Raw genomic sequence first — 57,671 nt, 5'->3', positions numbered from 1 at the left:
GGCCAGAACGACCACGTATTCGTCGATACCGCGTTCTGCCCGACGGGCACTTGTACATAGGTCTGAAAGCCGAGCGTCGTCGCGGGCGCGGGGTTGTACCAGACGAGCCCGCCGACGAGCGGATCGCCAATGCCGCTTGCCGAGAATTGCGAGCCCTGCGTGCGGATCGCGGGCACCGTAATGCTCGCGTTGAAGCCGACATGCGGCAGCGACGGCACTTTCCAGTAGTGGATGAACGTCGATAGCCCGACGAAGGTGTTCGTGCCCGGACCCGCGACCTGATTGCCGTGTGAATCGAATGCGCGGCTGTCGTGATTCCATTCGAGGTTCTGGCCGAAGGAATCATAAGTGCCTTCGAAGTCGCTGCTGAACTGCCACGTTTGCGGACGGTCCGTCGCGAAGGGAATGCCCGACGCGTGGGCCATCGTGCAGGTTGCGCCAAGCATGGCGAGCGCGCATGCGTGACGTCGTCGTATCTTTGATTTCGGGTGCCGCATTTGCATCGTCGTCTCCGGTCGTTCGTGTCGTATGAGCGAACGTTACGAAGGCGCGGCGTATCGGTCTTTCAGGTTTCGGAAATTACAGATTCCGGCGGATGCGGGTTTACACCACGCACAAAGCACGCACGCGGCGTTCGCAAACGGCGACCCATCGCGCGTGCAAGAGCTTTGCGCTCGCATCTATACTCGCGTGGACAGCGGCATCGAAAGCCGCGAGAAAAGGAGACGTAACGATGAGCGCCATTGCAGCGCCCGCTCGCATCGACCGCTTCAGCAAGCTCGCGGGCGTTCCGGGACTCGAATACTGCATCTCGGGCCCGCGACCTTATTCGCTGGAATTGAGCAATTCGTCAGACATGATCTGCCTGCTGCTCGGCACGATCGTCTCCGATACGCGCTACGACGACGGCCCCGCCGCGCCCTTCACGTTTCGCGCGGAAACGGCCGCGTATCATCCGCGCGGCGGCAGCATGCGTATCGACGCGCACGATGTGCGGCATGGCTTCATCGCGTTTCGATATGCCGATGCGTTCGTGGACCGCATCGCCGATCGCAACGCGGAACCGTTGCGTCGCGCGGGCAGCCGCAGCAATCTCGACGCCGATCCGATCCGTCATCTCGTGCGCTATGCGCGTCAGAAAGCGCATGACGGATCGGGCAAGATCGATCCGTGGGAACTGCAGTGCGTCGCTACGCTCGCGTGGATCGAGACGACGCGTCATCTCGAACGCGCCGCGCGCGAACGTAAATCGGCGCTGACGGACGCTACATTCGCAACGCTCGCAGCTTATGTCGCCGACAACATCGATCAGAACCTGTCCTGCGCGGATATCGCCGCCGAGCTCGATCTGCCCGTGCGCGCGGTCTTCGATGGCGTGAAGGCGCGTACCGGTTATTCGCTCTATCGCTATGTGCTGGAGAAGCGCATCGGCGCCGCTGCGCGCATGTTGCGCGCGGACGATGCGCCGCTTGTCGATATCGCCGCCGCGTGCGGATTTTCGTCGCAGCAACACATGACGGCGCTCTTTTCGAAACGGCTCGGAACCACGCCACTGCGCTATAGAAAAGCCGCGGGATAAGCCAGGAGGAAGCATGGACCTCTTCATGTCGATGGAGGCCTTCGTTCGCGCAGCCGAAGCGCAGAGTTTCGCGAGCGCGGCGCGGCAGCTCGGCGTGGCGAAATCGGTTGTCACGTCGCGTGTGAAGCAACTCGAGGAGCACTTCGGCGTCGCGCTGTTTCATCGCTCGACGCGTGCCGTGCGGCTTTCGGAAGTCGGCGAATCCTACTATCAGGATTGCCTGCTGCTCGTGTCGAAAGTGAACGAGCTGTCGGGACGCGCGATTCCCGAAACGCAATCGCTCTGTGGCACGCTCAACGTTCATGTCTTGCCCGGCTTCGCGCTCGGACACTTTTCGCAGGCGCTGATCGCGTTTCGCGAGGCGCATCCGCGCATCGAGTTCGTCGTGACGGTGAACGATCGCGTGATCGATCCCGTGCAGGAAGGCTTCGATCTCGCTCTGCAGATTTATCCGCCCGCGTCGAACCTGCTCGTCGAGCGCAAGCTCTTTCCGGTGCGCGGCGTATTGTGCGCGACGCCCGCGTATCTCAAGGAAGAGCCTGCGATCGAGACGCCGCTCGATTTGCTGCGTCACGATTTCGCGCGTTACGCGCACTATCCGTGGGGCGACAACTGGCCGCTCATGAAGGGCAACGAGTGCTATGAGATCGCGCTCAACGCGGTCCTTAAAACCAATAGCGTGCATCTGCTGCTCGAGTTCGCGCGCGCGGGCGCGGGCGTCGTCTATCTGCCGACGATGGTCGCCGCGAGCGATCTGCTCGAACGCCGTCTCGTGCGCGTGCTGCCCGATTACGCTGCGCCGCCGTTGTGGCTGTCCGCGGTGTATCCGACTTCGCATCGTTCAACGACCAAGGTGAAAGCGTTCGTCGACTTCCTGCGCGAGCGCTATCTGAGCGAGCCGCAATGGGACAAGGCACTCGGCATTTCGCCGCCCGATGACGAAGAGCGCAACGTCGACGAAGAACTCGGCGACGTGTGATCGCAACTAGAGCACGTAGAGCCACGCGAGCAAGGTGACGATCGAAAAGAGCGTGGTCATCGAGATGACCGCGCCGACCACGCCCTTCTCGACGTCGTATTCCGAAGCAAGCACGTATGCGCTTTTCGCGGTCGGCACGGCGGCGCACACGACCGCGGCGATGGTCGCGTCGTGACCGAGTCTTGTCGCGAGGCACAGCGCGTACACGACGAGCGGCACGATCGCGAGCTTGAGCGCGGTCAACAGCGCGTAGAGATTGACGCGTCCGCGCAACTCGTCGAGCGTGAGATCGAGACCGATCGCGAAGAGCGCGCATGGCGTCAGTGCTTCGCCGAGTATCGTGAGAAACGATGCGACAGGAACCGGCAGCGTCAATCCGACGACGGACCACAGCAGTCCGCAAATCGTCGCGAGAATGACGGGATTGGTCGCGATCTGCCGAACGAGCGCGGTGACATCGATCTTGCGCGATGCATCCATCCGGCCGATCTCGACCAGCACGACAAGCACAGGAAACATGATCGCGCCGACGAACACCGTCGCGACCGCCGCCGCGAGCACGCCGGGCTTGCCGTAGAGCGTCTTCAGGATCGGCAGCGCGACGAAGCCGGTGTTGGTCATCGCGACGGCAGCGGCGAGCATCGCAGCGGATGCGAGACTCGCGCCGCGCACGATGCGCGCGACGAGCAACACGGCGGCGAAGCAGATCATCGAGCCGCCGCCGAACGCCGCGAGAAAGCGCCATTCGAGCAGCGAGCGAAGCGACTCGTCGGCGATGGTCAGAAAGACCAGCGCGGGCATCGCGACGTAATATGCGAAGCGCATCAGGGAAGGCGCGAGCGCATGCGGCATGTAGCCCGACACGCGCGCCACCCATCCGGTGAGAATGATGGCAAAGATCGGAAGGATCATGCCGGCAAGATGCATGGCGGACTCCGATATCGATGCAGCGCCCGGCGCGAGCGCTCGCTGCTGAAATGGGCATCATTATCGGAGAAAAACGTCGCGCGACGTGCGATCTTGCGCAGCCGCGCGACGCTCGTCCGCTAGCGTGCGGCCAGCAACGCTCTCGCTTCCTCGCTCGACAGCACGCCTCGCTCCTCGCGATTCGCGGCGCTCGCCGCGTAGACATCCTTGCGTGCGTGCGTGATGCCGAGCGGCGCGAAGCCGTTGGCCGGATTGAACGCGAGCCGTTCGATACGCGCTTCGTCGTCGACGGATGGCGGTGCATCGATTTCGAGTTCGCCGATGGTCACTACATCCGACTTCCACGCGATGGATGCATCGTTGACGGGCGTCGTTTCTTCATCGACGAAGAATTGCACGCCGAGTTGCCACTTGACCGGACCTTGCTCCAGACGATTGCAGATATCGGCGCGCAGATAGTTGTCGCCATGACGCTCGGCGTTCGTCCCCGAGGACGTCGACGGATGCGGATGCAGCGAATACTTGATCGCCGCCTGCCCTAGTTGCACGACCGATCCCCAGTAATGCTCCGTCGCCAGGCTGTCGACGTGATGCACTCTGGTTTCCTTGAAAAGGATCGCCAGAATGCGCGCGCCCTCGACGGGCCCGAGTCTTGCCATCATCATCTCGCGCAAGCCCTGCGCGATCCCGCTCACCGTGCCTTCCGCAAGCAACGCGACGATGATATCGGCGACCGCCATGAACTGAGCGGGGTCGCGCGCATGTGAGCGACCGCCTTCGTTGGTCATCAGCAGATCGGTTTCGGCGCCCTCTTCCGTGAAGAACTTGAGCGCGATGCCGCGAACGTCCGGCGACGTGTCCGGCTGCGGACACGGCTGTCCGTTGGAGATGCGGCATGCGGCGCGATACGTCGCCGGGTGCTTCGCGAAGGGGCCGAATCGCGCGGCATCCGGAATATCATCAGCTATCCGAAGCAATCCGAAAGCGCCGAGCAATGACTTCTGATGTTGCGCTCGATCGACCTGTCCGTTCAGCCCCGTGTGTTTGCTCGCGGCCAGCTTCGTCTGCTGCGCGCCGATCGCCGTGACGAGCATCGCGAGCGTGGCGGCGTCATCGAGCTTGTCGGTCCAGCCGGCGCCGTCGCCGGCGGATTGAGGGGAGTTCACGATCAACCTCCGTTCGCGCCGTGAGTGATAGCGCGCTGTTTAAGTGTAGGTGCGTCAGCTGACTCGTCTGACTCACGCGCTGGCACCGCGCCTGCCGCAATGCTGCCGTCGGCGCGCGCCGCGAAGTAGCGATAGATCGCGTCGATGTGATTCTCGATCAGCGCGTTGCCGCGATAGGCCGGCATACCCAACGGCGGATTGCCGTCGAGAATCGCGGCGATGAAGCGCTCGCGGCTCTGCGTGCGCGCAAAGCCGACGATCGACGGCGCGGCGAGTCCTTCATGATCCTTGCCATGGCAGCGCGCGCAGTCGGCGACGCGCACGGCCCGCCATGCATCGATCAGCGAGTTGTCGGCTGCGGCCGCTGCGTGAGCATGGGCGACCAGCCAAACGCCGACGATGCCGGCAAGCGCTGCGCGAATCAATGATTGCGTCCTGAGATTCGGCCGACGTACTTCCATCCCTGATCGCGTATCCATACGTAAGTGAAGCCCGTTGGACCGTCGATGAACACGGTCATCGGCCGCTCGCCCGCCGACGCTTCCTTTTGCGGTTCCGTCGACGCCTGCGTGATGCGCGCTTCCGTCGGCTTCAGGTTCGCATCGCGATCGTCGAGGCGCCAGCCGTCGTCATCGGCGTAAATGAGGCGTGACGTTCCGCCCGTTGGCGTCTGAACCGTGAACGCGAGCGGATCGGCGTCGGTCGCGGCAGTCGCGGCGAAGGTGCTGGCGCACGTGAGCATCGTGATCGCGAGGAACGTCGCACGCTTTGTCTGATGGGATCTCATTTCGGATACCTCCTTACGGGCCGCGCGGTCGCGGCTGTCCAGATGGGCTTATGCATAGAGAACGAACGTGGCCTCGACGAATGTGAAGCCCGGAGATCCGCGTGGCTGACTATTTGATTTCGCTGCGGTCAAGAGTCTGTCGTGTGGGAGCATCGCCACGCGGGGCCGATGAGCGGCCGTCTTTTGATGGGCTCAACTATCGACCGAACGATCGTCTGGAAAAACCATGCATCGGGAGGAATTCAGCCCCGCCATTGGGGGACTGCGAAATGGAACGAGGATCGAATTCGTCGAAGGCGTCCCCGCCGCCTTCGCACATTGCTACTGGCCGCTATAGATGTTGCAGCTCAGGCCCGGCGTGCAGAGTTGCATCGTGCTGCCCGTCCAGGCATCGCGCGATGCGCTGCCGGACTTGCTCGTCGACATCGCTCCGCCATAGCTGGAATCGTTCGTTGCCGTGCTGCCGTCTTGCGCATTCTGCTGCGCGGTGCTGCCTTGGGCCGGCGCCATCTGCATGTTCTGCGTTTGCGCGACGGCGCTCATCGCGAAGACGCTTGCGGCCGATGCGGCCAATAGAAGAGTTGCTCTCATCGCCATCACCTTCTTGAGTCAAGAAACCGATTGAGGACTGCAAGCCTGCGACGAACTCGCGGGCACGCATGCTGGGACCCGGTTTCGAGCGCGAAACGCCGCGCCTTCCGGGCTTCTGATGGAACTTGAGGATGGGGCTTGTAAGCCCCGAAAGCGCGTGGCGGGTAGCACGCACTCCTACCCTATACCGCGGATCGGAAAAGTAAATTCCCGATCCGCGGTTTCCTTGGCCGGCGCGCATGGCAGCATCTGCGCGAACGCGCTTGCTTAAGCAGATTGCGATATCGCGGCATGCATCGAGCTTTCAATCGCGTGGCGTTTCGAAGACGATGCACGGTTTTGCTATATTGGATTTCCCGCCCGGGATTTTCGACGATGCGTGTCGGCCGACCTGTCAAACCTCTGCCTCATCCGAATTGCGATTACTGCGGCGCGCCCGCGACCCTGACGCGCGCGGGCGACGAGGCCTATCCGTATCGCGAAGACCACGGCCCGCTCTGGTTGTGCGCCGATTGTCAGGCGTGGATCGGCATCTTTCCACGCAGCACGCGTAACGTCCCGCTCGGCCGTCTCGCCGATGCCCGCTTGCGCGATCTCAAAGTGAAACTGCACGCCGTTCTCGAACCGCTCGTGCAGGCGAAGGTCCGGCGCGACGGCTGCAATGTTTTCGAGGCGCGCTCCAAGGGCATGAAGTGGCTCGCGCAGGCGATCGGCGTCGAGCCGGAGAAATGCAGCATCCACACGCTGGACGCCGATCAATGCGAGCGCGCGATCGCCGTCGTCGAACATTTTGAACAGGAACGCGCCCGGCACCCTTCAGATTCGACGATCGATGAACGTTAACCTGAAAAGGTCAACGTTCATCGGTCCTCGCATGTCACGCACTATTCCTTTTCAGCGCTCGCCGCAAGCGACGCGCGCGCGGCTCAGCAAAGCGCAGCTGCTTCCCATCCCGCGCGCAGTGGCGGACGAGCTCGCACTCGTGGCGCATATGTCGCTGACGGCGTTGCGCTCGGGTTCGTCGGATGTCGCGCCGGCGCAGCATGTCACCGAGGCGATTTATCTCGCCAAGTTCCTCGCCGAAGCGGGACACGGCGATTTCTCGCATGAAGAACTGCTGCTCGCGGATCAGTCGATGGCCGCCGTCTTCGACATTGGACGCACGTCCGGTTCGTGGATCCTCGCGCCCGAGGACTTCGAGCGGATCGCGGCGATCGTGTCGCTCTACGATCATCAGTTGCGGCGCGCGTCGCTCGCGGCCTTGTCGGTTGCGAGCGAACGGCTCGAACGCTTCAAGGCCGGCGAGCCGTATCAGTCGACGCAAGCCCGCAAGTCGGCGCGCGTTTGACGCTCGCGTTCGCCGTCAAAAGGCGGTACGCAAGCCGATCATCACGCTGCGGCCGCCTTCCGGCGCGATGTCCCGCACGACCGAGCTCGCGTAGCGCACTTCCTGATTAGTTAGGTTCTGGCCGCGCAGAAAGGCGAGCCAGTTCGTCGCGCCGACGCGAAATTTGTACGTCAGGATGACGCCGAGCGTGGTGTAGCTCGCGGTCGGCAGTTCGTTTTCCGGCACGCGATGCTGCGCCCACGCGTGAACCAGTTCGGTTCTCGCGCCGTACGGCCCATACGCGTAGTCGAGCGCGAGCGTCGCGCGCAGCGGCGAGATGCGTGGCAATGCCTCGCCGGTATCGATGTTGCGCGCGTGCGTGTAGTCCGCGACGATTTCGACATCGAGACGTTGCGCGCCCTTGTCGAAGACGCGCCAGGTTCCGTCCAGTTCGACGCCGTAGAACTCCGCGCGCACGCCGCGATAGACGGCTTCGTTGAGCGCATCGTCGGTGCCGGGCGCGACGGGTTCATCGTCGTCGTTGACGAGCCGGCCGGTGTTGAATTCCGTCAGATAGTTGCGAAAGCGGCTGTAGAAGACGCCCGCGCTCGCCTTGTTCGCGCCGCTCGCGAAGCGCATCGACAAATCGGTCGAGATCGCTTTTTCTTTTTGCGCGTCAGGGTTGCCGATCAGATATTGGCCGGTCGCATCGTGCGGACCGTTCGAGTAAAGCTCGTAGTACGTGGGCGCGCGTTCCGTGTACGCGACATTGCCGGCGAGGCTCCACGCCGAGTTCAGCTTGAACAGCGCGCCGGCCGAGACGCTGCCTGCGTTGAAATCGCGCTTCGGGGAGTCGGCGAATTTTTCGTTTCCACCCGACGTCGGATCGATGTTCACGTGTTCGTAGCGTGCGCCGATGCTCAACTTCAGCGCATCCGTGACCGTCCACTCTTCCAGACCGAAAAGCGCCGCGTTCGTCGTCTGCGATGTCGGCACGAGCGCTTCATCGCCGAGCGCGGAGAACGTGTTCTGGCCGAGTTGCACGCCGATCGCGCCATCGAGCGGACCGATCTTCCGGTGCCGGGCCTCGATGCGCGCCTCGTATCCGTGATTGCGGAAAATCGTGCCGGTCTCGCCGTCGTCGATCTCCTTGTGCTCGTAGTCGGTGTAGGCGAAGTCGAGCTTCAACCGGCTGAAGGGGCCTTGCAGATTGCGTATCTCCGACGACGCCGCGATGTGATCCTGATGCATGCGAAGACGCACATCGTCCTCGGCGACCGAGCCATAGTTCGCCTCGTATCCGTTGTAGCTGATGCCCGCGTAACCGTCCGTCCACGTGTAGGACGAGCCGACGGCGCCGCCGTGCCAGCGGCCGTCACTGTTCGGGATGCTGCCGTAGGGTTGCGCGAAATCGGGGCCGTCGAGCGCGCGTTGACCATCCGAGTGCGCGAATCCGGGGATGCGCTCGTTACTCGTCTCGCGATCGAAGGCATCGACGTGGAAAGCGAATCGGCCATTTCCGCCTTCGACTTGCGCGGCGCCGGCGCGGGCATCGTTGGCGCCGCCGTAGCTGGCATCGACTTGTCCCGACACGCCTTTGATCGGGTCGCGCGGGATGCGGTTGTCGATCGTATTCACTACTCCGCCGATCGCGTTCCCGCCGTAGAGCAACGCCGCCGGCCCACGCACGATTTCCACCCGTTCCACTGAGAGCGATTCTTGGGGCACGGCGTGGTCGTAGGACAACGACGATGCGTCGTAAGCCGCGACGCCGTTCTGCAGCAAGCGGATTCGGTCCCCGTCCATGCCGCGGATGATCGGCCTTCCGACCATCGGACCGTAGGTTGTCGTCGAGACTCCGGGCAGTCCGTTCAGGGTTTCGCCGAGGGAGTCGGCGCGTCGCAGTGTGAGGGCAGTGCCGTCGAGGACGCTTGTCGGGGATGCCAAGGCGTTTGAGCCTAGCGGGTTCGCGGTTACGAAGATCGGTTGGAGCGATGTGTCGTTTATCGGTTGAGATTGGGCGCTGGCCGCAGTTGTGATTAGGAGCGCCGTCCAAGGCAGGACGTTGAGGGCGCGGGCGGGCATTGATGTTGGGTTTGGACTGAACACGGTCGCTGGATGTGATGTTATAACGTTTCGTTTGGTCGGCGCGGTCCGGGCATGGAGGCGGCGCATCGCTGTGAACGGCGAAATGATATAACGTATCGCGTGATTCGGCTCGGTCGGATTATGGTGATTTTCAATGGTCGACGACTTCAACTTTACGGATTATGTAGTGTTTGATACAGACGGCGAGTTGCGGGTGTCTTTCGGGCGTTCAGATTTGGCGACCGGGCTGCTTCGCGATGATTCGGACTGTTCGGTGGACCTCTTTTCGTGAAACAAGTTGAGTTTGTTTATCTAACCGATTGATTTTTAATTAGTTTTTTGAATGCTATTGTGGTTCGCTTTGTTCCACGCACGAGTAGAAGTTTCGATACCCGTCACGTTGGCGCATTGGTCTTTGGCTAGCCACGAATGATCGGCCGGCCGCATCCGAGCACCGATTTCGCCTTGCGATGGTCCTGAGCCACCGTTGAGTCAGTCCGCGGACATTCGTTATCCATGCACGCAAAATACAAGGTATGGCGTGGCGAATGGACCAGTTCAATTAGCGTCGCATGGTCCGCTCTTGTCTCTGGCGGCAACGATAAAGAATCACCACTCCTCCTCGACCTTCGCCATTCACTTCAGCTAATGGCAATCGGGCGCCAAGGCGGGTTGCAGGTTTAACAGCGGTAACGGCGTCGGCGCGCCTCATTGGGCGAGACAGGGACGTACTCAGCGTTTTTTATTTTCGAGTGCCGTCGAGCACTTCCGCTTTCCGCGGTCGCAAGCAGAAGGTCGCGGTCCGTCGGCTTGGGGTGTGAATGAAGATGGCGGTGTTCGCGAATAGACGCGAGGAGCACAGGCGCGGGCAGAGCATTCCCCCACGCGTACCGATTGCCGGAGATTCGTCGTCGCATGCTGTCCAATCGATGTACTCACTGCGTGGGTTTTTGATGTTCTCGTCTCCCACTGAGTGTCTGAATTCGGACACTCCGCGTGCAACCGCTTCCGCTGGTGAGGAGCGAAGTGATCGGTGGCCTCGAGTTCCGAACACGGCTGAGCAGCGTCGCGCCTTCCCGGATTCGGATCGCTCGTTACGGTCGCGCTGTCGGAGCGGAAGACATTTTTTCGGCTGGTGCGCTCCGTCATGCGATCGAGGCCCGTTAGCGAAGGCCTCGCCTGCAGCCCACGGCGGGCAAGCCGGCCATACATGTCCGAATTCGGACACTAAGGTCGCTGGCAACGATGGTCTCGTATCCTGCCTACGCCGTCGAACCGGGGCATGTGTCCGAATTCGGACACCAAGGTCGTTGGCAACAGTGGTCGCGCATCGTGCCTACGTGCTCGAACCCGGACATGTGTCCGAATCCGGACACCAAGGTCGTTGGCAACAGTGGTCGCGCATCGTGCCTACGCCGTCGAACCCGGGCATGTGTCCGAATTCGGACACCAAGGTCGTTGGCAACAATGGTCGCGCATCGTGCCTACGCGCTCGAACCCGGACATGTGTCCGAATTCGGACACATGCCACTCTCGCCCTTGATTCTTCGTCACGCGAAACTTGGTTTGTCGCCCATAAAGAAACCCGCCGAGGCGGGTTCAAAAAATTACTCAGACCGAATGGAGAACATCTTCCCTATGTGTTCTCTAAGTTGATTTTCCTGCTCTTCTGTCATCACTCCGGCTTTGAATTTGAAGGTCAGTCCCTTGACATCCTTCGTGATGCTCCCGGCTTGGACCTTTCCGGCGAAGATCTTCAGGATGCTCCGCCCACCGGCATCCGTCGCCAATTCTCCACGGCTGGCCTGTGCATTCAAACTCGGCGCAACCTTCGTCTGAACCAGGTCGCCCGACAGCACCATCGGCCACAATTCTTGCAGCACCTTGAGTCCATGTTCGCCCGTCTTCTTCAGTGCGTTCGCGATATCCTGAGCCGACGATGCTCCGAGCACGGACGGGTTCAAATCCAGATCCCGCTTCACGAAGTCCGGGAGCGCATCATATGCAAGAAACCGATACAGGTCGCTACGAGTAATGCCCATAGCTTCCGCGAGCCGCGTTCGGTTCGGAAATTCCGCTTCCGCACGACGAATCGCGATGGCGATTTCATAATCAGACAGATCATCGCGCGTCACGTTTTCCATCAACGCCAAAGCCGCCATGTCCTGATCCGTGCAGTCGATCACAACTGCGCGAACAGTCGCCTTGTTGATCAGCTTATGTGCGCGCCAGCGTCGTTCGCCCGCAACGAGTTGGAACGATTCTCCGACTCGTCGAACCGTTACCGCCTGCAACAGCCCAACCTCACCGATCGACCGCGCCAACTCGGAAAGCTTGCCTTCGTTGAATTGACGACGCGGTTGCCATGGATTCGGCACGATCGCATCGACCGAGATTTCTGTGTCGACACCTCGGGCTTCGAGTTCCTGGATCCGAAGCTGTGCAGCAGCTAGCGCACTCGTGATTCCCGGCATCGTCTGCGGGCCACGAGTGGTCTTATCCTTTTTGTTCTCGCCTTTGAAATCCGCGGGCTTCGGCAGGTTGGCCGTCTTGGCCATGAGTTGTTCTCGGATGTTATTACTCATGCCGACTCCCTCCACGATTTGACGAACATATCATCCAGCCATTTGGCATATTGCATCATGGGCTGCCGCACTCGCTGAAGCGACTTCGCCGTTGAATGCGTGCTGACCACGTCGAGTGCCGTCGAGAAGGAAAGCGCGCCTCCGCTCATGACCGAGCTGGCCGGAATCTCGAACGGGTCGAGCCAGCGCCCGTATGCGCTTTGCGCCCATTGCCGAACAACCGGCGCGGACGACGTCTTGCCGTAATCCACCTTCGACAACAAAATAGAGATGAAGTCGTAGACCTTATCCTCCTCGTAAGGAAGGAAGTCTTCGGCAACGTCCGAGAAGAGTCGCCAGAACGCGAGCGAACTAATGAAGTCGAGATTCTCGGGAATCATCGGCATGACGAGCGCGTCGGCGGCGAGCAGCGCGTTCAAATTCATATACGACAGCGACGGTGACGTATCGATCAGGATGTAGTCGTACTGCGAGCGCAATGGCTCGAGACCCTCGCGCAAGACTGCCCAGAATCGATAGCCCTGAATGGTCTTCTGGCGAGCCGGCAGCAAGAACTCCGCTCCATATAAGAATGTATGCCCGGGGATGATGTCGAGGCCATCCCAATACGTCGATTGCACGCTCGCGCCGAGACCGCCCTCTACGTTTTGATCGTAGATATAGGGCAGCACGGTGTCGTCGCCGGAGATTTCCTTTTCGGCATAGAGACCGCACAGCTCCGAAGCCGAAGCTTGCGGATCGAGGTCGATGAGCAATACTTTGCGGCCAAGAAGCGTCAGCGCCTGTGCGAGGCAAACCGTCGTTGTGGTTTTAGCCGAGCCGCCCTTCAACTGAGCCGTTGTCAGCACCTTGCCTCTGAACGTGCCGTTGCTGTCGTCGAGCCGGGTCTGGTAGATATCGGAAGCCATCTTCACCCAGACGCGCACTTCAGGCAGAGTAAATGTCCGGCTGCGGCCGCTGCCGTTCAGCGTGCCTGTCGGAAGCCCGCCTTCGCCTTTCGTGACCAGATATTGAATCTGCTGCCGAGTCAGATTGCACATCTCGGCCAGTTCGCTAATCGTATAGAACGGCGCGAGCTTACGCGGACGCGGCGCCAGAATCTGTTCACGAAGGTTATCCGAGAAGGGTTCCAGGTTATCCGCGAACTCAGCAACTTCGCGGAGCGTAACCTTCCGGTCTTCCATAGGTAGCGTGCCTACGTTTGCCATTCTGCGCTTTCTCCAAGTATTGACGTCGAAGCGCAGAATACACGAATACGCGTAAACAAGGTTGTATTGCGTCGAGTTTTAACCGATCGGCCAGCGGTGTATATCCAACCCCTTGATTTTTCGTTCTTTTCTAAATAGACCGCTCGGTGCCCTGAATTGAGTAGACGGCGAAGAACGAGTTGAATCCTTAGCATCGTGAAATCACTGCGGCGTCCGCACAAAAACCACCCCGGGGGCGGTTTTTGTGCGGTTCGCTCTCATCCGCTTTTCTATATTAGATTCAACGACTTAACGAAGTTCATTCGCCGCAGCGAGCGTAAACTCAGTCGATGTCAGTTCAGTTTTTTTGTAAACCTAGACCCACCCACCAACAAACAGCGCCACCCATTTCCCTTAAAAATCAACACGCAACCCTGTGGATAGAGGTGCTTTTTGTGACGCCTAGGGCGCTTTTTGTGCGGACAGCGCCGCAAATTGGGCCGCACGAGGCGGAAATTGTGGCGACCGGGGTGGAAATTGTGATCCGCTTCAGCGAGCGGGGCGATTTTTGTGCGGATAACGTGAAGCAGCAGCGGGGTGGTTTTTGTGTTGACACCCCTCGCTCGCCTGATAGAGTGCCGGGGATCGAAGCCGAATCGGAAGCATGGAAAACCAAGACCTCACTGTCACACCGCAGCAGTTGGCGCTGGACATCTACGAAGACATGTCCGCGCAGGGATCGGCGATCTGCGAGTCGACGAGGGACATCGGTTTCCTGCGCAACAACATCTTCACGCGGGTCGGCGGATTGGGCATCGCCGCGCGGCGCGTGCTCGATGCGGCGTACTTCATCGTTGCGACGAAGGCGCCCGAAGAACTCATCGACGACAAGGTCTATACGTTCACGGCCGACGTCAACTACTTCAAGTGGTTGATGCGCTACGACAGCCGCAACCACAGTCATCTGATCGCGCAGATGCGAGCCGCGGCCCGGGCGCGCGTCGAGATCATGACCGCGCCGTCGATCGAGGAACTGACCGAGAAGGACTCGTGGGGCACCATCAGTTTGCTGGGTGACTGCTACATCGAGCGCAACGTCGTGTGCGTCCTGCTTGCCGGGCGGGTCATCAAATATCTGATCAGCCCGTACAAGGCGCATTGGCTGAGCCTGCGCGCATCGACGGCTTTTTCGCTTTCGCTCGCCCGCGCGATTTACGACCGCCTCATTCCGTGCGAAGGCCACGGTGTGACCGAGTGGTTCGCATTCGAAGACGTGCTCGAATGGCCCGGCAAGGTCGGCGAATCGCGCAAGGAAGTGAAGGAATTCAAGAAGCGGTTCCTCGAGCCCGCCATCGACCAGCTCAACGAAGTCTCCGATTTCGATGTCAGCTGGGAGCCCAATGCCGATCGCGTTCCGGCGGACAAGCTGAAAATCCGTTTCCGCTTCACGAAGAAGCAGGGCGCCGACGCGGCGCGCGCCGGCATTCAGGATTCGATGTATCTGCTTCTGCACAACGAATTCGCTTTCGATACCCCCGACTTCGAGCGCCTCGCGAAGCGGCGCGACGTGTGGACCGACGAGCGGCTCGAACAGGCGATCGAATACACGCGATATAAGCTCAACGAAGGCAAGGTGACGGTCAGTCCGCGCGGCTATCTGTTCAAGGCGCTGGAAGGGAATTACCGCATCGGCGAAGCGGACCGCAAGATGGCGTCGATCAAGGCGAAGCAACTCGAGGACGACAAGAAGGACCGCCGTTCGCGCGATACGGCGCAGGCGCATCTTGAAGCCAGCATTCAGGTTCAGAACGATACGGCCAAAGCCAAGATGAGCGAGGAGATCCGCGCCGGCCGCGAGTACTTCGAATCCGTCGATGCGCCGGCACGCAAGGAACTGTGTCACTCGTTCGTGAGCCAGCTGATTCCGCAGCGGCTCATCGAGAAGCAGGGCGTTTCACGCGAGAGCCTGAGCGCCGACAACATTCTCACCGTCAATCGCGTGGTCGCCGACGCCTTCTGCTCGCATGTCTACGCGAAGATGAAGAAGGCGCGTGCGGGCAACCGAATCTGATCTGCGCGAAGGGTCGAGAATTTCTCAGGCATCCTGTCTATTCAGCAAGGTTTTCTGACAGCCCGCGAGCACCGCGCCGGCAGCCAGCACGAGCGCCGAATAAACGAGTCCGCGAGTGAGCCCGGCGCTGTCCGACACCCGTCCGATCACGACCGGACCGACGATCTGCCCCAGCGCGAACACGATCGTGAACGCGTTGATCCCACGCGGCCACTGATTCGCCGGCAGATTGTGCCGCACGAAAGCCGTCGTCGATGCCACCGCCGATAAAAACGTCGCGCCGAACAACGTACCCGAGACGAACGCCGCCAGCGGATGCGCGAACATCGCGGGAATGAGCGTTGCGGCGGCGAGCAGTCCGTTGAGGATCGCGAGCGCCTGACCGCCGCGCATGCGATCGAGCAGCCCGGACCACATCCGCGCCGATACGACCGTCGCCACGCCCAGCAGGATATAAAAGCCGATCACGACCGCCGCGCTCATGCCTGCGTTGCGAAGCAGGGCGACGATGAACGTCATGTAGCCGATATAGCCGATACCGAAGCACCCGTATCCGGCGAGCGCGAGCGCGAAACGCCGCCGCCGAACCGGCGCGCCCGCGGCGCTGTCCGTACCTTGACGCGTCGCCGAAACAGGCTGCGCGGACTCGATACGCCGCGCGGCCCAGACGGCGGCGCCGGAACACGCCGCGCAACCCGCGGCGAGCGCGAACCACGCGACGCGCCAGCCGTGCGCGACCGGCAGGACCGTCAGCGGAACGAGTATCGACGAGATCACGATGCCCCAGCCCGTGCCGCCGTAATACAAGCCGATGACGAGTCCGGCGTCGCGCGGCGACATCGATGCGAGCCGTGCCGCCAGCACGCCGCCGCTCACGAAGACGAGCGCGCTGCCGATTCCCGTCGCGACGCGTAACGTGAGCAGGGCGTCGGTATCGGTCGTCGTGCCGCTCGCCGCCATCAGGACGACGGTGAGCGCGCAGCCCGCGACGAACAGCGTGCGCGACGGCGCGCGCATCGACAATCGTGAGAACGCGAGTGCGCCGAGCAGGTAGCCGAACGCATTCGCCGTATTCATCGCGCCAGCCTGGGCGAAGTTCCACGCGAGGTCGAGCCGCATCGGCGGAAGCAGCAGCGCGTAGGAGAAGCGCGCGAGCCCGAGCGCGATGGCGCTGCCGAGCGATAGCGCCATCGCGAGCAGAAGCGCCTGTCTGCGAAGTTCCCCGTTTGCATCGTCACGCTGTATCACGCTCTTTTCGTCCTGTTGTCGATACGCGGCCTATGGTATCGCGGACCGGTCATATTGCTTACACAAGCCGTGGCTAAGCTTCGCAGCGCTGTATCGATCTGCGACCGAAGCCGGAGAACCCGATGTCCACTGTTGCATGCCGTCACGCGCTCGTGGCGTGTCTCGTCGTTTGCGCCAGTGCAATCGTTTGCGGTTGCGGCGAGCGGGACACGGAATCATCGGCCTCCGCCGGGCTCACGCGCGACGTATCGTCCGAAACATCCGCGACATCCGGCCCATCCGCGACGAGCGAGCTTCAGAATTGGGCGAAACAGGCCACAGGAGGCGCATCCGATGAAGCGGCGCAGCCCGCGATAGCGCGAGCCGCGTCGGAACCGCTCGCGACACCGGTGATTCACACGGTTGACTGACCCATCCATTTACTTCCCGCAAAACGAATGAAAAACACGAACCGTCGTGACTTTCTGCGCGCGGCCGCCCAGGCCGCAGGCGCGACCGCCGCACTGAACGTGATGCCGCTCGGCATTCGCCAGGCGCTCGCGATTCCCGCGAACAACCGTCATGGATCGATCGAGGACATCGAGCACATCGTCGTGCTGATGCAGGAGAACCGCTCGTTCGATCACTACTTCGGCACCATGCGCGGCGTGCGCGGCTTCGGCGACAAGACCGCCGTGACGCTGCCCAACGGCAAGCCGGTGTTCAATCAGCCGATCGCGTCCGGTGCGGGCGAAGTGCTGCCGTTCCACCCGGACGCCGCGAATCTCGGCCTGCAGTTCCTGCAGGATTTGCCGCACGGATGGACGGACGGGAAGGGCGCGTTCCACGACGGCCGCTATGACCAATGGGTGCCGTTCAAGGGCACGACGACGATGGCGTATCTGCAGCGCGACGACATCCCGTTCCACTATCAGCTCGCCGACGCTTTCACGATCTGCGACGCGTATCACTGCTCGACGAACACATCGACCGATCCGAACCGCTACTACATGTGGACGGGCTATGTCGGCAACGACGGCACCGGCGGCGGCCCGGTCGTCGATAACGCGGAAGCCGGCTACGGCTGGTCCACGTTCCCCGAAGTGCTGGAGCGCGCGGGCATCTCGTGGAAGATCTATCAGGACATCGGCACGGGGCTCGACGCGAAGAATTCGTGGGGCTGGACCGACGACGCGTACATCGGCAACTATGGCGACAATTCGCTGCTGTACTTCAAGCAGTATCAGAATGCGCAGCCCGGCAGTCCGCTGTATGAAAAGGCGCGTCGCGGCACGAACGCGGTCGCCGGCGACGACTACTTTTCGATCCTGAAGCGCGATGTGGCGGCGGGCACGCTGCCGCAAGTCTCGTGGATCGTCGCGCCCGAGGCGTTTTCCGAGCACCCGAACTGGCCCGCGAACTACGGCGCCTGGTATATCGATCAGGTGTTGCAGGTGCTGACGTCGAATCCGGATTTGTGGAGCAAAACGGCGCTGCTCATCAACTACGACGAAAACGACGGCTTCTTCGATCACCTCGTCCCGCCGTTTCCGCCGACGTCGAGCGCGAACGGTCTTTCGACGGTCGATACCAGCGCGGAGATCTTTCCGGGCAGCGCGAAATACGCGAGCGGCCCCTACGGCCTGGGCGCGCGCGTGCCGATGCTCGTCGTGTCGCCTTGGTCCAAAGGCGGCTGGGTATGCTCCGAAACCTTCGACCATACCTCGGTGATCCGCTTCATCCAGAAACGCTTCGGGCGCGCGCACAACCTCGCCGAGCCGAACATCTCGCCGTGGCGTCGCGCGATTTGCGGCGATCTGACGTCCGCGTTCGACTTCCGCAATCCGAATAGCGCGATGCCGACGCTGCCGGCGACGAGCGGCTACGTTCCGCCCGACAAGCAGCGCCATCCCGACTATGTGCCTGTCCCGCCCGCCGCGCAGGCGCTGCCGAAGCAGGAGTCCGGCGTGCGCGCCGCGCGCGCGTTGCCGTACGAGCTTTTCGTGCGCGCGCGCCCGGATGCGTCGAAGGACGCCGTCTCGTTCGACTTCGTCAACACCGGACGCGCGGGCGCGGTCTTTCTGCTGTATCGCAATGCGAGCGCGGATGCGCCCCGCACCTATACGGTCGAAGCGCGCAAGCGTCTCGCGGACAGCGTCGCGGCGAACGCGGACGGCAGCTTCGATTTCGTCGTGCACGGCCCGAACGGCTTTCTGCGGCGGATCGCGGGCAAGGCGAGCGCGCAGTCGCACTGGTGGTCGCGCGAGCAGGCCGCGCCGGATGTCGCCGAAGGCTACGACGTCGCCAACGGCAACCTGCAACTGCGGCTCGCGAACCGCGGAACCGCGGCATGCACCTTCAGCGTGAAGAATGCCTACGATCCGTCGAAGACGATCACGCGGCGCGTGCGGGGCGGCGACGCGGAGCAGCTCTACGTCGATCTGCGCGACGCGCACGGCTGGTATGACATCGAAATCACGGTCGACACCGATTCCGCGTTCCTGCGCCGTCTCGCGGGTCACGTCGAAACCGGGCGCGACAGCATGAGCGATCCGGCGTTCGGCGCCTGACGCGATCGCGTCGAGCATTGCCGGCCGCGCGCATCGACCCGCGCGGCCGCGTCGACTTTTCCTCCGCCATCCGCCAGTCCAGCGGAACTCCGCAGCTCGAGTCCACTCCCAAAGTCTCGCAAAGGCGGGCATTTTTTGCCGGCCAGCCTCGTCGTGCAGCGCACATACGTGGGACATCACGCATTGCGAAGCGCGACAAAGCCTGTGAAGATCGAACGTGCACGTCAATTCACGCTCAGGTTCGACGCGACGGTGAAATCAAAATGGCACGCCGCGCGCCGTATCGCAGCATCGATCCAATAACGAATTGGGGTGCAACACGGAGACGGGGATGAGAGAACGAGCAACCGTGCTGCTGGTTCGTCGCCAGTCAGTGCTGCTGGTCCGGGAGCGTGGCGGACCGTGGCTTCTGCCGGGCGGAGCGGTGGCATACGACGAATTGACGATTGTTGCAGCGATCCGAGCGCTGCACGAAGACACCGGCGTCGAGGCGAGCGCTGCGGCGTTTCTGTTTCAGCAGGCGTCGGCGCATCATCTGCATCATGTTTTTCGCATTGCGATACCGGACGAGGTGCATCTGCGGCCGAAAGCCGGCGCGCGATTCCATGAGTTGCTGTGGATCGATGCGCCTCAACTCGCGCAAGTCAGTGCGACGCCTGGCACACGCGCGATCCTGACCCGCGCGATGGGCGGCAGCCGGGAGCCGGCGCGGCACGCGTGGAAAAACGGCGACGCCGATGCGGCCATGACGGCCGGCGCCGGCAGGCGCGGGCGCTGAAACGGGTCGCCGATCGGTCGCATCGAGGCTTTTTTCGTCTGCGCAAATCGCGAAGGCACCTGTTTCGCCACGAAATGAATACTTTTCCGGCGAACTTATGCCTATGCTAGCGTTGGGACGGTTGCCAGGCGCACCGGCGAGTATCGTCGGACGCGAGCGGCAGCTTGAGCAACGGAAGCATTCGCCCTTTGACTGGCGGAGGAAACCATGAAGCTCGTCAGCCTATTCGCCGGAACCGTCGGGTTCGTGGCGGTGGTCGGCCTTTCCTTATTGGCGGTAGCGGACATTCTCTTGACAACGTCCGACAAACCCGCGGAAAAAGAGGGGCTCGCGTGAAACGCGCTTTCTTACTTGCTGAAATGATCGGTTAATCGTCGGTCAAATAGGCGAGACGACTGGCGGCAAATCGGGAATATCGACGCGCGCATTCGAATGACGCGCCGTTGTCTTTCGAAATCCGCATCTCGACGTGTAATAAGCTCTGCATCGGTCTCCGAATAAATCGCGCCGGCCTTCGCGTCGCAGCGGTCGATGCGCATCCCCGGCCCGCGCCGCACCATGCCGTTCGTCCGCCCGCGCGGCCGCGCTGCCCGGCGAGCGGTCCACGGAACAGATGCGCTTTCACCCTTCTGTTCAGGGATTTGCACGGGCCGCATCCGTCCGAAAATCATCCACATAGGTCCGTCACGCGGAAATTGGCCGATTTCCGATGTGATATAATCCGCAAATAAATCAAATTTCATTCGGCCAAAACTTTCAGCGGCAGGTTTTATCTAATGCTTGATTCAACGCGTACGAGCGCGGAGGAAGCATGTCTGTAGGCGGTGTTATAGGCGCAATTGTTTTTTTCGCAATAATCGGCCTCGCTTTGCTGGCCGTGTTCGAAATTATCTTTTCGCCTTCTTCCAAACATAAGGCAGATGAAATGAGCAAGCCGGCTCATAAGCGGCCTACGTGGTATCGCAGGCGCGAGGTCGCCGTGCGCCGCGACGAGCCTTGATCCACGACAAAATTTCCTGATCCGCCAACAAGTTAGGTCTCCCTCCGTATCGGCCCGTGGCCAGCGCCAGGCGTGCCGGCCATCGCATCGCGCAGCCATTCCGGCACAGCCGTTCAAAATCCCTCGCATTATTTAGCTGTCGCAACTGTGTGCGATAGCGCACCGCAGTCACGTTCCCCAGACTCTAGTCTTTCTTCGCCGGCATCATCATGAAATGTAGGTTCATCATTTCGAAAGCGCCGGAACACAACACATATAAAAGACAGTTAAGCGCTTAGCTAAAGATTTCAATTCTATCGACTGGCGAATCCGCTGCTGTCTGAGGGAAAAGAAAATGGCGCAACCCGCATATCCTTCCGTGCTTGAATGGTGGACGCGCATCGAGAAGCGGCTCTACGGCGACCCCGAAGAGACACCGCGACGCGCTCACGTTCGTGCTCCAATCACCGTCCTGTACGACGGCCACGAGAACATCGAGGCGCTGTGGAAAGCGCTGCTTCAGTGCCGAACGCCACATATCCAGGCCGTCTGGAAGTCCCCCGACTCCGGCGAAATGCGACTGCTCGCCGAGTCGTATGTCGCGATACCGGAGAAGCTTTTCTTCCTGAAGTCGTTGCAGACGAGCCTGCAGCGCGTCGCCGTTCTCGTCGACCGGGCGCAGAAGCGGCTCGACGCGGACCCGCCGCTGCGCGATCTTCCGCTCGTCAAGCCGAAGGCTCGGCCCGCGCGTCTGTCGGGTTTCACTTCGGCGTGCTTCGCGCTGCGCCATCTCGGCCGCAAAGTGCTGAATCAGCCGCTCAAGCTGCTGGTTCAGCGCGGACACTGGGTCCTGGCGTATCGGCGCACCGATGCCCCGTCCGCGGACGGCGACGAAAGCCGCAACTGGGTGACGCTTCCCGGCATGACGTCGCAGTTCCATGCCGATCCGTTCCTCTGGCGCGGCAAGAACGGCGACTATCACCTGTTCTTCGAAAGCCTGCCCTACGACACGAATCGCGGCACGATCAGCCATATCGCGTTCGATCCGGCCACGCAGACTTGGCAAGAGACGCCGCGCGTCGTGCTCGACAAGAACTATCACCTGTCGTATCCGTTCCTCTTCGAGCATGAGGGCGAGGTCTTCATGATTCCGGAGACCTGTGGCAACCGCACGATCGAGATGTACCGCGCGGCGTCGTTCCCGACGGAATGGGTGCTGCACAAGGTGATCATGCGCGATGTCGTCGCCGCCGATACGACGCTCCATCACGACGGCAAGACATGGTGGATGTTCACGAGCATGACGGAGGACGGCGGATCGAACTGGGACGAACTGTCGATTTTCTATTCCGACAGCCCGTTCGGCGAATGGACCGCGCATCCGATGAACCCGGTCGTTTCCGACTGCCGCCTCGCGCGCATGGCGGGCAACCTGTTCAAGGACGGCCAGAACCGCCTGATTCGCCCCGCGCAGAATTGCGAGCGCGAATACGGCGCGGCGCTGACGTTCCGCGAGATCACCGAGCTCACGACGACGACCTATGCCGAGCGCACGGTGTCGGTTCGCACGCCGCCGCGCGGTCATCAGGGGTTGCATACGTGGAATGCGGTCGGCGGGATCACGGTCATCGATCTCAAGACGCAGCTTCGCAAATGGAATCCGTGGCGCGGTGCGATGAGGCGCGCCTGACGCCCGCAGGACGCGCGCGGACAGGAGAACCGGCGTGTGGCACGTCGCACAGTGCGTGCCACCGCGCCGGCTTACATTGATGACTCGCCGGAGCGTGCCCCGGCGAGGCAGCCCATCGTCATAAAACACACCCGTCAGTACAAGCATTGCCGCCAGCGACGCGCGCGTCGGTTGCCTGGAGACGGGCCCATCGTAGAAAAACGGCAGCCGGGACCATGAAGCTTCTCCATGTCATCGTTGCGCTCAATGCGGACGGCGCTGAACGTATGCTTCAGCGCCTCATCGAGTCGCACATCGAAGATCCGCGATTTCGTCACGTCGTCTGCTCGCTGACGACCACCGGCAAGATCGGCGAAGAACTCGCCGCGCGCGGCATCGACGTTCATAGCCTCGGCATGAAATCCCCGCTCGGCTTTCCGCGCGCGTTGATGCGCCTCGTGAAACTGATCCGCGAAGAACGCCCCGACATCATTCAGACGTGGATGTATCACGCCGACTTTCTCGGCGGGCTCGCCGGACGGATCGCGGCGCACAAGCGCATCGTCTGGGGCGTGCGCACCACCGATGTCCGATCGGGCGGCTCGCGCGTGACCGTGCTGCTGCGCAAGATTTGCGCGTGGCTGTCGTACTACGTGCCGCAGACGATCGTCTGCGCGGCCGAGGCGTCGCGCCGCGCGCATGTGTCGGTCGGCTACGACGCGAGCCGCATGATGGTCGTGCCGAACGGCTTCGACGTCGCGCGCCTGTGCGCCACGCCGGAGCAACGCAGCGCGATCCGCGAGCAATGCGGATTCGGCGAGCGCGACGTCGTCGTCGGCGTGCTCGGACGCTTTCATCCGGTGAAGGATCACCAGAATTTCGTGCGCGCGGCGGGCATGTTGGCCGCGCGTCATCCCGATGTGCGCTTCATGCTCGTCGGCCGCGATCTCGACGCGAACAATCGCGAGCTCGCGGACTGGATCGCGCAGACGGGATTCGCATCGCGCTTCGTGCTGCTCGGCGAGCGGCGCGACGTGCCCGCGTGCCTGTCGGCGATGGATGCGTTCTGCCTGTCGTCGCGCACCGAAGGATTTCCGAATGTCGTCGGCGAAGCGATGGCGATGGCGCTTCCGTGCGTCGTCACCGACGTGGGCGACGCGGCCATGCTCGTCGCGAATACGGGCGTGGTCGTCGAGAAGGAAAACAGCGACGCGCTTGCGGCGGGACTCGATCGCATCGTCGACATGAAACCCGACGAGCGCCTTCGTCTCGGTCAGATGGCGAAAGCGCGCATCCACGCCGAATTCACGATGATGCGCGCGCGCGAGCGTTTCGAAGATATCTACCTGCGGCTCGTCGAAGAGAAATGAGCATCGCATAAGCGCGGCCTATGGCCGGATCGTAAGGAGAACCAATATGTGCGGTATCGTCGGCTTTCTGGGTGGACGCGGCTTCGGCGCGGGCGACTCGAAGACAACGGTGCGGAAGATGGCGCTCGCCATCGCCTATCGCGGCCCCGACGACGCGGGCGACTGGACCGATGATTTGCGCGGCATCGCGCTGGGTCATCGGCGGCTGGCGATCATCGATCTGTCGTCGGCGGGACATCAGCCGATGGCGTCGGGCAGCGGGCGATATGTCATCGCGTTCAATGGCGAGATCTACAACCATCTCGATCTGCGCGACGAGCTCGAAGACACGCAACGCGCGCCGGCGTGGCGCGGCAGCTCCGACACCGAGACGCTCGTCGCGGGCTTCGATGCGTGGGGCATCCAGGCGACGATAGAGCGCGCGGTCGGCATGTTCGCGTTCGCGGTGTGGGACCGGCAGGAATGCCAGCTCACGCTCGCGCGCGACCGGCTCGGCGAAAAGCCGCTCTACTACGGCTGGCAAGGGCAGGGCGAGGAAGCCGCGTTCCTGTTCGGCTCCGAGCTCAAAGGGCTGCGCGAGCATCCCGCGTTCGAGAACAACGTCGATCGCGGCGCGTTGACGCTGCAAATCCGCCACGGCTGCGTGCCGTCGCCGTATTCCATTTTCGAGGGCATCCGCAAGCTCGAACCGGGCAAGATGCTCACCGTCTCGCTCGAACGGCGCGAGCCGCGCGTGTGGTCGTACTGGTCGGGCGTCGATGCGGCGGTCAACGGATCCGCACGCGGTTTCGCGGGCAGCGCCGAAGACGCCGTCGATGAACTCGAGCATCTGCTCACGGACGCGATCCGTCAGCAGATGCTTTCCGACGTGCCCCTCGGCGCGTTTCTGTCGGGCGGCGTGGATTCGTCCACGATCGTCGCGCTGATGCAGAAGCAGTCGTCGCGTCCGGTGAAGACCTTCACCATCGGCTTCAACGAAAGCGATTTCGACGAAGCCAAGCTCGCGAAGGCCGTCTCCAGGCATCTCGGCACGGAGCACACCGAGATGTACGTGACGGCGCGCCAGGCGCTCGATGTGATCCCGCGTCTGCCGGAGCTATACGACGAACCGTTCGCTGATTCGTCGCAGGTGCCGACGTTCCTCGTCTCGCAACTCGCGCGGCAGCACGTCACGGTCTCGCTGTCCGGCGATGCCGGCGACGAGCTTTTCTGCGGCTATCAGCGTTACAAGACCGCGCCGGGCATGTGGGACAAGATGACGATGATGCCGGCGCCGTTGCGCAAGCTGGCGGCATCGGGCATAGCCGGAATCTCGCCGAAGCGCTGGAACAGCATGGCGGGCCTGATGGAGCCGATTCTGCCGTCGTCGCTGCGCGGCGTGAAGGTCGGCGACAAGCTGCACAAGGGCGCGGAACTGCTGTCGTGCCAGTCGCGCGACGAGGTGTATCTGCATCTCATGTCGCAATGGAACGACCCCGCCGCGCTCGTGATCGGCGGATACCAGCCGCCCACGCTGATGACCGGCAATGCGCCGGCCTTCACCGGCCTCGACGACGTGCAGCGCATGATGGCGCTCGACATGATTACCTATCTACCCGACGACATTCTCACGAAAGTCGATCGTGCCGCGATGGGCGTGTCGCTCGAAACGCGCGTGCCGTTCCTCGATCATCGCGTCGTGGAGTTCGCGTGGCGTCTGCCGCAATCGATGAAAGTGCGCGACGGACAGACCAAATGGGCGCTGCGCCAGGTGCTCTATCGCCATGTGCCGCGTGCGATGATCGAGCGCCCCAAGCAGGGCTTCGGCGTGCCGATCACGCACTGGCTGCGCGGCGAGCTGCGCGACTGGGCGGAGGCCTTGCTCGATGCGTCGCGGCTGCGTCGCGAGGGCTTCTTCGACGCCGCCACGGTGCGCGCGAAATGGCAGCAGCATCTGTCGGGCGAGCAGAACTGGCATCGTCAGTTGTGGAACGTGCTGATGTTCCAGCAGTGGCTCGAGCACCAGCAGGCATCGTCGATCCCGCTCTTCGCGTCGCACACGGCGGATCTCGCGAGCGTCGCAAGCTGATACCGAATGCGCCGCGCTCGACGCGGTTCGAATGACGAAGGCCTTGATCGGAAGCGATCAAGGCCTTTTTTTATGCGTCGATTGCACGCGCCTCACTGCTCAGGCTTCAGTGCATCGCTGCTTCACCGCTTGACTGCATCGCTAAAACTAAAAGGCCCCGGTCGATTCGACCGGGGCCTTTCGTGATTACGTTCCTACGAACTGCTCAGGATCACTTGTGATGTGTCGTCTGCTCGGCAACCGCGCTGGCAACGACGCTCCGCCGCTGACTGCCGAGGAGCCATCGCGGCGTCTTGAACCGCACGATCGCCGTGTAGAGCCAGACGTACGCCACCGCGAACACGACCGCCGTCACCGCGAGCACCACCGGGTTGTGCCAGAAGAGCGACGCGGGCACGATGCCGATCATGCTCAGCACCCACAGATACGGCGACGTGCGCGCGTTTCTGCGCTGACGCTGACGCGGGTCCGTCCCTTTGCGCACGACTCGCTTGAAGATGAGCGTGTGCAGATGGATGCCGTCGGGCGCGCCGACCGGACGCCCGCGCACGATCCGGCGGCGGTAGATCGAGAAGAGCGTTTCGAAAAGCGGATAAATCGCGACGACCATTGCATACCACGCACAGACGTTCGGATGCCGCGCGACCAGCAGCACGAGCAATTCGGCGATCGTGAAGCCGATGAAATACGCACCGCCGTCACCGAGAAAAATCGACGCAGCCGGATAGTTCCAGATCGCGAAGCCGCCGATCGCGCCGATCATCGTGAGCGCGGTGCTCATCACGAGCAGATCGCCGACTTCATGCGCGACATAGCCGATCGAACCGAAGATCAGAATCGCCACGACGGCGGCGAGTCCGTTGAAACCGTCGATGATATTGACCGCGTTGGTGAGTCCGGCGACCGCGAGCACGGTGAGTCCGATCGCAATGGGCGTGACGGCGAGGATCGGATCGACGAGCGGCAGATCCACACGGCCGACGACGCCGTTGAGAATGAACGCGCCGAGCAGCGCGGCCAGCATCGCGCTCAGGAGCCGCGCCCGCACGCTCACGCGCTTGGTCAGGTCTTCGATCACGCCGCTTCCGAATGCGGGCGCTGCGCAAAGCAGCAGCAAAAGGGACTCGTCGCGCGGATTGCCGCCGAAGATCGCGGCGATGGGAAACGTCACGCAGGCCGCGACCATCAATGCGATGCCGCCGACCCGCGGAACCGGATGAGAATGGTTCTTTTGAACCCCGTTCAAATCATGATCCAGGGAAAGCGCCCCGTAGCGTCCCGCGAATCGAACTATAAGTAGCGTCATGCAGAAAGAACTGATGAAGCCAAGCGCAAGGTTTAACATTTTTTTCACTCACGAAGAGGGCGCATCTCTTTTCGAATATCAATACCCGAAAGCCTATGGTAGGTACAACCCCTGCCATTGTCCACGCATTTATGGCGCTTTAATGTGTGAAACCGAGCCTACTGCGATTTTATTGGGGCTTCCCCCGATTATTCATACAAACCCGAAATTAATAGCGCGTTAAAACACGGATTTCATATAAAGGACTTAATGCGCGCTTTTGAAATTCGCGCCTTGTCCGTACGCAAGCCCACCTTCGCGCGCATATTCTTGTGAGGGCCGGTACGTTTTTCCCTGCGTCAGAGCGCAGCGGGCCGGCGCTGCCGGCACAACAGGCCCGACGAGCCCGTCCCGGCGGGCGAAAAAATGTCCGCAAATCGAACCCAGGCTAAACCGGTTTTCTTCATAGAATTAGCAGTTCGATTAATAGCGATTATATGTGCGGTGCCGCGCATACAACAAGGCGGCCTATGCTACTTTTCGATTTGCTCAAATGGCCCGCATACTCGTTAAATTCTTAAAAGCGGGAAAGCGAACACTCGGTCGCTCTGAAAGGTTCGATAAACAACAAAAATCGTCTGTGGGAATTTCTCTTTTTTTGGGTCGTGTGTTTCAATACGACTGCAATGCCGGGGCGGGATTTTAACGGCCCTGAATGCAGGCCTGAATTCAAGAATAAGGAAATGATGTTTGCGCCCTTAGGGGTGCGCCGCAGGTGTTTCGATCCGCATCCGGTGCGCTTGCCGCGCCGGTCCCATAAGAGCCTGTAACGAGACGTTCTATGAAAGTTAAAAATCAGGCGTCAGCCGTAATGGCCGAGAGCGAGAAAGAGATCGAGCTGACGTCGATTCTCGAAACGCTGGGCCGTCACTGGAAGATGATCGCGGCGACCGTGGCGGTCGTCTTCAGCATCGGGGTGGTGTACGCGTATTTCTCGGCCCCGATTTATCAGGCCGGCATGCTCGTCAGAGTCGACGACTCGAGCAATGGACAGCCGGCCGACTCACGCGACATGGTTCGGACCGCGGCCACGCTGTTCGATCAGCGTGCGACGGCCGAAGGCGAGATCCAGGTCATCGGATCGAAGTTCGTGCTCGGTCCCGTCGTCGATGCGCTCAAGCTGTACATCCAGGCAGCGCCGCATCGCTTCCCGATCATCGGGGGCATGGTCGCCCGCATGAACGATGAAACGTCGACTCCCGGTCTCTTCGGCCGCGGCGGTTACGCATGGGGCGCCGAATCGATCGACGTGTCCGCGTTCGACGTGCCGAAGAAATACGAAGGCAAGGAATACACGCTGCGCTATCTCGGCAACGGCCAGTATCAGGTGCGCGGCCCGGGCGTCGAAACGGGCGTCGGCGGCCAGGTCGGCAGCGTGCAGCGTTTCGACACCGACGCCGGTCCCATCTCGCTGCTCGTGGGCTTCATCCACGGCGAGAAGGGCGTCGAATTCGATCTGACGCGTAACTCGCGCGTGTCCGCTATCGATCGTCTGCAGAATTCGCTGGCGATCGCCGAGCAGGGCAACAAGTCGGGCGTCATCAGCACGACACTGGAAGGCAAGGACCCGGTGCTCGTGGCGGCGACGATCAACGAACTGTCGCGCATGTACGTGAAGCAGAACGCCGATCGTCGCGGGATCAACGCCGAGAAGTCGCTCGAATATCTCGAGCAGCAGCTTCCCGACGCCAAGCGTCAGATGGAAACGGCCGAAGACAACTACAACGCGTATCGCAACAGCCGCACGCTGTTCAATCCGGACGAAGAAGGCCGCATCGTGATGCAGCAGGCTTCGCAAGCGGATGCGCAGTTGCTCGACCTGAAGCGCCGTCGCGCCGACCTGGCCGTGCACTTCTCGCCCTCGCACCCGAGCGTGGTGGTGATCGACCAGCAGATCGCGGCGACCGAGAAGTACATCAACGACCTGGCAGCGCGCGTCAAGGCGATGCCGCAGGCCGAGCAGGGCGCGCTTCGTTTGCAACGCGACGTGCGCATGAGCACCGACGTCTATTCGGCATTGCGCAACAACATTGAAACGATGCGCCTCATCAAAGCCGGCCGCACGCCGACGGTGGAGCTGCTCGACCACGCCGAAGTGCCCGAGCGTCCCGTCAAGCCGGTCAAGGCGCTGGTGCTCGTGATCGCGGCTGGTATCGGTCTGTTCCTCGGCATCGTGATGGCGTTCGCTCGCGACTTCCTGTTCAAGGGCGTGCTCGATCCGAAGGAACTGGAATCGAAGACGGGTCTTTCGGTATTCGCGACGATTCCGGACAGCGAGCGTCAGAAGGAACTCGCGAAGCGCATCGCCGAAAAGAAGCCTGAACAGCTCGCGCTCGCCTCGCGTTACCCGACCGATCCGGCTGTGGAAGGCCTGCGCATGATGCGCTCGTCCCTGCAGTACGCGTTGATGGATGCGCCGAACAACGTCGTGATGCTCGCGGGTCCGCTGCCCGGCATCGGCAAGTCGTTCGTCTCCGCGAACCTGGCGACGCTGCTCGCCGCCGGCGGCAAGCGCGTGCTGCTCGTCGACTGCGACCTGCGCCGTGGCCACCTGAACCAGTACTTCGGCCTGCCGCGCGGCAAGGGTCTCGTGGATGTCGTGAACGGTTCGGCCACGCTCGAAGAGACCGTGCATCGCTCGGTGCTGAACAATCTCGACTTCGTCCAGTGTGGCTTCTATCCGCCGGACCCGGCCGAGCTGCTTTTGTCGGACGCATTCACGGAATCGGTGAATCGCGCATCGGCGGAATACGACATCGTGCTGCTCGACGCACCGGCCATTCTGGCGGTGTCCGACACGGCGATCATGGCGCCCGTCGCGGGCTCGATCTTCCTGGTTGCGCGTTATGGGGATACACGTTCCGGGGAAATCTCGGAGTCCGTGAAGCGGCTCGAACAATCGGGCGCAAGCGTCACCGGCGTGTTGCTCAACGGCTTCAAGGTGCACTACGGCAACTATGCCCAGGCGCGCCAGTACGGCGGCTACGCCTACGCTGCCTACAAGGCCGACAAGGAAGACTAGAGACTGACTCATCCGGCATTTGCTTCAGCTGGACCCCGAATCGAACAGCAGTACTAAATAAACGTCCTGAGTTGCATAACGAGGAGAAGTGAATATGTTCTCGCCGCAAGAGTTGAAACTCGGCATTGTCGGATTGGGCTACGTTGGCCTGCCGCTCGCCGTCGAATTTGGCAAGCGCCATCCCGTCGTGGGCTTCGATATCAATCGTGCGCGCATCAACGCGCTGCGCGAAGGGCGCGATGTCACGCTCGAAGTCGACGATGCCGAGCTGGCTTCCGCGACCTTCATGCAGTACAGCGCCGATGTAGAAGACCTGCGCAGCTGCACCGTGTTCATCGCGACCGTGCCGACACCGATCGATCACTACAAGCGTCCGGACCTGTCGCCGCTGATCGGCGCATCGACGACCATCGGCAGCGTGCTCAAGAAGGGCGACGTCGTCATCTATGAATCGACGGTTTATCCCGGCGCGACCGAAGAAGAGTGCGTCCCGGTGCTCGAAAAGATGTCGGGCCTGAAGTTCAACGAAGACTTCTTCGTCGGCTACAGCCCCGAGCGCATCAACCCGGGCGACAAGTCGCACCGCCTGCCGGACATCAAGAAGGTCACGTCCGGCTCGACGCCCGAAGTGGCCGATTTCGTCGACGAGCTCTATCGCGGCATCATCACGGCCGGCACGCACAAGGCGAGCAGCATCCGCGTCGCCGAAGCGGCCAAGGTTATCGAAAACACGCAGCGCGACGTGAACATTGCGCTGATCAATGAACTGTCGATCATCTTCAACAAGATGAACATCGACACCGAATCCGTGCTGCTCGCGGCCGGCACGAAATGGAACTTCATCCCGTTCCGCCCGGGCCTCGTCGGCGGCCACTGCATCGGCGTGGATCCGTATTACCTGACGCACAAGGCGCAGGCGATCGGCTATCACCCGGAGATCATCCTCGCCGGGCGCCGCCTGAACGACAGCATGGGCAACTATGTCGTCTCGCAGCTCGTGAAGACGATGACCAAGCGCGACATCGCCATTTCGGGCGCGCGCGTGCTCATCATGGGTCTCACGTTCAAGGAGAACTGCCCGGACCTGCGCAACACGCGCGTGGTCGACATCATCGCCGATCTCAAGGAGTACGGCGTCCAGGTCGACGTGTACGACCCGTGGGTCTCGAAGGAAGAGGCGCATCACGAGTACGGCATCGATCCGATCGATCAGCCCGCCAAGGGCGTCTACGATGCGGTCGTGCTCGCGGTGGCGCACAAGCAGTTCGCCGATGAAGGCGCGGAAGGCATTCACGCCTACGGCAAGTCGCAGCACGTGCTGTGCGACCTCAAGTACGTTCTGCCGCCCGAGGCGAGCGACATGCGTCTCTGAGGTTCGGTGGCATCGGCATTGACCGGTGCAGGCCGTCGCACAACATCGCCGCGGTTCGGCTCCCGGAATTTCGGGGGTTGCCCGCGGCGATGTCAACCGGACGTTCGGAGTTCGCAATGAAGATGCCCAAGGTAGTTCTGTACGCCAACACCGATTGGTATCTGTTTAATTTCCGGCTTTCGTTCGCTCGCAAACTGCGCGACGCGGGTTTCGAAGTCATTCTGTTGTCACCCGACGGCGAATACGGCCCGAAGCTGCGCGATCAGGGTTTTCGCTGGCATGCGGTGCCGATGAACCGGCGCAGTCTGAATCCGCTGCGCGAACTGGCGCTCGTGCTCTGGCTCGCGCGCTTCTTCCAGCGCGAAAAGCCGCAACTGGTGCACGGCTTCACGATCAAGAGCGCGGTGTACGGCTCGTTCGCGAGCAAGCTCGCAGGCGTGCCGGCGCGCGTGAACGCGGTCGCGGGGATGGGCTACGTCTTCACGAGCCGCGATCTGAAAGCGCGTATCTTGAAGCCGGTCGTGCGCACGGTGATGCGCTCGGCGCTGAACGGCCGCGACAGCATTCTCGTCCTGCAGAACCCGGACGACATCAAGCTGTTCGAAGCCGCGCGCATCGTCGAGAAGCAGTCGATTCGTCTGATCAAGGGATCGGGCGTCGATCTGACGCGCTTCAAGGTGCGCGAGGCGTCGCCGGACGATGCGGCCAAGCCGCTGCGCATTCTGCTGGCGGCGCGGCTCGTGTGGGACAAGGGCATCGAAGAATATGTGGAGGCGGCGCGCATGCTGCGCCGCGAGAATCGCACCGTGCGCTTCCTGCTCGCGGGTTCGCCCGACGACGGCAACCCGGCATCGGTGAGCACGGCGATGGTGCAGGGCTGGGTGAAGGAAGGGCTCGTCGAATGGCTCGGTCATGTGAGCGATATGCCGAAGCTCTTCACGGAAGTGGATGTGATGGTGCTGCCGAGCTATCGCGAAGGCTTGCCGAAAGCGCTGATCGAAGCCGCGGGCTGCGCGCTGCCGCTCATCACGACGGACGCGCCGGGCTGCCGCGAAGTGGTCAGCGAGTCGGGCGTGGATGGTTTGCAAGTGCCGGTGCGCGATGCACGCGCGCTCGCCGATGCGATCCGCCAGCTCGACGACGACCGCGCGCTCGCGAGAAAGCTGGGCCTCGCTGCGCGCGAGAAGGCACTGAAGAATTTCGACGAACGCATCGTCATCGAGAAGACGCTCGCCGTGTATCGCGAGCTGGTTCCCTCGATCGCGATCGAAGACGAGCGCCGCGAACACGCCGCGCCCGTCGGCAAATTTGGAGACTTTCATGTCTGATCGTTACGAATCGATCCGTCAACAACTGACGCGCACGCCGCAGAAGTGGCTCATTACCGGCGTCGCCGGGTTCATCGGCTCGAATCTGCTCGAAGCGCTGCTGAAACTCGACCAGGACGTCGTCGGGCTCGACAACTTCGCGACCGGGCATCAACGCAATCTCGATGAAGTGCACTCGCTCGTGACGCCCGCGCAATGGGCGCGCTTTCGCTTCATCGAAGGCGATATCCGCAATCTCGACGATTGCCGCACCGCGGTGACAGGCGTCGCGCACGTTCTGCACGAAGCGGCGCTCGGCTCGGTGCCGCGCTCCGTGAACGATCCGATCACGACGCACGAAGTCAACATCAGCGGCTTTCTGAACATGCTCGTCGCCGCGCGCGACGCGAAAGTCGAGAGCTTCACTTACGCCGCGTCGAGCTCGACGTATGGCGACCATCCGGGCCTGCCGAAAGTCGAGGATCGCATCGGCCAGCCGCTTTCGCCGTATGCGGTGACGAAGTACGCCAACGAGCTGTACGCTTCGGTCTTTGCGCGCACGTACGGGTTGAACGCCATCGGTCTGCGTTACTTCAACGTGTTCGGCAAGCGCCAGGATCCGGACGGCGCGTATGCGGCCGTGATCCCGAAGTGGACGGCCGCGCTCATCGACGACGAACAGGTGACGATCAACGGTGACGGCGAAACGAGCCGCGATTTCTGCTTCATCGACAACGTGGTGCAGATGAACATCCTCGCTGCGCTCTCCGAGCCGCAAGCGCGCAATCAGGTCTACAACGTCGCGGTCGGCGATCGCACGACGCTCAATCAGCTCTATGACGGCTTGAAGCGCGTGCTCGCGGACAACGGCGTCATCAACGAAGGCAGCCCGGTGTATGCGCCGTTCCGCGCGGGCGATGTGCGTCATTCGCAAGCGAACGTCGATAAGGCCGCGCAACTGCTCGGCTATGCGAGCGCCATTCCGCTCGCCGACGGACTCGCGATCGCGATGCCGTGGTACATCCGCTTTCTGTCGCAGCGCCGCGTGCCGGTCGAAGCCGAACTCGCGACGAGGCCCGCATGAAAATAGTCGTTTTCATCTACTCGATGCACGGCGGCGGCGCTGAACGCGTCACTGCCAATCTCGCGAACGAGTGGGCGGCGCTCGGCTGGGAAGTGACCGTCGTCACGCTGACAGCCGGTGAAGGCGATGTCTATCCGTTTCATCCGGGCGTGAAGCGCATCGAGCTGGGGCTCGCGGGCGGCGTCGAGGGCGGCGGCTTCGTGCGTACGCTGATGTCGAACGCGAAGCGCGTGCTCGCGTTCCGCAAGGTGTTGCGCGAGACGAAGCCTACTGTCGCGCTCGGCGTCATGGCGACGGCCAACGTGCTCGCCGTGCTTGCGGGCATCGGGCTGCCGTACAAGATCATCGCGAGCGAGCACACGCATCCGCCGCGCGCGCCGCTCACGCCGTTCTGGGAGCGTCTGCGGCTCTTGACGTATCGCTTCGCGGACAAGGTCGTCGCGCTCACCGACGAAACCCGCGACTGGATCGAAACGCATTGCCGCGCGACAGACGTCAAGGTGATTCCGCCGCCGTTCACGCTGCCTATCGCGCGAACGAATCCGATCATCGAGCCGAAAAGCGTCGTGAAGGACGGGCGCAAGTTGTTGCTCGCGGTCGGACGGCTCTCACCCGAAAAAGGTTTCGACAGCCTCATCGATGCGTTCAGGAAGATTGCCGGCGCGCTGCCGCAATGGGATCTGGTGATCGTCGGTGAAGGGCTTGCGCGTGCGAGTCTCGAACGCCGTGTCGAAGAGGCGAAGCTGCGCGGCCGCGTGTTTCTGCCTGGCCGCGCGGGCAACGTCGCGGACTGGTACGAGCGCGCCGATCTCTACGTGCTGAGTTCGCACTTCGAGGGCTTCTCGATGACGCTCGTCGAAGCGATGGCGAGCGGCTGCGCGGCCGTGAGCTACGACTGCGATTCGGGTCCGCGCGTGATCGTCACGCACGGCATGAACGGCCTGCTCGTGAACCCGGTCGGCGATGCGAGCGCGCTCGCGAAGTCGCTCGAATCGCTGATGAAGGACGACGCAGAACGTCATCGCATGGCGCTGTGCGCGACGTCGGTCAACGACACGTTCGCGTTGTCGAAGACCATCGCGCTATGGCAGGAAGTGTTCGAAGAGTCGGGCGTGAAGGTGCCGCGTCGTGCGGAACTTCACGCTCCCGCAGCCGGACGATGAGGAGCCACGACCGATGAAGATCATGCTCGTGGTCAGTTCGATGGGAAGCGGCGGCGCGGAGCGCGTCGCGGCCTCGCTCGTCAATGCGTGGGCGCAACGCGGCGATACGGTGACGCTCGTCATCACGTATAGCGGCCGTGGGGCGTGCTTTTATCCGCTCGCGCCGAACGTGCGCTGCGTCTTCCTCGCCGATCGCGTGAAGGCCGGCGCGCGCATGCTGCAATATCCCGCGCGCTTTCGCGCGCTGCGTGCGCTGATCCGCGAAAGCGCGCCCGATGTGGTCGTGTCGTTCCTCTCGAACGTGAACATCACGACGATTCTCGCGACGCGCGGCCTCGGCATTCCGGTGATCGCGAGCGAGCACATCGATCCGTCCGCCGACGGCCGTTCGCAGCTCATGAGCCAGATGTGCCGCTTCGTTTATCCGAGCGCGGACCTGCTCACGCTGCTCACGGACAACATGGAGGCATCGTTCAGGAAGATGGTGCCGCGCGTGAAGCGCATTGAAGTGGTGCCCAATCCGCTGCCGGACGAGTTGTTGCTGTTGCAGCCCGAAACCATCGAGAAGAGCGCGCGCAAGCGGCTCGTCGCGGTCGGGCGTCTCAACATGCAAAAACAGTTCGATCTGCTGATCGATGTATTCGCGACGCTCGCGCCCGAGTTTCCGGACTGGGATCTGTGGATCTGGGGCGAAGGCCCGGAGCGCGCGGTGCTCGAAGCGCAGGTCGCGCAACTGAAGATGAACGAGCGCGTGCTGATGCCCGGCAAGACGACGACGCCTTGGGAAGAGATGGCGCGCTCGGATGCGTTCGTGCTGTCGTCGCGCTACGAAGGTCTGCCGATGGCGATGCTCGAAGGCATGGCGCTCGGCCTCGCGACGGTCGCGTTCGACTGCAAGAGCGGCCCGCGCGAACTCACGCGCGACGGCCAGGACGGTCTGCTCGTGCCTGCCGGCGACAAGGCCGCTCTGATCGATGCGCTGCGCCGCGTGATGTCGGACGAAGCGTTGCGCGCCGAGCTCGGACGCAAGGCGGCGGCATCGGTACGGCAGCGTTATTCGTCGCCGGCGATCCTGCGTCAGTGGGACGCGATCTTCGCGCAACTCGGCGCACGCTCGCGCGGCGGCGAAGGCAAGAGCACGGCTTATGCGCGTGCGGTGACGGGAGAGAAAGCGTAATGGTCGACCGGCGACAAGTGATCCGCTCGCTGCTGATGGGCGCCGTCGCCAGTGGAGCGGGCGTCGCCGGCTTCGACGCGCGCGCGGCGCAGAAACGCGATGTCGTCACCGACAAGTCGTTCGGCGTGAAGGGCGACGGCAAGACGAACGATCGCATCGCGCTGCAGCGGGCCATCGATCAATCCGTCGATTCGACCTTGCTCATCACGGGCAAGTGCCGTATCGACGATAAAGGGCTCGACCTGCGGCGCGATAGTCACCTGCGCTTCGCACCGGGCGCGTCGATCAAGCTGCTGCCGCACGATACGTCGTTCTATTCGATCTTCCGCATCTGGGACGTGAGCAACGTGCTCGTCGAGAACGCGGTGCTCGACGGTAGCAAGGAGCTTAACGCCGCGAAACCGGCGCTGCGTGAAAACGGTCACGGCATGGGCTTTTCGATTGCGGGAAGCACGGAGGTGACGCTCATCTCGCCGAAGACGATCGGCTGCTGGGGCGATGGCATCTATATCGCCAACAGCTACAACGTCGCGTTTAAGTACAGCAGCGGTATTCGCGTGGTGAATCATCATGCGGACCGCTGCCGCAGACAAGGCGTGTCGATCATCAGCGGACGCAACATCGTGTTCGAGAATCCGCTGTGGGAGAACATCGGCGGCACGCAGCCGGAAGCGGGGCTCGACGCGGAGCCGAACAGCAACGCCGATATTCTCGAGAACATTCGCATCGTCAATCCGACGACGCGCAATTGCCGGTACGGGATCATCGTCTGGCTGGAGGAGATCGTCGGGCCGATGCCCAAGCATGTCGATATCGGCATCACGAATCATCGCGACGAAGGCGCGAGCGATGCCGCGTTCGCCGTGTCATCGCTCAAGCTGAATGGGCGCAAGGTGTCCGGGCAGATCGCGAGTCATTCGCCGACATGGGTGAGTCCGAAGATGTCGACAGTGGAAAGCATCGATTACGACAAGGCGGGACCGAAGATCATCGTCACCAACCTGAGGCTCGTGCCATGAAAGCCGCGCCCACACACAATAACTAAAGCGGAAAAAAGGCCAATACGATGCAAGCAACGACAATGAACAATACGGCGCAGCAAAGCGCACAGAGCGCGCAGAGCGAACCGATACGACGCATGACCGGATTCGCGTACTTCATGACGCCATCCGGCTGGGCGTTCCTTGTGCTCGCGGCCACGGCGCTCTCGATCGTCGCGTTCCGCGAGCGCAGCGTCGGCCTGATCTTCGACCAGGAAGCGTACATCCAGTACTTCCGCTCGACCGACTGGCACTGGCTTGTGCAGTTCTATCAGAACCGCGAGTCGGATATGGGCTTTCTCATCAGCCTTATCACGGAAGAACTGGGCTGGCGCTCGTGGGTCATCCTCCTCAATGCGTTCGGCGTGTCGCCCGAAGGCGGCATCCGCATTACGGTGGTGCTGCTTAACCTGGTCGTGATGTATTCGCTGTTGCAGACGCGCAGGCCGCTCATCGGTCTCGTTCTGTGGCTCGTGATTCCGTATGCGCTCGCTACGGTCGGTCTGTTCCAGATCCGCCAGGGCTTCGGTCTTGCCATCGCGATGCTCTTCGCGCTGCGCTTCAATAAGCCGACCATCGGCATGGGGCTCGCGAGCTTCGTGCACACGACCTTCGCGGTGCCTACAGCGTTCCTGATGACCGCCGGTTTCATCGGCGAGCAAAGGAAAGCGCGCGCGCTCGTCGCGGTGAGCGTGGTGGCGATCGTGCTTGCGTCGGCGGCGAAGTTTCTGTTTGCGACCTACGGCGGCCGTCGTATCGACGAGTACTCGGGCTATCAGGAAAACTTCACGATCAAGCTGCTGTCGCTGCTGCTGTTCTACACGATGGCATCGGTCATGGTGCTCTACTCGACGTGGCGCGCGCAGGATACGCAGCGTCAGCGCGCATTCACGCGGCTGTCGATCATGCATGTCGGACTCTTCGTGTATCTCGTCGTTGCGTTCTTCGTGTTTCCGTTCGCGAAGGGCCGCGTCTGGTATTGCGTGCCGCTGCTGCTGCCGTTCCTCGCGCCCGAGATCAAGTTCAAGAACGCGATGGTTCTGGTCATCACCTTCGGCGTGTTCGTGGCCGTCGCAGCCGACGCCACGAAGAGTTATTTCGAAGGCGTCTATCACTACTTCCTGATGCCCTGACGACGATGTCCTACTTCCTGATTTCGCTCGATTTCGAACTGATGTGGGGCGTGCGCGACCATCGCTCGATCGCCACATACGGAAAGAACATTCTCGGCGTGCGCGAGGCGATTCCGGCGATGCTCGACATGTTCACGAAGTATCGCGTGAAGGCGACGTGGGCGACGGTCGGCATGCTGCTGTTCGATAACAAAAAGGACCTGCTCGCGAATCTGCCCGACGTCCGGCCGACTTATACCGATACGAAGCTGAGTCCATACGCCAACGGTTATCTCGATTCGATCGGCGATAACGAAAATAGCGATCCGTACCACTATGGTCTGTCGCTCGCGCGTCGGATCGTCGATACCGAAGGCAGCGAGCTCGCGAGCCATACGTTCTGCCATTACTACGCACTCGAAGCAGGGCAAAACAAGGCGCAGTTCGCCGCCGACATGGAAGCATCCGTCGCATCGATCCGGCGTCTCGCCGATCCGCCCGCGAGCATCGTGTTTCCGCGCAATCAGGTGAACAACGCGTATCTGTCGGTGTGCGCGGAGCAAGGGCTCGTCGCGTATCGCGGCACGGAGCGCAGCTGGATGTATCGCGAAACCTCGCGCGCCGATGAAGCGGCGATGCGCCGCGCGGCGCGTCTCGTCGATACGTACATCAATATCTCAGGCGATCACGCGTTCGATCCGCGCCCGGCTCGCGGACTCATCGACGTGCGTTCGAGCCGCTTCCTGCGTCCATATGCGCGCAACAAGCGCGCGCTCGAATGGCTGCGCATCCATCGGATCAAGCAGTCGATGACGTCGGCGGCGCGCACGGGGCGTTCGTTCCACTTGTGGTGGCATCCGCATAACTTCGGTGCGAATCTGGCCGAGAACCTCGGCGTCCTCGAAGCGGTGCTGAACCATCACGTGTACTTGAGAGAGACCTACGGCATGCAGCCCGCGACCATGGCGGAAGTCGCGCGGGCGACGCAATCGGAAGAAAGCCGGCTTGCGGAGATGGAATTCGGTTTGTTCGTATGACGAAGTAATCAGGAAAGACAAGACGCTAGAAAATAACCCGCACCGCGGGCGCGATGCAATGGCGATGTCCATTGCATCGCGCTGGCGCGTGCGCGGCAAAAAAGAAGTTCTTGGGGGAAGCGCGATGAACTTTCGTAACGACATCAACGGCCTGCGCGCGTTCGCGGTTCTCGCGGTCGTCCTTTTCCACTTCGATGTGCCCGGCTTCAAAGGCGGCTTTCTCGGCGTCGACGTGTTCTTCGTGATCTCCGGTTATCTGATGACGAGCATCATCTTCAGACGCCTTTCGAAGGACAGGTTCTCGGTGCTCGAATTCTATGGCGATCGAGCGCGGCGCATCATTCCGGCGCTCGCGTTTCTTTGCTTCGCGCTCGGTGTGTTCGGCTGGCTGATATTCCTGCCTTCCGAGTTTCGCGCGTTCGGCAAGGCGGCGGGATCGAGCCTCGGCTTCTTTTCGAACATCGTTTACTGGCGCGAAGCGGGTTACTTCGATACGCGCTCGCATCTGAAATGGCTGCTGCATACGTGGTCGCTTTCCGTCGAGTGGCAGTTCTATCTGCTGTATCCGCTCGGCATTCTGCTCGTGCGCAAGCTCTTCGGGCGACGCGGGACGAAGATCGCGCTCGTCGGCGCCGCGCTCGTTTCGTTCGCGGCGTGCGTCTATCTCTCCGATCCGACGAAATGGCCGACGGCCGCGTTCTTCCTGCTGCCGACGCGCGCATGGGAAATGATCGCGGGCGGGCTCGTCTATCTGTTCCCGTTGACGGCGGGCAGGCCCGTGCGCCGCACGCTGGAATGCATCGGCCTCGCGATGATCGCGTACGGCGCGGTCATGTTCAACGAGAACAACGAATGGCCGGGCTACCTCGCGCTCGTGCCGGTGCTCGGCACGGCGTTCGTGATTCTCGCGGCGCGCAGGCATTCGATCTTCACGGGCAATCCGCTCGCGCAGTTCATCGGCAAGATTTCGTACTCGGTCTATCTCTGGCACTGGCCGTTCGTCGTCGCGCTCACGTACTTCGACAGGGAAGGTTCGCTGCGCTGGCGCGCGGCCGCGATCGCGGGCGGCTTCGTCATGGGCTATCTGTCCTATGCGCTCGTCGAGTCGAAGACCAGGAAGCCGCCGGCGCGAGACGAGGCGCGCGCCTTTCCGCGCTTCATCACGCTGCGTCCGATTCTCGCGTTCACGCTGCTGCTGGCAATCGGCGGCGGCAGCATCTATGCGAGCCAGGGCGTGCCGAATCGCTTCGACCGTTCGGTGTTCATCGCCGATAGCGAGACCTACGACACGAATCCGCATCGCACGAAGTGTCACATGATGATCGATCCGTGCGATGTCGCGAACAAGCAGAAGGAGAGCCGCGTCGTGGTGCTCGGCGACAGTCACGCGGAAGCGATCGCCGAAGCGGTCGTCGACGCCGTGCCGAACGGCAAGCCCGATGATGTGCTGCTCATCACGATAGAAGGTTGCCCGACGATCTACGGCATTCGCCGCGGCAATGGCGATTGCTTCGATCAGGACCGCAAGTACATCGATATCCTGAGCCGCGATCAGAGCGCGAAGACGCCGGTCATCATCGCGAATCACTGGTCGCAGTACTGGTCCGGTCCGACGATGGACGACTTCGCGTTCGTCAATCCGGAGCAGCCGGCGCAGACATCGACGCCGTTCACGACGGAGTTGTATCGCGAGCACTTGCTATCGACCGTTTGCCGCATCTCGAAGATTCGCCCGGTCTATCTCGTCGAACCGATTCCCGAGTTCGACTTCAACGTGCCGCTGACGCTCGCGCGCGAGAAGATGCGGGATCCGAAGGCGCCCGATCTGTCGATCACCATGTCGGATTACGTTCAGCGCAATGGCGCGTTGCTGCAGGCGATGCATCAGGCACACGATCAATGCGGTATCCATCTGCTCGACCCGCGTCCGTTCCTGTGCCCGGACGGCAAGTGCATGGGCTCGCACGATGGCCGGCCGCTTTACTCCGACTTCCATCACATGAGCGAATACGGCAACCGCTTCCTCGTGCCGATGTTCCGGCGCGTCTTCGAACAAGGTTGAAAGCAGGTGCTTATTGCGGCGTGCCGGTATCGTGCTGCGCGTCGTTGCCGGTGAACGGCGGCGCATAGCGCGTCCAGAAGATATAGCTCGCGAGCACCGCGATCGCGCCGATGCCGGTCGCGAGCAGCACGCCCTGCGCGCCGTAGTAGCGCACGAGAATGACGTTGCCGATGATCTTCGTCGCGAAGCCGATCAGCGAAATGACGGAGATCGCGCGATAGCGTGTCTCGCTCGCGAACAGCTGCACGAGCACGCACATGCCGAAGTAGAACGGCACTTGCAGCAGCCCGTAGCGAAAGAGCGTGGTGACGGCGATGGTGTCGTCGGCGGTGAACGCGCCTTTCTGAAACAGCAGCTTCACGACGTACGGCGCGAGCGCATACGCGAGGATGCTGCCGGTCAGGCCCAGTACGGTCATGATGCCGGACCACTTGAGCGCGGTGCTGCGTGCGCGCGCATGATCGCCGCGATGAAGAATCTCCGCGAGAATCGGCAAGGTCGCGCGCGTGATCGCGAGCGCGCCCATGCTGAGCACGAGCGAGAGCAGCCGGTTCGCGTAGCCGAGCGTCGCGATGGCGCCGTCGCCTTGCTGCGCCATGAAGTACTGATCGATCGGAAGCCACAGACTCGCGACGACCGCGCCGATCGTGAGCATGCCCATCGAGCGGATCGTCGATGGCCACTGCTTCGCGCGCATCGAAACGCGCGGCCGGGCGGGCATCGTGTCGGCTCGCCTGGCGAGCACGCGCAGCCACGCGGCCTGCACGACGAAGCCGAGCGACGTCCCCATGACGAGCGGAAAAATCGATTCGTTGTTGCGCGCGGCAAGCACGAAGACCAGCAGGCCGATGGCCGGCACGCATTCGAGCAAGGTGTTGATGTGCTTGCCCGACGCCTGCAGCCGCGACGACGAAATGCAGATCGTGAAGGTCAGCACGCCGACCGGCGTCATGCTGATGATCATCGCGCGGCACATGTCGCGTGTGGATTCGGCGAGACTGCCCGCGATGACATCGGCGAGATAAGGCCAGAAAAGCCATAGCAGAAGCGACGAGCCGAGGCCGAGCACGAGGCCCACGCCTTCCAGCTCGCCGAGAAAACCGTTGCGCTGCGACTTGTCTTCCTGAAGCGAGACGAGCGCGGGAACGAGCAGCACGGCGAGCACGTTCGTGAGCATCGTCGGCAGCCAGGTGACGAGCGTGAGCGCGAACTGATAGGCGTCGACCGTGCCGCTGATCCCGTAGCGATACGCGATCGCCATTTCCTTCGACGCGCCGATGCACTTCCCGGCGATCACGAAGATCAGCAGGACGACCGCGCTTCTTGCGATTCTCTTGTGATCCTGATGCACGCCGCCGAGACGTCGTCTCACCGATTGCACTGCTGCGCTCAGCACGGGTCCTCCTGCGTGGGAGCCTTTCGCCGCATGGCCTGACGTCGATACGAAAGCGCCATGCAACAGAAATCACGCGAAGGCCCGCGGCTTTCGCGTGAAAGAGGAGAGCGTGCACCAAAACGGGCGGCGTGACTGTTCGCTAAGGCACCTCGCCATGCCGAAGCCGGCCCTTCATACCGCGCCTGTCTGCCACGGACGCATGATGTAGCGCGCCGCCCGCTCGGGCGTGGCGTCGTCGGTCAGAATGCGCGCCGGGCAGCCGGCCACCGTGACGTTCGGCGGAATATCCTTCGTCACGACGCTGCCCGCGCCGATCGTCACGTTGTCGCCGATGGTCACGTCTTCGATGATGCAGACGTTCGGCCCGATATACACGTTGTTGCCGATGGTCGCCGCCTTGCCGTGATTCGATCCGATGGTCACGCCCTGCGAGATGTTGCAGTTCGCGCCGATGACCGCCGTCGGGTTTACCGCGATCGTGCCGATATGACTGATATAGAAGCCCGGCCCGATGCGCGTGCGCGGACTGATGACGAACCCGAAGCGGCGCTGCTTCAGACGCACGATGTGGTTGAGCACGAGGCGCATGGGCCGCGACGACGCGGCGCTCGCGAGGCGCAGCCAGAACATGTAGTTGAACCCTTCGTTCAGCATCAGTTGCTCGAGAAGGAGCATGACGCTGTACTCGCCCGTATAGCGATAGAGATCGCTTTTGATCAGATCAAAGGTTTTCATCGCGGTGTATCCGCTGGTCGTGTGATTTCTTGTAATACCTCCGGCCGGAATCGGCCGTTCCCCCAACTGTGCTGAGCGCACCAAATCCGAGACTAGTCTTTCTGTCCAACCGGATCAGTGCGAAACGGAACATATGACCGGCTGGCAATCGAAACGATTCCAACTTTCGCCTGTTTTGTCTGTTGAATAAATCCGTTTCTTTAATCAGATCATTAGCGTTTCGGTCGAATCCCAGGCTGCGCGCGGGATTCAGCGGAAAATGATCCGATTCGTAAAAACCCGATAAGGGTAAGCCCTGTAGGGTCTTTCGTCTTTTGAATGAAAAAGTTTTTGGACCGCACTTACAAAATCCGATTCGTCGGATGAAATCGTTTAAAACGGTGCTTACTTGAATGTAATGTTGGGACTGCAACCGTGCAGAAGCGGCAATTTTGGTGCGCGTCTGGATAATCGTCGGCGGATTGACCGGTCAATAAGGCGAAATAATCGGCGGATTGTTGCTCGTTTCGGCATACGAAAGGCGCTGTGCAAGCCCCACCGGGCCTTCCGAGGCCATAGGTCGCGCTCTCGGCGGGTGAACGTTCGTGTCGTTATAAACGATTCTTCAGATGATTATTAGTCATCGTACCTCAACTGGTTTGAAGTGGTGTTATTCATCTACCGTATTAACATTAAAAAAGCCGTAGATTAATTTGCTCGCCGTCGATTAAAAGCGGAAATACAGAGCAATAAAGACGCGGAAAAGCAAAATAATAAGTTACAAGCGTACATTTTGTAACAAGTGCCGGGTAGAAACGCCTCGTAACAATCTGTAGGATTTAAAAAAGACGGTAATTACTGCCGTCAGACTTCAGCGCTTCATCAGCCCGTTCGCGGGCCGATCAAGCGCGGGGTTGAGTGGGTACTTCCGGATTATCTGGCTCTCCCGACTCTGGTTCGTCCAATCCCGAAGTCGTCATGTTTTTCGCCGAGATGCCTTTCGGAGTCGCCGTGTGCGGCTGTCGAGCGCTGAGCGGCGCAATCGTTTGCGCCTGCTGAATTTGCGTTGGTCATCTCACGCCCATAAAGAAACGTTGCGTGCGGCCGTAGTCGCATGAACGGGTCCGCCCGTCGACAACGCACAACCAACTCGGAAAGACAATGCTTTCGAACAACACTCAGGCAGACACCCAGGCAGACAACACCGTCGTCGACACGCGTATCGCAACCCGTCGCAAACTCCTGACCTCGCTTATCGCGGGTAGCGGCGCGTTTGTGCTCGCCGCATGCGGCGGCGGCAGCGACAGCGCGGCCCCCGATTCGGTCGCCGATCGCTGGAGACGCCGTAACACCGGCAGCGGCGCCTCGACGGCGACGCCCGCGAGCTCGGCTTCGTCGGCAAGCGCCACGACGACCGCCAGCGCGCCGGCCGCGGCAAGCTCGACGAACGCCGCCAGCACGAACACCGCAGGCACCATCAACGCATCGTCGTTCGGCGTGAAGGCCGACGGCTCGACCAACGACCGCGCCGCGCTGCAAGCCGCCATCGACGGTTCCGTCGGTCAGATTCTCCTGATCTCGGGCCAGGTCCGCATCGACACGACGGGTCTCAAGCTGCGCACGAACACGCACATCCGCTTTGCGTCGGGCGCTTCGATCAAGCTGCTCCCGCACAACGCCGACATCTACCAGATGATGCTCATCGAAGACGTGAGCAACGTCATCGTCGAAAACGCGTACCTCGACGGCAGCAAGGAGCTGAACTCGGCTTCGGGCGGCGAGCACGGCATGGGCTTCTCGATCATCGGCGCACAGAACGTGCACCTGATCGCGCCGACCACGATCAACACGTGGGGCGACGGCATCTACATCAACGATAGCCAGAGCAAGAAGAACACGCCGACGTACAACCTCGTCGTCGACAACCACAAGGCCGACGGCTGCCGCCGTCAGGGTGTGTCGATCATCTCGGGCGACACGATCACGTTCAACAGCCCGATTTGGCAGAACATCACCGGCACGGCGCCGGCTTGCGGTCTCGACTTCGAACCGAACGACAACTCGGCCGTGTTCAAGAGCATCACGATCAACAGCCCGACGACGGCGAACTGCAAGGGCGGCGGCATCAACGTGTGGTTCGGCTCGCTGCCGGGTCCGATCAGCAAGACGGTCACGATCGCGATCAACAACCACGTCGACACGACCAGCCCCGGCGGTTCGTTCGCGGTTCAGGGTCTGTCGCTCGACGGCTACATCGTCAACGGCCAGATCAGCAGCACGAATCCGAAGTGGAAGTACCCGCTGATCGTCGAGCAGTGGGACAACGCGGGTCCGCGCATCAACGTGCAGAACCCGACGATCGTCAAGTCGTAATCGGCGATGAAATGAAAAACGCCATGCGGATGAATTTTCCGCATGGCGTTTTTTGCTTTTCCGCGCCGCCTACTTGAGCCAGTTGAGATTGACGGAATTGGCGATCGCCTGCAGCCCCGCCTGATTCGGATGCAGATGGTCGCCGCTGTCGTACGCACCGAGCATGACAGGCGGATTGGCCGGATCGCCGAGCGCGGCGGCCTGATCGAGCACGGCGTCGCAGCCGCTGTCGGGCGTCGCGACGAACGCGTTCACCGCTTGCCGCGTCGCTTCGATGTCGGCCGTCCACGGCGACACGCCCTCGAACGGCGTGAGCGTCGAGCAGATCGCCTTGACGCCCGCCGCGTGCGCGCTCTGCGTCAGTTGCGCGAACGCGCTGTTCAGGCGCGCGGCCGTCGGCGGCGATCCGCCGATCAGGTTGTTGACGGCATCGTCGGAAATGATGACCCACTTGACGTTGTACTTGTCGAGCACGTCGCGCTGGAAGCGCGTGAGGCCGGCATCGCCCGCGTCGTTCGTGAAGAAATCGTTGCCGGCGATACCCTGATTCAGCACGCCGACCGTCATGCCCGCCTGCTGCAGACGCGCGGCGAGCAGGTTGGGCCAGCGGCCGTTCGTGTTCGGCGGCGAATCGATGCCGTCCGTGATCGACGCGCCGAACGCGACCACCGCGCCCGTCGCACTGGCGTTCTGCACGACGACGTCGGTGAGGAAGTAATAGGACTGCGCGCCGAGCGCGTTGACCACCCCGCCCGCGAATTCGGTGTCGGCGCTGACATCGCCGGGCGCGACGTACACGTCCTGCAGGCCTTCGGCGTGACCGGTGGTTTCCGATGGCGTCTGCTGCGGGAGATAGGCGCTGACGACGATGTCCGACATCGCCGGCACCGCGATCGCGATCGGATCGCTCATCTCCGTCTTGCCGGGCGGAATCGTCACGAAGGGCTGACCGTTGAAGGTGACGGCCCTGTCGCTGCCCGGCACGGTGCGTTTGCCGTCGGCGCGCAACGCGACGCGCACGTCGCCGATCACGAGCGGCTCGCTGCCGTACTGATTGGAAAACTGGACGCCGGTGGCCGTCCCGCCGATGCTCGTGTGCACGATCTGCCGGATCGTCTGATTATTGAAGCCGCCGCCGCCGACGATCATCGGCGCGGTGCTCCAGGTGCCGGTCCACGGCAGGGTAGCGCTGATGTTCTGCGCAAAACTCGACGACGTAAGCGGCAAGGCGAGCGCGGTGGCCACGAGGGCTCGCTTGAGGCGAGGAAATCGCTTGTTCAACTTGTTCTCCGAAACCAGCCTGGAATGAGATAGACGTCTCGCAGTGCGCGAGACTTTTGGCGGGCGCATGTGGCCACAGCGCGCCGGGGTGCGCGGCGAAATCTTTGAATGCGTTTGTTTCGCCTTGGTGAATCGGAGCACCATTTGTGCGCGTGCTCTGTGCGCGCGCGCTCATTTCGGCCGATAGGCAAGTCTTTCGTCGCTAGCTCGCAACTAACTGTCTACGCAAGCCCCGCCTTTGTTCGCGGGCGGCGTAAGCGTTTACGGTTGCACGTCGGAAGCGGGCGCCGGAGAGCTTGCAGTTTCGCCGGGCGTGGGCAGGATCGGCGGCATCGTCGTAAACACTGGCGGTTGCGGCGGCTCTTCGGTCACTTCGGCGGCGGGCTCCGAAGGCGGCCGCTTCGGACGCACCGGATGCTGCGCCGCCGTCTGCGCGGTTTTCGGCTTGCCCGGCTTCGGCGCTTTCGAGAACGTCTCGTCGAACCAGGTTTTCGCGTTCGTGAGCATCGTTTGCCACATGCCCGGCGCTTCCTGCGTATCGAAGCGCGCGCGGGCATCGATCAGATGCGAACGCAGCGAACGCTGCATGAAGTCGCCGACGATCGGCAACGCGCTGTGCGCGCCTTGGCCCCAGTAATCGCTGCGCAGCGTGACGCGGCTGTCGTTGAAGCCGACCCACGCGCCCGCGACGAGTTGCGGATGCATCAGGATGAACCAGCCGTCGGCGTTGTCCTGCGTAGTGCCGGTCTTGCCCGCGACATCCGCGCGAATGCCGAAGCGCGTGCGGATCGTCGTGCCGGTGCCGCGGTTGATGACGTCGCGCATCACATCGACGAGCTTGCGCGTCGCATCGACGGACAGCGCGCGCTCGGGCGTGCTCTCGAACTGCGCGAGGACTTCGCCGTCCTTGTTCTCGATGCGCGTGACGAGCAGCGGCTCCATATAACTGCCGTCGTTCGCGATCGTGCCGTACGCCGACACCATTTCCCTCAGCGTCACCGGGCTCGTGCCAAGCGCGAGCGACGGCACCACGTCGAGATGACTGTCGCGCACGCCCATGTCACGCGCGAGCCGCGCGACGCGTCCCGGACCGACTTGTTCCATCAACTGCGCGGTGATGCGGTTCTTCGAATACGCGATGCCGTCGCGCAGGCTCACGGGACGGCCCGACGGCGGCGAGTCGTCGGTCGGGCGCCAGATTTCGTCGCCGCGAATCGGGATTTCGACGGTCTGATCGACGATCGTATCGGCCGGCTTCGCGCCGCGCTCGAACGCCGCGCCGTAGACGAAAGGCTTGAAGGTCGAGCCGGGCTGGCGGCGCGCCTGCGCGACGTGATCGAACGGATCCTGCGTGAAATCGCGGCTGCCGACCCACGCCTTGATCTGCCCATTGCGCGGATCGAGCGCGACGAACGCGGCCTGCACGCGCGTCTTGTCCTCGCACAGCGCCTGCATGAAGGCGCGGTCCGAGCCGAGTTTCTTGATGGCGTCGGCGTCGTTCGCGCCGCCCGTGCGCAGCGCGCGGTATGCGTCCGTCTCGCGGATGAACGCGTGCCCGAGATCGGCGTTCGCGTTCGCGCAACCGGCGCGGCCGCCCCACGCCGCGTTGGCGATCGATTGCAACTGGTTGCCCTGCAGCGCGAGCGCGTTCGTCGCCATCGCCTGCAGACGCGAATCGATGGTCGTGCGCACGACGAGGCCATCGGAATAGATGTTGTAGTCGTTGTCGTCGGCCCAGCCGATCAGCCATTTGCGCAACTGCTGCGCGAAGTGCGGCGCGCGGCCGGGCTCTTCCGTCTGCCGCTCGAAGTCGATGCGCAGCGGACGTTTCTTCAGCGCGTCGAGTTTGGTCGCCGGCAAGTGGCCGAACTTGACCATCTGCCCGAGGACGATGTTGCGCCGGTCGAGCGCGCGCTCCGGATTGATCACCGGGTTGTAGTAACTGTTGCCCTTCAACATGCCGATGAGCGTCGCGCTTTCGAGCACGTCGAGCTGGCCGGCGGATTTGTCGAAGTAAGTGCGCGCGGCCATTTCGATGCCGTACGCGTTGTACAGGAACGGCACCGTGTTCAGATACGTTTCGAGAATCTCGTCCTTCGAATAGAGCGCTTCGATCTTGAACGCCGTGATCGCTTCCTTCAGCTTGCGCGTGAGCGTCTGCGAGCGGCCGATTTCCTCGGGATACAGATTGCGCGCGAGCTGCTGCGTGAGCGTCGAGCCGCCTTGCCGGTCGCCCGAGAACGTGCGCAGCGCCGCGCCCGCCGTGCGCCGGAAGTCGATGCCGTGATGCTGATAGAACCGCCGGTCTTCGGTCGAGATGAGCGCGTCGATCACCTGCGGCGAAATCTGCTTGAGACTCACCCATTCGCGATGCGTCGGCTTGAATTCGGCGAGGAGCTTGCCGTCGGCGGAATAGATCTGCGCGGGCTGATCGACTTTTGCACGGCGGATATCGCGGATACCGGGCGTGAACGGAATCAGCACCAGCACATAGATAAGAAAGAGCGCCGGCAGAAGGAGCAGCGAACGCGCACGCAGATGCGGACGCAGCCGCGATGCGAGGCGAGCCAGAATCGCCTTGGCCCAGGCTTTGAAATCAGACGCGGTCACAACGAAACGGGATGCCCGGACATGGAAAACCCTGAATCGTAGCGTAATTTTTCAGCAGGTCTTTCGCAAAAGTGTCGCCGACGCTACACCGCCCGCGTTCCCGCCGATTCGCCGATTGGAAACGCCGTCGTCGAAAGCACCTCACGCAACACGACGAACGTGCGGATCTGCCGCACGCCCGGCAGATAGAGCAGCTTTTCGGCGTGGAGCCGGTTGAAGCTTTCGCTGTCGCGCGTGCGGATCAGCATGAAGAAGTCGAATTCGCCGGTCACGACGTGGCATTCCATGCAGCCGGGCACTTTCTGAGCGGCTTTCTCGAAGGCGTCGAAGGAATCGGGCGTCGAGCGGTCGAGGATCACGCCGATCAAGACGAGCATGCCGGCATCGAGCGCTTTCGGATCGAGCAGCGCGACGGTCGCGCGGATCAGCCCCGCTTCGCGCAGCCGCTCGACGCGCCGCAGACACGCGGGCGGACTCAGATTGACCTTCTCCGCGAGCGCGACGTTCGAGATCGACGCATCGCGCTGCAACTGACGCAGGATCGCGCGATCGACGCGATCGGTCTGGACGCTTGCCGGATGCGGGTTTGGAGCGGATGCGGTTTTTTTCATTGCTTCAACAGGCTCTTGTGCGAAATAAAAGTTAGCGAACAGCGTCTCGCGTCCAAAAACGTTAGGCCGAACGGCATTTTTTCGCAACCCGATCCGTCGCGAGAATCTCTACGATTCTGTCCATGCAGTCCCACCATCACGAGGATGCCGACATGAATCTGCAACGTTTTCCCCGCTATCCGCTCACGTTCGGACCGACGCCCATTCAGCCGCTCAAGCGCCTGTCCGCGCATCTCGGCGGCAAGGTCGAGTTGTATGCGAAGCGCGAGGACTGCAACAGCGGCCTCGCGTTTGGCGGCAACAAGACGCGCAAGCTCGAATATCTGATTCCCGAGGCGATCGCCGAAGGCTGCGACACGCTGGTTTCCATCGGCGGCGTGCAGTCGAATCAGACGCGCCAGGTCGCGGCGGTCGCGGCGCATCTCGGCATGAAGTGCGTGCTCGTGCAGGAAAACTGGGTCAATTACTCCGATGCCGTCTATGACCGCGTCGGCAATATCCAGATGTCGCGGATGATGGGCGCGGACGTGCGCCTCGTCGCCGATGGCTTCGATATCGGCATCCGCAAAAGCTGGCAGGACGCGATGGAAAGCGTGCGCGCGGCGGGCGGCAAGCCGTTTCCGGTGCCGGCGGGTTGCTCGGAGCATCCGCTGGGCGGCCTCGGTTTCGTCGGCTTCGCGGAGGAAGTGCGCGCGCAGGAAGCGGAGCTGGGCTTCAAGTTCGACTACATCGTCGTGTGCTCGGTGACGGGCAGCACGCAGGCGGGCATGGTGGTCGGCTTCGCGGCGGATGGGCGCGCGCGGCGCGTGATCGGCATCGATGCATCGGCGAAACCGGAGCAGACGCACGAGCAGATTCTGCGGATCGCGAAGCACACGGCGGAACTCGTCGATCTCGGCCAGGACATCACGCGCGACGACGTGATTCTCGATACGCGCTTCGGCGGCCCCGAATACGGCCTGCCGAACGAAGGCACGCTCGAGGCGATCCGTCTGTGCGCGCGGCTCGAAGGCGTGCTGACCGATCCCGTCTACGAAGGCAAATCGATGGACGGCATGATCCAGATGGTGCGCAACGGCGAATTCCCCGAAGGCTCGAAAGTGCTCTACGCGCATCTCGGCGGGGTGCCCGCGCTCAACGCGTACAGCTATCTGTTTCGCAACGGCTAGAACGCGCTGCGGAATGCGTCGAACAATGCGGCGACGCGTTCCGACGTATCCGCTTCGAAGACTGGCATGCGCGAGCCGAGCATGTGCGTGAGGATCGGCGGCGCGGGATCGCCGGGGCGCAGGATCGCGAGAATCTGCGCGCGGAGGTTTTCATCGACGAGCGCGGCCGTGTCGCGGCCGAGAAGCGCCGCGCCCGCGATATCCGGATCGTGTCCGTGGCGCTCGACGAGATCGAAGGCATCGGCATAAAGACGATCGAGGTTGCCGGCTTGAGCGTAACGCGCCATCAGAAAGAGCAGGTCGATCGCGTCCTTGCGGTCGGCGGCGTGCCGGTCCTGCCACGCGACGATCTTCAGCATCGCCTGCGCGGGCAGCGAAGCGACCGGCACGACGAGATCGCGCGTGACGCGCACGGCGAGCGCCGCATCGAGCGCCTGGCGAAAACCCGCGACGTTCATCCGCACCGAACCATCCGGCGGCCACGCGATTTCGCCGTGCGCGTCCTGCACGCCGCCGAAGGGCACGATATCGAGCCACGTGCGCTCGCCGGTCTGCGGCGCGTTGAAATTCAGCCGATGCGCCGAGCCTTTCGGCGCGGTGAAATGCCCCGACGCGACGAGCGCTTGCCGCAGCGCGTCGTGGCCGGTCCAGCTTTGAATCGAGATGCCGATATCGACGTCGGCGGTGGCGCGCGTCGCCTCGATGTCGTGGACGTGCGTGAGCAGGATGTCGCGCGCGCTCGCGCCGCCGACGAACCACGCGATGTTCGTCGCGTGCGACGCGGCGACGACTTCGCGCAGCATCGCGGAAAAGACGCCGGCGAGCGGGCGATGCGGCAGCAGTTCAAGCGGCAAGATAGCGTTCACGCAGCATCCTGGCGGTTTCGAGATTGCGCGGGTCGCCGCTCGCGACGAGATCCGCATAGACGATGAGCGGCGCGACGACGTTCGGCGGAAGACCATCGACGGGCGCGAGCGCCACGGGCGCGCGCAGGAATTCGACGTTTCCGGCGGGATCGGGCCGCAACCGCGCCGCCTTGATCCATTCGCGCGGCGCGGCGTCGGCGCAATACGCGGTGACGGTCGCGGGCTTCAGGTATTCCGTGAGTATCGCTGCGGCCGGCTCGCCGCCGAACTGGCATTGACCCGGCAGGCCGGGCACGTCGCGCCACCAGTCGTTCGACTCCGCGCGATAACGCCCGATCAGCAGCGATTCGCGCAATTGCCGCGGATACAGCGTCACCCATTCGTCGATGAGCCGTTCCTTGTCGGCGAATTGCAGGCCGGCGCCGTCGGGCCGCTCGAATACATCGCGATGATCGATGAGCGCGCGCACCGCGTTTTGCACCGTGCCGTGGCTCACGCCCGCGTGTTGCGCGATATCGCGATAGCCCCGTTGCAGCAGCGCGGGCGTGATGAGCAGGGCGGCCGTGACGCGCAACGTCGACTTCGTCCAGGTTTTCGAGCGGCGCGCCTTGCCGTGCGCGACGCGCGGACGGCCCGACACGATCACGACGACGCCATCGCCTTCGATGACGCTCGCGTTGCCGGCGAGATCGAGGGCATCGACGTTCAGATCGCGGCAGGCGCGGACCATGTCGGGTGAGAGATGCGCGGTAACGAGCGCAGGTTTCGCGCCGCCGTTCTGCGCGACCGAGGCGCTGAACGCGGATAACGCGCTGAACCGGTCGATGTTTTCCCGCACGATGACAGGGCGCTTGAAGCGCGCGCCGCCGACGCGGAATTCGATGGCGGCGTCGTAGCCGCCGCGCGCGGGTGGTTTGACGCTGCGTGCGGCGAAGCCGGTCGCCTCCGTGAAGGCGGCTGCGGCGGCTTCGGCGAGTTGGTCGGTGGATGGCATCGGCGGGTTGGGCGTCCAATTTTGGTCAGTGTACACGAAACGTGGACAGAGATAAAAGTTGGACGGAGTTCGTCTTGCCGAAATCCACTCTAAGAATCATGAGGTGCGGAATCCCTACCCGACACCGCATTTCCCCTTCACGCCAATCAAAGATAACTACAAACGTAATCCAGCGTTTCCGTCACGTCGATATCGAATCGGCTTTTGCCCGGCACCGAGAACGATTCGCCCGCCTTATACGTCTTCCACTCATCGCTGCCGTCGAGCCGAATACGGCACTGGCCTGCCTGCACCTCCATGAGCTCGGGCGCGTCGGTGCCGAAGTTGAGCGTGCCCGGCAGGATCACGCCGAGCGTTTTCCTGGTGCCATCGGCGAAGAGAACCGTGTGCGACACGCACTTGCCGTCGAAGTAGACATTGGCGCGTTTGATGACGGAAACCTGATCGAATTGCGTTGCGGCGGTCATGATGATGGTCCTTTGGACGGTTGCGAGGGATGGTCCGCCATCATACAAAAAAGGCGATGCGACTCACATCGCATCGCCTGTTTCGAGCCAGCAGGAACAATCAGCGATTCACGAGCCGTTTCGGCATCAGGATCCAATGCAACCGCATGTGGAGGCAAGACAGTCGCGAGAGCGTTTCAGGTATAAATCGCGATTGTCAGAGTTCCAAAACCGATACGATAGAATCGCGAACCAACTTCTGCTCGCGTTGGCAACGTTAGCGATCTTTCGCTTCATCTATTTATTGGCCGATCAATAGCTAGTTCGGACAGACCCATGGCAATAGCGATTCGAGGCGCTGGCATGCCCTTCAAGACATGCTGACGCTGTCGGCATACGGAGGATTGTTTCTTGCCGCATTCGGCGCAGCCACCCTTCTGCCTCTTCAATCGGAGGCTGTGCTTGTGGGCTTGCTGCTGAGTAAAAGCTATTCAACTGCAACGTTGATACTGGTCGCGACGATCGGCAACGTGTTGGGTTCACTGGTCAATTGGGCTTTGGGGCGATACATCGAGCGCTTCAAGAGCCGCCGCTGGTTTTCAGTGCCAGACGAGAAATTGGACCGCGCGCAGCGCATGTATCAACGTTTAGGGAAATGGTCGCTCTTGCTTAGTTGGGCGCCCGTCATTGGTGATCCTCTTACTCTCCTGGCTGGGGTGATGCGTGAGCCTCTTCTGCCATTCGTCGCGTTGGTCACGGTTGCGAAGCTCGGACGTTACCTTGTCTTGGCGGCTGTGACGATGCGATTGATCTAGATCGGTCGGCATCTTCAGATGTGTCCGCGCGCTGATACCCAGGCGACGCCGGGAACGCTTGTCTCGACGTAGTCATGGGGAATCGCCTCGCCTTTCTCCGAAGGCGAGGGGCTGCAACATAATGGAATCAGTCGAACATGTCGGGCTGCGTGGCGACGAGATCGTTCCAGATCGTCTGGAAGTGCAGCCAGCCGATGTAGTCGCTGCCCACATGCTCCCGGCTATAGCGCGCGCGGTCTTCGGGCACGAGCTTCGGCGTGATGCCGGTCGCTTCGATCATCAGTTGTTGCTGGCAGCAACGCTCGAGCGCGATGAACCAGAACGCCGCCGAATCGATGCTGTGACGGCTCGCCGTGAGTAGGCCATGATTCTGATGGATCGCGGCCTTCACGCCCTTGAACGCATTCGCGACCTTGTTGCCGCCCTTCACTTCGACGGCGACCTTGCCGGCTTCATCGCCGATCACGACGTGGTCTTCGAAGAACGCGCACGCGTCCTGCGACATCGGAATGAGCGGCTTGCCGAGCGCCGCGAAGGCGGTGCCGTAGACGGTATGCGCGTGGCACATCGCGACGATGTCCTGATGCTGCTCATGCACGGCCGCGTGCAGCACGAAGCCCGCGCGATTGACCGCGTAATCGCCTTCGACCACGTTGCCCTGATGATCCGCGCAGATCAGGTTAGACACCTTCACTTGCGCGAAGTGGACGGCCATCGGATTGGTCCAGTAAAGCGACGGATGCTCCGGATCGCGCACGGTGAGATGGCCCGCGAACCCGTAATCGAAGCCCTGCAGCGCGAAGGCGCGGCACGCAGCGACGAGGCGCTCCTTCAGGTACTGACGATGTTCCGCGTGGCTCGCAAACGTGGGCAGCTCGGGGAAGATCAAGCCTTGCTGCTCCGGCTGATAGATCGATACGCGACCCTTGAGATCGATGGCCTGATCGGCGGTCTTTGCGGGGGTCTCCATGACGTCGCTCATCTTTTCGCTCCATGCGGATAGAAGTGGGTATGTCACGCATGGTGCCGGTAGCGATGCTTGCGCACAAACGAAGTTTGTTCAACGTGGCATGAGTCACATTCATGCGCCAAAGGTTTGAAGCGGCTGCCGAATTCGAAATTCACCGAGGTTTAGGCGATGCAACATTTTTCGCCGCGCCGCGAAACCGCGACGGTTCACGTCCGCATCCTGTGCCAAGCCTCTGAGAATCCCGCGGACGCGCGTCGCATAAGGCTTTCGCGCGACTCGGCATCGGGGCTTTAAAAACGACGCGCATCGCCGTTAACCACCTTTGCAACATTTTTAGCGTGCGGGCTGTTTCTGCTACGACAAGGCTTTCGAGCCTCCGATTGGCTTCGTTTCGCTAGATGAGCGCATCGGCGGAGCCTGCTCTGACAAGACATTCGCCAGACGAAAACGTTTGGCGTTCTGCCGCCATCGCCCGCGATCCGTCTGAAGGTCGCTTTTCACGGGTGAATCAATTTTCTTCGTACTTGAGCGCACGTTCTCGGCGCTTTGCGTGGGGAATCGCGCAAAGTCCTGTTGGTATAAGGATTGGCGTTCGCTGGCACACCTCTCGCTAATGTATGACCACGCACGAACATCGCTGCGGTATCAAACAAGAAGAAGCAGCGGGTTCGTACTACGGGGCTGGACGCAACAGGTTCGATGTATGCCATCAGATGCATGCGCGAATCCTGTTGCGAGCCAGAAGAAATCAAAAGCGCGAAGCGCAAACGCACGAGACTAAGAAAAATGTTGACACTTCAATCCGATCTGCACGGCAATCATCTGTTGGGCGCGCTTCCGGCGCAGGAATGGCAGGCTATCGCACCGCATCTCGAGCTGGTCCAGTTGCGCACGGAGCAGTTGTTGTGCGATTCCGGGCAGCGCATTCATCACGTGTATTTCCCGACCACGGCGATCATTTCGCTGCTGCATACGATGGAAGACGGCGGTTCCGTTGAAGTCGCGGCGGTGGGACGTGAGGGAATGTCGGGGGTTCCGGTGCTGACGGGCGGCGACACGATGCCGACGCGCGTGCAGGTGCAATGTGCGGGCTTTGCGTATCGCATGAGCGCGGGTGCGTTGCGTGAGCACTTCGGCCGTTCCGACTTTCTGCGCCGCGTGATGTTGCTGTACATGCAAGCCCTGCTGACGCAAGTGGCGCAGACGGCCGCGTGTAATCGTCATCACTCGCTGTCGAAGCAACTGTGCCGTTGGTTGCTGATTCAGACGGATCGCACGCCGTCGGATCAACTGCGTGTGACGCAGCAGATGATCGCCGATATGCTCGGCGTGCGCCGTGAAGGTGTGACGGAGGCGGCTGGCAAGCTGCACGATGCGGGGCTGATTCATCACAGCCGTGGGTGTATCAAGATTCTCGATCGTGCGGGACTCGAGGAGCGGGCTTGTGAGTGCTATGGCATCGTTAAGCGCGAGTTTGATCGGATGCTGCCGCGGCGTGCGGCCGAGGCGTTGGCTTAAGCTGTTTTTGGTTCTGTCGCTGGATCCCGTTTTCTTAGTGATCTATTGGCACTGCCCCTGTGCGGGGCGGCAGTCACCTTCTTTGCCGTCGACCAGAGTTAGCGCTTTAGTGCTTACTCTGGTCCTGTGCAAAGAAAGCAACTGTATTGAGCGTCAAGGGTTGAGTTGGTAAGGATCATGGTTTTGGGGGGTTCCAAGTTGTGCCGTCGCGCATCATGGCGTTGAGCTGGGTGAGCATC

The 57,671-nt window shown here is 62.1% G+C and carries 47 protein-coding genes (1 of these 47 running past the window's edge); 25 read left to right on the top strand and 22 right to left on the bottom strand.

Annotated features, from left to right (window positions below):
* Nucleotides 1-446 carry the 5' portion of a transporter gene (locus QCE58_RS14910; protein WP_033536889.1) on the bottom strand. It extends 427 nt beyond the left edge of the window, so 446 of the gene's 873 nt are visible here — the first part of the coding sequence; the start codon lies at nucleotides 444-446; the stop codon falls past the left edge of the window.
* A 287-nt stretch (nucleotides 447-733) separates the two neighbouring features.
* Between QCE58_RS14910 and QCE58_RS14905 the strand changes: the two genes are divergently transcribed.
* Together QCE58_RS14905 and QCE58_RS14900 are read left to right on the top strand one after the other, a co-directional pair.
* Entirely contained in the window at nucleotides 734-1,579 is an 846-nt protein-coding gene (locus QCE58_RS14905) for an AraC family transcriptional regulator (RefSeq protein WP_250437530.1), read from the top strand.
* Nucleotides 1,580-1,592: 13 nt separating this feature from the next.
* The gene (locus tag QCE58_RS14900) at nucleotides 1,593-2,558 is read left to right on the top strand and encodes a LysR family transcriptional regulator (RefSeq protein WP_008346131.1); all 966 of its coding nucleotides are present in this window, start codon (nucleotides 1,593-1,595) and stop codon (nucleotides 2,556-2,558) included.
* Between the two features lie 6 nt (nucleotides 2,559-2,564).
* Here the strand turns inward: QCE58_RS14900 and QCE58_RS14895 are convergent, their stop codons facing one another.
* The 5 genes from QCE58_RS14895 to QCE58_RS14875 all read right to left on the bottom strand — a co-directional run bounded on the left by QCE58_RS14895 (nucleotide 2,565) and on the right by QCE58_RS14875 (nucleotide 6,029).
* On the bottom strand, nucleotides 2,565-3,485 hold the full coding sequence (locus tag QCE58_RS14895) for an AEC family transporter (RefSeq protein WP_008346134.1): 921 nt from the start codon (nucleotides 3,483-3,485) through the stop codon (nucleotides 2,565-2,567).
* A 119-nt stretch (nucleotides 3,486-3,604) separates the two neighbouring features.
* Nucleotides 3,605-4,651 (bottom strand): catalase, encoded by a 1,047-nt coding sequence (locus QCE58_RS14890; protein ID WP_250522403.1) that lies wholly within the window; start codon nucleotides 4,649-4,651, stop codon nucleotides 3,605-3,607.
* A gap of 2 nt (nucleotides 4,652-4,653) precedes the next feature.
* Complete coding sequence (locus QCE58_RS14885; RefSeq protein ID WP_309779789.1) at nucleotides 4,654-5,130, bottom strand: cytochrome c; 477 nt, start codon at nucleotides 5,128-5,130, stop codon at nucleotides 4,654-4,656.
* Nucleotides 5,073-5,438 carry a hypothetical protein gene (locus QCE58_RS14880; RefSeq protein ID WP_008346140.1) on the bottom strand — a complete coding sequence of 122 codons (366 nt, stop codon included), beginning with the start codon at nucleotides 5,436-5,438 and terminating at the stop codon, nucleotides 5,073-5,075. The genes QCE58_RS14885 and QCE58_RS14880 overlap by 58 nt, the downstream gene beginning before the upstream one ends.
* 321 nt (nucleotides 5,439-5,759) lie before the next feature.
* Nucleotides 5,760-6,029 carry a hypothetical protein gene (locus QCE58_RS14875; RefSeq protein WP_239295284.1) on the bottom strand — a complete coding sequence of 90 codons (270 nt, stop codon included), beginning with the start codon at nucleotides 6,027-6,029 and terminating at the stop codon, nucleotides 5,760-5,762.
* A gap of 375 nt (nucleotides 6,030-6,404) precedes the next feature.
* On the opposite strand from QCE58_RS14875, the gene QCE58_RS14870 reads away from it, so the two are divergent.
* Nucleotides 6,405-6,872: a zinc-finger-containing protein gene (locus QCE58_RS14870; protein WP_175980297.1), complete on the top strand. Its 468-nt coding sequence runs from the start codon at nucleotides 6,405-6,407 to the stop codon at nucleotides 6,870-6,872.
* A 31-nt stretch (nucleotides 6,873-6,903) separates the two neighbouring features.
* Nucleotides 6,904-7,377: a hypothetical protein gene (locus QCE58_RS14865; RefSeq protein ID WP_008346145.1), complete on the top strand. Its 474-nt coding sequence runs from the start codon at nucleotides 6,904-6,906 to the stop codon at nucleotides 7,375-7,377.
* A 15-nt stretch (nucleotides 7,378-7,392) separates the two neighbouring features.
* On the opposite strand, the gene QCE58_RS14860 is transcribed toward QCE58_RS14865, so the two are convergent.
* From QCE58_RS14860 to QCE58_RS14850, 3 genes are all read right to left on the bottom strand, one after another.
* On the bottom strand, nucleotides 7,393-9,441 hold the full coding sequence (locus QCE58_RS14860) for a TonB-dependent receptor (RefSeq protein ID WP_250522405.1): 2,049 nt from the start codon (nucleotides 9,439-9,441) through the stop codon (nucleotides 7,393-7,395).
* Between the two features lie 1,610 nt (nucleotides 9,442-11,051).
* Nucleotides 11,052-12,029 carry a ParB/RepB/Spo0J family partition protein gene (locus QCE58_RS14855; protein ID WP_250522406.1) on the bottom strand — a complete coding sequence of 326 codons (978 nt, stop codon included), beginning with the start codon at nucleotides 12,027-12,029 and terminating at the stop codon, nucleotides 11,052-11,054.
* Nucleotides 12,026-13,237, bottom strand: coding sequence for a ParA family protein (locus tag QCE58_RS14850; protein ID WP_033536892.1), 1,212 nt, complete (start codon nucleotides 13,235-13,237; stop codon nucleotides 12,026-12,028). The genes QCE58_RS14855 and QCE58_RS14850 overlap by 4 nt, the downstream gene beginning before the upstream one ends.
* A 643-nt stretch (nucleotides 13,238-13,880) precedes the next feature.
* Between QCE58_RS14850 and QCE58_RS14845 the strand changes: the two genes are divergently transcribed.
* Entirely contained in the window at nucleotides 13,881-15,287 is a 1,407-nt protein-coding gene (locus QCE58_RS14845) for a replication initiation protein (RefSeq protein ID WP_008346150.1), read from the top strand.
* A gap of 24 nt (nucleotides 15,288-15,311) precedes the next feature.
* Here the strand turns inward: QCE58_RS14845 and QCE58_RS14840 are convergent, their stop codons facing one another.
* Entirely contained in the window at nucleotides 15,312-16,478 is a 1,167-nt protein-coding gene (locus QCE58_RS14840; protein WP_250437543.1) for a YbfB/YjiJ family MFS transporter, read from the bottom strand.
* Nucleotides 16,479-16,972: 494 nt separating this feature from the next.
* Here QCE58_RS14840 and QCE58_RS14835 point away from each other — a divergent pair, with 494 nt between their 5' ends.
* From QCE58_RS14835 to QCE58_RS14825, 3 genes are all read left to right on the top strand, one after another.
* On the top strand, nucleotides 16,973-19,084 hold the full coding sequence (locus QCE58_RS14835) for a phosphocholine-specific phospholipase C (RefSeq protein ID WP_250522407.1): 2,112 nt from the start codon (nucleotides 16,973-16,975) through the stop codon (nucleotides 19,082-19,084).
* Nucleotides 19,085-19,415: 331 nt separating this feature from the next.
* On the top strand, nucleotides 19,416-19,862 hold the full coding sequence (locus QCE58_RS14830; RefSeq protein WP_051078963.1) for an NUDIX domain-containing protein: 447 nt from the start codon (nucleotides 19,416-19,418) through the stop codon (nucleotides 19,860-19,862).
* A gap of 207 nt (nucleotides 19,863-20,069) precedes the next feature.
* Nucleotides 20,070-20,198, top strand: a complete 129-nt coding sequence (locus QCE58_RS14825) for a hypothetical protein (protein WP_275446092.1) — start codon at nucleotides 20,070-20,072, stop codon at nucleotides 20,196-20,198.
* Nucleotides 20,199-20,209: 11 nt separating this feature from the next.
* Here the strand turns inward: QCE58_RS14825 and QCE58_RS14820 are convergent, their stop codons facing one another.
* Nucleotides 20,210-20,605 carry a hypothetical protein gene (locus QCE58_RS14820; protein WP_250522408.1) on the bottom strand — a complete coding sequence of 132 codons (396 nt, stop codon included), beginning with the start codon at nucleotides 20,603-20,605 and terminating at the stop codon, nucleotides 20,210-20,212.
* 591 nt (nucleotides 20,606-21,196) lie between these two features.
* On the opposite strand from QCE58_RS14820, the gene QCE58_RS14815 reads away from it, so the two are divergent.
* The 3 genes from QCE58_RS14815 to asnB all read left to right on the top strand — a co-directional run bounded on the left by QCE58_RS14815 (nucleotide 21,197) and on the right by asnB (nucleotide 25,948).
* Entirely contained in the window at nucleotides 21,197-22,531 is a 1,335-nt protein-coding gene (locus tag QCE58_RS14815; RefSeq protein ID WP_250522409.1) for a hypothetical protein, read from the top strand.
* 215 nt (nucleotides 22,532-22,746) lie between these two features.
* Nucleotides 22,747-23,880 (top strand): glycosyltransferase, encoded by a 1,134-nt coding sequence (locus QCE58_RS14810; RefSeq protein WP_250522410.1) that lies wholly within the window; start codon nucleotides 22,747-22,749, stop codon nucleotides 23,878-23,880.
* 46 nt (nucleotides 23,881-23,926) lie between these two features.
* Nucleotides 23,927-25,948 (top strand): asparagine synthase (glutamine-hydrolyzing), encoded by a 2,022-nt coding sequence (asnB, locus tag QCE58_RS14805; RefSeq protein ID WP_008346159.1) that lies wholly within the window; start codon nucleotides 23,927-23,929, stop codon nucleotides 25,946-25,948.
* 211 nt (nucleotides 25,949-26,159) lie between these two features.
* Here asnB and QCE58_RS14800 read toward each other — a convergent pair whose 3' ends face one another.
* Entirely contained in the window at nucleotides 26,160-27,293 is a 1,134-nt protein-coding gene (locus tag QCE58_RS14800) for a glycosyltransferase (RefSeq protein WP_033536894.1), read from the bottom strand.
* Between the two features lie 781 nt (nucleotides 27,294-28,074).
* Between QCE58_RS14800 and QCE58_RS14795 the strand changes: the two genes are divergently transcribed.
* The 10 genes from QCE58_RS14795 to QCE58_RS14750 all read left to right on the top strand — a co-directional run bounded on the left by QCE58_RS14795 (nucleotide 28,075) and on the right by QCE58_RS14750 (nucleotide 41,669).
* Nucleotides 28,075-30,315 carry a polysaccharide biosynthesis tyrosine autokinase gene (locus QCE58_RS14795; RefSeq protein ID WP_033536895.1) on the top strand — a complete coding sequence of 747 codons (2,241 nt, stop codon included), beginning with the start codon at nucleotides 28,075-28,077 and terminating at the stop codon, nucleotides 30,313-30,315.
* A 94-nt stretch (nucleotides 30,316-30,409) separates the two neighbouring features.
* Nucleotides 30,410-31,687: a Vi polysaccharide biosynthesis UDP-N-acetylglucosamine C-6 dehydrogenase TviB gene (gene tviB / locus QCE58_RS14790; protein WP_008346170.1), complete on the top strand. Its 1,278-nt coding sequence runs from the start codon at nucleotides 30,410-30,412 to the stop codon at nucleotides 31,685-31,687.
* Between the two features lie 116 nt (nucleotides 31,688-31,803).
* Nucleotides 31,804-33,015, top strand: coding sequence for a glycosyltransferase family 4 protein (locus QCE58_RS14785; protein WP_008346171.1), 1,212 nt, complete (start codon nucleotides 31,804-31,806; stop codon nucleotides 33,013-33,015).
* The gene (locus QCE58_RS14780; RefSeq protein ID WP_250522411.1) at nucleotides 33,008-34,078 is read left to right on the top strand and encodes an SDR family oxidoreductase; all 1,071 of its coding nucleotides are present in this window, start codon (nucleotides 33,008-33,010) and stop codon (nucleotides 34,076-34,078) included. Before QCE58_RS14785 ends, QCE58_RS14780 begins: the two co-directional genes overlap by 8 nt.
* Entirely contained in the window at nucleotides 34,075-35,241 is a 1,167-nt protein-coding gene (locus tag QCE58_RS14775) for a glycosyltransferase family 4 protein (RefSeq protein ID WP_250522412.1), read from the top strand. Before QCE58_RS14780 ends, QCE58_RS14775 begins: the two co-directional genes overlap by 4 nt.
* Before the next feature lie 13 nt (nucleotides 35,242-35,254).
* Nucleotides 35,255-36,418 carry a glycosyltransferase family 4 protein gene (locus tag QCE58_RS14770; RefSeq protein ID WP_250522413.1) on the top strand — a complete coding sequence of 388 codons (1,164 nt, stop codon included), beginning with the start codon at nucleotides 35,255-35,257 and terminating at the stop codon, nucleotides 36,416-36,418.
* Nucleotides 36,418-37,437, top strand: a complete 1,020-nt coding sequence (locus QCE58_RS14765) for a hypothetical protein (protein ID WP_008346179.1) — start codon at nucleotides 36,418-36,420, stop codon at nucleotides 37,435-37,437. The genes QCE58_RS14770 and QCE58_RS14765 overlap by 1 nt, the downstream gene beginning before the upstream one ends.
* Nucleotides 37,438-37,484: 47 nt before the next feature.
* Nucleotides 37,485-38,591 (top strand): EpsG family protein, encoded by a 1,107-nt coding sequence (locus QCE58_RS14760; RefSeq protein WP_235366307.1) that lies wholly within the window; start codon nucleotides 37,485-37,487, stop codon nucleotides 38,589-38,591.
* Between the two features lie 5 nt (nucleotides 38,592-38,596).
* Entirely contained in the window at nucleotides 38,597-39,607 is a 1,011-nt protein-coding gene (locus tag QCE58_RS14755) for a polysaccharide deacetylase family protein (protein ID WP_250522414.1), read from the top strand.
* 124 nt (nucleotides 39,608-39,731) lie between these two features.
* Nucleotides 39,732-41,669 (top strand): acyltransferase family protein, encoded by a 1,938-nt coding sequence (locus QCE58_RS14750; RefSeq protein WP_250441634.1) that lies wholly within the window; start codon nucleotides 39,732-39,734, stop codon nucleotides 41,667-41,669.
* A 10-nt stretch (nucleotides 41,670-41,679) separates the two neighbouring features.
* On the opposite strand, the gene murJ is transcribed toward QCE58_RS14750, so the two are convergent.
* From murJ to QCE58_RS14735, 3 genes are all read right to left on the bottom strand, one after another.
* Nucleotides 41,680-43,065 carry a murein biosynthesis integral membrane protein MurJ gene (gene murJ / locus QCE58_RS14745; protein ID WP_175980288.1) on the bottom strand — a complete coding sequence of 462 codons (1,386 nt, stop codon included), beginning with the start codon at nucleotides 43,063-43,065 and terminating at the stop codon, nucleotides 41,680-41,682.
* A 171-nt stretch (nucleotides 43,066-43,236) separates the two neighbouring features.
* The gene (locus QCE58_RS14740; protein ID WP_008346189.1) at nucleotides 43,237-43,800 is read right to left on the bottom strand and encodes a serine O-acetyltransferase; all 564 of its coding nucleotides are present in this window, start codon (nucleotides 43,798-43,800) and stop codon (nucleotides 43,237-43,239) included.
* 1,157 nt (nucleotides 43,801-44,957) lie between these two features.
* Entirely contained in the window at nucleotides 44,958-45,299 is a 342-nt protein-coding gene (locus tag QCE58_RS14735) for a hypothetical protein (protein ID WP_241814146.1), read from the bottom strand.
* Between QCE58_RS14735 and QCE58_RS14730 the strand changes: the two genes are divergently transcribed.
* Nucleotides 45,277-46,152 carry a hypothetical protein gene (locus QCE58_RS14730; protein WP_239295288.1) on the top strand — a complete coding sequence of 292 codons (876 nt, stop codon included), beginning with the start codon at nucleotides 45,277-45,279 and terminating at the stop codon, nucleotides 46,150-46,152. The genes QCE58_RS14735 and QCE58_RS14730 overlap by 23 nt on opposite strands.
* A 69-nt stretch (nucleotides 46,153-46,221) precedes the next feature.
* Here QCE58_RS14730 and QCE58_RS14725 read toward each other — a convergent pair whose 3' ends face one another.
* The 3 genes from QCE58_RS14725 to QCE58_RS14715 form a co-directional block, all read right to left on the bottom strand.
* Entirely contained in the window at nucleotides 46,222-47,397 is a 1,176-nt protein-coding gene (locus QCE58_RS14725) for a GDSL-type esterase/lipase family protein (RefSeq protein WP_250522415.1), read from the bottom strand.
* A 297-nt stretch (nucleotides 47,398-47,694) separates the two neighbouring features.
* Entirely contained in the window at nucleotides 47,695-50,043 is a 2,349-nt protein-coding gene (locus tag QCE58_RS14720) for a transglycosylase domain-containing protein (protein WP_409014122.1), read from the bottom strand.
* Between the two features lie 83 nt (nucleotides 50,044-50,126).
* On the bottom strand, nucleotides 50,127-50,654 hold the full coding sequence (locus QCE58_RS14715; RefSeq protein WP_008346196.1) for an Lrp/AsnC family transcriptional regulator: 528 nt from the start codon (nucleotides 50,652-50,654) through the stop codon (nucleotides 50,127-50,129).
* Between the two features lie 152 nt (nucleotides 50,655-50,806).
* Here QCE58_RS14715 and QCE58_RS14710 point away from each other — a divergent pair, with 152 nt between their 5' ends.
* Nucleotides 50,807-51,823: a 1-aminocyclopropane-1-carboxylate deaminase gene (locus QCE58_RS14710; RefSeq protein ID WP_008346198.1), complete on the top strand. Its 1,017-nt coding sequence runs from the start codon at nucleotides 50,807-50,809 to the stop codon at nucleotides 51,821-51,823.
* Here the strand turns inward: QCE58_RS14710 and QCE58_RS14705 are convergent.
* The 3 genes from QCE58_RS14705 to QCE58_RS14695 all read right to left on the bottom strand — a co-directional run bounded on the left by QCE58_RS14705 (nucleotide 51,820) and on the right by QCE58_RS14695 (nucleotide 54,150).
* Nucleotides 51,820-52,689 (bottom strand): nucleotidyl transferase AbiEii/AbiGii toxin family protein, encoded by an 870-nt coding sequence (locus QCE58_RS14705; protein WP_175980284.1) that lies wholly within the window; start codon nucleotides 52,687-52,689, stop codon nucleotides 51,820-51,822. The two genes, QCE58_RS14710 and QCE58_RS14705, sit on opposite strands and share 4 nt — an antisense overlap.
* Entirely contained in the window at nucleotides 52,667-53,683 is a 1,017-nt protein-coding gene (locus QCE58_RS14700; RefSeq protein WP_250522416.1) for a type IV toxin-antitoxin system AbiEi family antitoxin, read from the bottom strand. Before QCE58_RS14700 ends, QCE58_RS14705 begins: the two co-directional genes overlap by 23 nt.
* A 146-nt stretch (nucleotides 53,684-53,829) precedes the next feature.
* Nucleotides 53,830-54,150, bottom strand: coding sequence for a pyrimidine/purine nucleoside phosphorylase (locus QCE58_RS14695; RefSeq protein WP_008346204.1), 321 nt, complete (start codon nucleotides 54,148-54,150; stop codon nucleotides 53,830-53,832).
* A gap of 356 nt (nucleotides 54,151-54,506) precedes the next feature.
* On the opposite strand from QCE58_RS14695, the gene QCE58_RS14690 reads away from it, so the two are divergent.
* Complete coding sequence (locus tag QCE58_RS14690; RefSeq protein ID WP_250522417.1) at nucleotides 54,507-54,944, top strand: YqaA family protein; 438 nt, start codon at nucleotides 54,507-54,509, stop codon at nucleotides 54,942-54,944.
* Nucleotides 54,945-55,071: 127 nt separating this feature from the next.
* On the opposite strand, the gene QCE58_RS14685 is transcribed toward QCE58_RS14690, so the two are convergent.
* Complete coding sequence (locus tag QCE58_RS14685; protein WP_008346210.1) at nucleotides 55,072-55,926, bottom strand: class II aldolase/adducin family protein; 855 nt, start codon at nucleotides 55,924-55,926, stop codon at nucleotides 55,072-55,074.
* 774 nt (nucleotides 55,927-56,700) lie between these two features.
* On the opposite strand from QCE58_RS14685, the gene QCE58_RS14680 reads away from it, so the two are divergent.
* Nucleotides 56,701-57,432, top strand: coding sequence for a Crp/Fnr family transcriptional regulator (locus QCE58_RS14680; protein WP_008346211.1), 732 nt, complete (start codon nucleotides 56,701-56,703; stop codon nucleotides 57,430-57,432).
* The last annotated feature ends 239 nt before the right edge of the window (nucleotides 57,433-57,671 follow it).

This window comes from Caballeronia sp. LZ028 (assembly GCF_031451415.1).
Classification (GTDB): domain Bacteria; phylum Pseudomonadota; class Gammaproteobacteria; order Burkholderiales; family Burkholderiaceae; genus Caballeronia; species Caballeronia zhejiangensis.
The sequence above is the reverse complement of the archived record's forward strand: the minus strand, read 5'-3'. Positions and strand labels throughout refer to the sequence as shown.

What these genes read in the sequence shown, in the direction of transcription:
- QCE58_RS14905 (WP_250437530.1), top strand. Translation starts at nt 734, where the DNA reads ATGAGCGCCATTGCAGCGCCCGCTCGCATCGACCGCTTCAGCAAGCTC.
- QCE58_RS14900 (WP_008346131.1), top strand. Translation starts at nt 1,593, where the DNA reads ATGGACCTCTTCATGTCGATGGAGGCCTTCGTTCGCGCAGCCGAAGCG.
- QCE58_RS14895 (WP_008346134.1), bottom strand. Translation starts at nt 3,485, where the DNA reads ATGCATCTTGCCGGCATGATCCTTCCGATCTTTGCCATCATTCTCACC.
- QCE58_RS14885 (WP_309779789.1), bottom strand. Translation starts at nt 5,130, where the DNA reads ATGGATACGCGATCAGGGATGGAAGTACGTCGGCCGAATCTCAGGACG.
- QCE58_RS14880 (WP_008346140.1), bottom strand. Translation starts at nt 5,438, where the DNA reads ATGAGATCCCATCAGACAAAGCGTGCGACGTTCCTCGCGATCACGATG.
- QCE58_RS14875 (WP_239295284.1), bottom strand. Translation starts at nt 6,029, where the DNA reads ATGAGAGCAACTCTTCTATTGGCCGCATCGGCCGCAAGCGTCTTCGCG.
- QCE58_RS14870 (WP_175980297.1), top strand. Translation starts at nt 6,405, where the DNA reads ATGCGTGTCGGCCGACCTGTCAAACCTCTGCCTCATCCGAATTGCGAT.
- QCE58_RS14865 (WP_008346145.1), top strand. Translation starts at nt 6,904, where the DNA reads ATGTCACGCACTATTCCTTTTCAGCGCTCGCCGCAAGCGACGCGCGCG.
- QCE58_RS14860 (WP_250522405.1), bottom strand. Translation starts at nt 9,441, where the DNA reads ATGCCCGCCCGCGCCCTCAACGTCCTGCCTTGGACGGCGCTCCTAATC.
- QCE58_RS14855 (WP_250522406.1), bottom strand. Translation starts at nt 12,029, where the DNA reads ATGAGTAATAACATCCGAGAACAACTCATGGCCAAGACGGCCAACCTG.
- QCE58_RS14850 (WP_033536892.1), bottom strand. Translation starts at nt 13,237, where the DNA reads ATGGCAAACGTAGGCACGCTACCTATGGAAGACCGGAAGGTTACGCTC.
- QCE58_RS14845 (WP_008346150.1), top strand. Translation starts at nt 13,881, where the DNA reads ATGGAAAACCAAGACCTCACTGTCACACCGCAGCAGTTGGCGCTGGAC.
- QCE58_RS14840 (WP_250437543.1), bottom strand. Translation starts at nt 16,478, where the DNA reads ATGGCGCTATCGCTCGGCAGCGCCATCGCGCTCGGGCTCGCGCGCTTC.
- QCE58_RS14835 (WP_250522407.1), top strand. Translation starts at nt 16,973, where the DNA reads ATGAAAAACACGAACCGTCGTGACTTTCTGCGCGCGGCCGCCCAGGCC.
- QCE58_RS14830 (WP_051078963.1), top strand. Translation starts at nt 19,416, where the DNA reads ATGAGAGAACGAGCAACCGTGCTGCTGGTTCGTCGCCAGTCAGTGCTG.
- QCE58_RS14825 (WP_275446092.1), top strand. Translation starts at nt 20,070, where the DNA reads ATGAAGCTCGTCAGCCTATTCGCCGGAACCGTCGGGTTCGTGGCGGTG.
- QCE58_RS14820 (WP_250522408.1), bottom strand. Translation starts at nt 20,605, where the DNA reads ATGAAATTTGATTTATTTGCGGATTATATCACATCGGAAATCGGCCAA.
- QCE58_RS14815 (WP_250522409.1), top strand. Translation starts at nt 21,197, where the DNA reads ATGGCGCAACCCGCATATCCTTCCGTGCTTGAATGGTGGACGCGCATC.
- QCE58_RS14810 (WP_250522410.1), top strand. Translation starts at nt 22,747, where the DNA reads ATGAAGCTTCTCCATGTCATCGTTGCGCTCAATGCGGACGGCGCTGAA.
- asnB (WP_008346159.1), top strand. Translation starts at nt 23,927, where the DNA reads ATGTGCGGTATCGTCGGCTTTCTGGGTGGACGCGGCTTCGGCGCGGGC.
- QCE58_RS14800 (WP_033536894.1), bottom strand. Translation starts at nt 27,293, where the DNA reads ATGTTAAACCTTGCGCTTGGCTTCATCAGTTCTTTCTGCATGACGCTA.
- QCE58_RS14795 (WP_033536895.1), top strand. Translation starts at nt 28,075, where the DNA reads ATGAAAGTTAAAAATCAGGCGTCAGCCGTAATGGCCGAGAGCGAGAAA.
- tviB (WP_008346170.1), top strand. Translation starts at nt 30,410, where the DNA reads ATGTTCTCGCCGCAAGAGTTGAAACTCGGCATTGTCGGATTGGGCTAC.
- QCE58_RS14785 (WP_008346171.1), top strand. Translation starts at nt 31,804, where the DNA reads ATGAAGATGCCCAAGGTAGTTCTGTACGCCAACACCGATTGGTATCTG.
- QCE58_RS14780 (WP_250522411.1), top strand. Translation starts at nt 33,008, where the DNA reads ATGTCTGATCGTTACGAATCGATCCGTCAACAACTGACGCGCACGCCG.
- QCE58_RS14775 (WP_250522412.1), top strand. Translation starts at nt 34,075, where the DNA reads ATGAAAATAGTCGTTTTCATCTACTCGATGCACGGCGGCGGCGCTGAA.
- QCE58_RS14770 (WP_250522413.1), top strand. Translation starts at nt 35,255, where the DNA reads ATGAAGATCATGCTCGTGGTCAGTTCGATGGGAAGCGGCGGCGCGGAG.
- QCE58_RS14765 (WP_008346179.1), top strand. Translation starts at nt 36,418, where the DNA reads ATGGTCGACCGGCGACAAGTGATCCGCTCGCTGCTGATGGGCGCCGTC.
- QCE58_RS14760 (WP_235366307.1), top strand. Translation starts at nt 37,485, where the DNA reads ATGCAAGCAACGACAATGAACAATACGGCGCAGCAAAGCGCACAGAGC.
- QCE58_RS14755 (WP_250522414.1), top strand. Translation starts at nt 38,597, where the DNA reads ATGTCCTACTTCCTGATTTCGCTCGATTTCGAACTGATGTGGGGCGTG.
- QCE58_RS14750 (WP_250441634.1), top strand. Translation starts at nt 39,732, where the DNA reads ATGAACTTTCGTAACGACATCAACGGCCTGCGCGCGTTCGCGGTTCTC.
- QCE58_RS14740 (WP_008346189.1), bottom strand. Translation starts at nt 43,800, where the DNA reads ATGAAAACCTTTGATCTGATCAAAAGCGATCTCTATCGCTATACGGGC.
- QCE58_RS14715 (WP_008346196.1), bottom strand. Translation starts at nt 50,654, where the DNA reads ATGAAAAAAACCGCATCCGCTCCAAACCCGCATCCGGCAAGCGTCCAG.
- QCE58_RS14710 (WP_008346198.1), top strand. Translation starts at nt 50,807, where the DNA reads ATGAATCTGCAACGTTTTCCCCGCTATCCGCTCACGTTCGGACCGACG.
- QCE58_RS14700 (WP_250522416.1), bottom strand. Translation starts at nt 53,683, where the DNA reads ATGCCATCCACCGACCAACTCGCCGAAGCCGCCGCAGCCGCCTTCACG.
- QCE58_RS14695 (WP_008346204.1), bottom strand. Translation starts at nt 54,150, where the DNA reads ATGACCGCCGCAACGCAATTCGATCAGGTTTCCGTCATCAAACGCGCC.
- QCE58_RS14690 (WP_250522417.1), top strand. Translation starts at nt 54,507, where the DNA reads ATGCTGACGCTGTCGGCATACGGAGGATTGTTTCTTGCCGCATTCGGC.
- QCE58_RS14685 (WP_008346210.1), bottom strand. Translation starts at nt 55,926, where the DNA reads ATGAGCGACGTCATGGAGACCCCCGCAAAGACCGCCGATCAGGCCATC.
- QCE58_RS14680 (WP_008346211.1), top strand. Translation starts at nt 56,701, where the DNA reads ATGTTGACACTTCAATCCGATCTGCACGGCAATCATCTGTTGGGCGCG.